General features: G+C 57.1%; 51 protein-coding genes and 2 pseudogenes (1 of these 53 running past the window's edge). 24 read left to right on the forward strand and 29 right to left on the reverse strand.

Annotated features, from left to right (window positions below; genetic code table 11):
* Window positions 1-23: 23 nt before the first annotated feature.
* From KGB29_RS01555 to KGB29_RS01580, 6 genes are all read left to right on the forward strand, one after another.
* Entirely contained in the window at window positions 24-1,187 is a 1,164-nt protein-coding gene (locus KGB29_RS01555) for a thiolase C-terminal domain-containing protein (RefSeq protein ID WP_223616193.1), read from the forward strand.
* 68 nt (window positions 1,188-1,255) lie between these two features.
* Window positions 1,256-3,085: a DUF1302 domain-containing protein gene (locus KGB29_RS01560; protein WP_223532205.1), complete on the forward strand. Its 1,830-nt coding sequence runs from the start codon at window positions 1,256-1,258 to the stop codon at window positions 3,083-3,085.
* 33 nt (window positions 3,086-3,118) lie between these two features.
* On the forward strand, window positions 3,119-4,480 hold the full coding sequence (locus KGB29_RS01565; protein ID WP_056723175.1) for a DUF1329 domain-containing protein: 1,362 nt from the start codon (window positions 3,119-3,121) through the stop codon (window positions 4,478-4,480).
* Window positions 4,481-4,556: 76 nt separating this feature from the next.
* Complete coding sequence (locus KGB29_RS01570; RefSeq protein ID WP_223616244.1) at window positions 4,557-5,621, forward strand: YCF48-related protein; 1,065 nt, start codon at window positions 4,557-4,559, stop codon at window positions 5,619-5,621.
* Window positions 5,622-5,659: 38 nt separating this feature from the next.
* Window positions 5,660-8,095 carry an efflux RND transporter permease subunit gene (locus KGB29_RS01575; RefSeq protein WP_223616194.1) on the forward strand — a complete coding sequence of 812 codons (2,436 nt, stop codon included), beginning with the start codon at window positions 5,660-5,662 and terminating at the stop codon, window positions 8,093-8,095.
* A 71-nt stretch (window positions 8,096-8,166) separates the two neighbouring features.
* A complete protein-coding gene (locus tag KGB29_RS01580) occupies window positions 8,167-9,801 on the forward strand; it encodes a 3-(methylthio)propionyl-CoA ligase (RefSeq protein WP_104449470.1) in 1,635 nt (544 codons plus the stop codon).
* A 4-nt stretch (window positions 9,802-9,805) separates the two neighbouring features.
* On the opposite strand, the gene KGB29_RS01585 is transcribed toward KGB29_RS01580, so the two are convergent.
* From KGB29_RS01585 to KGB29_RS01630, 10 genes are all read right to left on the reverse strand, one after another.
* Window positions 9,806-11,074, reverse strand: coding sequence for an anaerobic sulfatase maturase (locus KGB29_RS01585; RefSeq protein ID WP_104449469.1), 1,269 nt, complete (start codon window positions 11,072-11,074; stop codon window positions 9,806-9,808).
* 58 nt (window positions 11,075-11,132) lie between these two features.
* On the reverse strand, window positions 11,133-13,496 hold the full coding sequence (locus tag KGB29_RS01590; RefSeq protein ID WP_104449468.1) for an arylsulfatase: 2,364 nt from the start codon (window positions 13,494-13,496) through the stop codon (window positions 11,133-11,135).
* A gap of 79 nt (window positions 13,497-13,575) precedes the next feature.
* Window positions 13,576-14,052 (reverse strand): 2,4'-dihydroxyacetophenone dioxygenase family protein, encoded by a 477-nt coding sequence (locus KGB29_RS01595; protein WP_093414181.1) that lies wholly within the window; start codon window positions 14,050-14,052, stop codon window positions 13,576-13,578.
* A gap of 290 nt (window positions 14,053-14,342) precedes the next feature.
* Window positions 14,343-15,767 carry a DUF1254 domain-containing protein gene (locus KGB29_RS01600; RefSeq protein WP_223616195.1) on the reverse strand — a complete coding sequence of 475 codons (1,425 nt, stop codon included), beginning with the start codon at window positions 15,765-15,767 and terminating at the stop codon, window positions 14,343-14,345.
* Between the two features lie 74 nt (window positions 15,768-15,841).
* Complete coding sequence (locus tag KGB29_RS01605) at window positions 15,842-16,654, reverse strand: hypothetical protein (protein WP_077182758.1); 813 nt, start codon at window positions 16,652-16,654, stop codon at window positions 15,842-15,844.
* Window positions 16,655-16,678: 24 nt separating this feature from the next.
* Window positions 16,679-17,137, reverse strand: coding sequence for a glycine zipper 2TM domain-containing protein (locus tag KGB29_RS01610; RefSeq protein WP_104449465.1), 459 nt, complete (start codon window positions 17,135-17,137; stop codon window positions 16,679-16,681).
* Between the two features lie 62 nt (window positions 17,138-17,199).
* Entirely contained in the window at window positions 17,200-17,877 is a 678-nt protein-coding gene (locus tag KGB29_RS01615) for a DUF3313 domain-containing protein (RefSeq protein ID WP_104449464.1), read from the reverse strand.
* A gap of 152 nt (window positions 17,878-18,029) precedes the next feature.
* Window positions 18,030-19,508: a DUF1254 domain-containing protein gene (locus KGB29_RS01620; RefSeq protein ID WP_223616196.1), complete on the reverse strand. Its 1,479-nt coding sequence runs from the start codon at window positions 19,506-19,508 to the stop codon at window positions 18,030-18,032.
* 95 nt (window positions 19,509-19,603) lie between these two features.
* A complete protein-coding gene (locus tag KGB29_RS01625; RefSeq protein WP_154860813.1) occupies window positions 19,604-20,863 on the reverse strand; it encodes an OmpP1/FadL family transporter in 1,260 nt (419 codons plus the stop codon).
* 309 nt (window positions 20,864-21,172) lie between these two features.
* Window positions 21,173-22,201 (reverse strand): AraC family transcriptional regulator, encoded by a 1,029-nt coding sequence (locus KGB29_RS01630; RefSeq protein ID WP_154860575.1) that lies wholly within the window; start codon window positions 22,199-22,201, stop codon window positions 21,173-21,175.
* A gap of 495 nt (window positions 22,202-22,696) precedes the next feature.
* Here KGB29_RS01630 and KGB29_RS01635 point away from each other — a divergent pair, with 495 nt between their 5' ends.
* Window positions 22,697-23,368 (forward strand): DUF3313 domain-containing protein, encoded by a 672-nt coding sequence (locus tag KGB29_RS01635; RefSeq protein ID WP_223616197.1) that lies wholly within the window; start codon window positions 22,697-22,699, stop codon window positions 23,366-23,368.
* 202 nt (window positions 23,369-23,570) lie between these two features.
* Window positions 23,571-23,855: pseudogene (locus KGB29_RS28810) on the forward strand (aminotransferase class I/II-fold pyridoxal phosphate-dependent enzyme); the annotation flags it as partial.
* A gap of 115 nt (window positions 23,856-23,970) precedes the next feature.
* Here KGB29_RS28810 and KGB29_RS01645 read toward each other — a convergent pair.
* A complete protein-coding gene (locus KGB29_RS01645) occupies window positions 23,971-24,297 on the reverse strand; it encodes a hypothetical protein (protein ID WP_223616198.1) in 327 nt (108 codons plus the stop codon).
* A 152-nt stretch (window positions 24,298-24,449) separates the two neighbouring features.
* Between KGB29_RS01645 and KGB29_RS01650 the strand changes: the two genes are divergently transcribed.
* Complete coding sequence (locus KGB29_RS01650; protein WP_223616199.1) at window positions 24,450-24,653, forward strand: hypothetical protein; 204 nt, start codon at window positions 24,450-24,452, stop codon at window positions 24,651-24,653.
* A 131-nt stretch (window positions 24,654-24,784) separates the two neighbouring features.
* Entirely contained in the window at window positions 24,785-25,036 is a 252-nt protein-coding gene (locus tag KGB29_RS01655) for a hypothetical protein (RefSeq protein ID WP_223616200.1), read from the forward strand.
* A gap of 12 nt (window positions 25,037-25,048) precedes the next feature.
* Here KGB29_RS01655 and KGB29_RS01660 read toward each other — a convergent pair whose 3' ends face one another.
* The gene (locus tag KGB29_RS01660; RefSeq protein WP_223616201.1) at window positions 25,049-25,597 is read right to left on the reverse strand and encodes a hypothetical protein; all 549 of its coding nucleotides are present in this window, start codon (window positions 25,595-25,597) and stop codon (window positions 25,049-25,051) included.
* Window positions 25,598-25,757: 160 nt separating this feature from the next.
* Between KGB29_RS01660 and KGB29_RS01665 the strand changes: the two genes are divergently transcribed.
* Complete coding sequence (locus KGB29_RS01665) at window positions 25,758-26,450, forward strand: hypothetical protein (protein WP_223616203.1); 693 nt, start codon at window positions 25,758-25,760, stop codon at window positions 26,448-26,450.
* Window positions 26,451-26,465: 15 nt separating this feature from the next.
* On the opposite strand, the gene KGB29_RS01670 is transcribed toward KGB29_RS01665, so the two are convergent.
* The gene (locus KGB29_RS01670) at window positions 26,466-27,389 is read right to left on the reverse strand and encodes a DNA cytosine methyltransferase (RefSeq protein WP_223616204.1); all 924 of its coding nucleotides are present in this window, start codon (window positions 27,387-27,389) and stop codon (window positions 26,466-26,468) included.
* A 112-nt stretch (window positions 27,390-27,501) separates the two neighbouring features.
* Between KGB29_RS01670 and KGB29_RS01675 the strand changes: the two genes are divergently transcribed.
* A complete protein-coding gene (locus tag KGB29_RS01675; protein ID WP_223616205.1) occupies window positions 27,502-27,753 on the forward strand; it encodes a hypothetical protein in 252 nt (83 codons plus the stop codon).
* Between the two features lie 75 nt (window positions 27,754-27,828).
* On the opposite strand, the gene KGB29_RS01680 is transcribed toward KGB29_RS01675, so the two are convergent.
* The gene (locus KGB29_RS01680; protein ID WP_223616206.1) at window positions 27,829-28,260 is read right to left on the reverse strand and encodes a hypothetical protein; all 432 of its coding nucleotides are present in this window, start codon (window positions 28,258-28,260) and stop codon (window positions 27,829-27,831) included.
* A 448-nt stretch (window positions 28,261-28,708) separates the two neighbouring features.
* Here KGB29_RS01680 and KGB29_RS01685 point away from each other — a divergent pair, with 448 nt between their 5' ends.
* From KGB29_RS01685 to KGB29_RS01695, 3 genes are all read left to right on the forward strand, one after another.
* Window positions 28,709-28,984 (forward strand): hypothetical protein, encoded by a 276-nt coding sequence (locus KGB29_RS01685; RefSeq protein ID WP_223616207.1) that lies wholly within the window; start codon window positions 28,709-28,711, stop codon window positions 28,982-28,984.
* 73 nt (window positions 28,985-29,057) lie between these two features.
* Window positions 29,058-29,699, forward strand: coding sequence for a hypothetical protein (locus KGB29_RS01690; RefSeq protein WP_223616208.1), 642 nt, complete (start codon window positions 29,058-29,060; stop codon window positions 29,697-29,699).
* A 112-nt stretch (window positions 29,700-29,811) separates the two neighbouring features.
* A complete protein-coding gene (locus KGB29_RS01695; RefSeq protein WP_223616209.1) occupies window positions 29,812-30,267 on the forward strand; it encodes a hypothetical protein in 456 nt (151 codons plus the stop codon).
* Here the strand turns inward: KGB29_RS01695 and KGB29_RS01700 are convergent.
* Complete coding sequence (locus KGB29_RS01700) at window positions 30,264-30,572, reverse strand: hypothetical protein (RefSeq protein WP_223616245.1); 309 nt, start codon at window positions 30,570-30,572, stop codon at window positions 30,264-30,266. The two genes, KGB29_RS01695 and KGB29_RS01700, sit on opposite strands and share 4 nt — an antisense overlap.
* 281 nt (window positions 30,573-30,853) lie before the next feature.
* Here KGB29_RS01700 and KGB29_RS01705 point away from each other — a divergent pair, with 281 nt between their 5' ends.
* Window positions 30,854-31,648: a DNA adenine methylase gene (locus tag KGB29_RS01705; protein WP_223616210.1), complete on the forward strand. Its 795-nt coding sequence runs from the start codon at window positions 30,854-30,856 to the stop codon at window positions 31,646-31,648.
* A gap of 55 nt (window positions 31,649-31,703) precedes the next feature.
* On the opposite strand, the gene KGB29_RS01710 is transcribed toward KGB29_RS01705, so the two are convergent.
* On the reverse strand, window positions 31,704-32,564 hold the full coding sequence (locus tag KGB29_RS01710; protein WP_090455545.1) for a TauD/TfdA dioxygenase family protein: 861 nt from the start codon (window positions 32,562-32,564) through the stop codon (window positions 31,704-31,706).
* Window positions 32,565-32,915: 351 nt separating this feature from the next.
* Window positions 32,916-33,953 carry an AraC family transcriptional regulator gene (locus KGB29_RS01715; protein ID WP_090455543.1) on the reverse strand — a complete coding sequence of 346 codons (1,038 nt, stop codon included), beginning with the start codon at window positions 33,951-33,953 and terminating at the stop codon, window positions 32,916-32,918.
* A gap of 255 nt (window positions 33,954-34,208) precedes the next feature.
* On the opposite strand from KGB29_RS01715, the gene KGB29_RS01720 reads away from it, so the two are divergent.
* From KGB29_RS01720 to KGB29_RS01730, 3 genes and pseudogenes are all read left to right on the forward strand, one after another.
* Window positions 34,209-35,540, forward strand: coding sequence for an MFS transporter (locus KGB29_RS01720; protein ID WP_218543085.1), 1,332 nt, complete (start codon window positions 34,209-34,211; stop codon window positions 35,538-35,540).
* Window positions 35,537-35,635: pseudogene (locus tag KGB29_RS01725) on the forward strand (DsbA family protein); the annotation flags it as partial. The gene KGB29_RS01720 and the pseudogene KGB29_RS01725, both read left to right, overlap by 4 nt.
* 280 nt (window positions 35,636-35,915) lie before the next feature.
* Window positions 35,916-36,926, forward strand: a complete 1,011-nt coding sequence (locus tag KGB29_RS01730) for a YeiH family protein (protein WP_090455539.1) — start codon at window positions 35,916-35,918, stop codon at window positions 36,924-36,926.
* 308 nt (window positions 36,927-37,234) lie between these two features.
* On the opposite strand, the gene KGB29_RS01735 is transcribed toward KGB29_RS01730, so the two are convergent.
* The gene (locus tag KGB29_RS01735; protein WP_060539964.1) at window positions 37,235-38,278 is read right to left on the reverse strand and encodes an AraC family transcriptional regulator; all 1,044 of its coding nucleotides are present in this window, start codon (window positions 38,276-38,278) and stop codon (window positions 37,235-37,237) included.
* 360 nt (window positions 38,279-38,638) lie between these two features.
* Between KGB29_RS01735 and KGB29_RS01740 the strand changes: the two genes are divergently transcribed.
* Entirely contained in the window at window positions 38,639-39,712 is a 1,074-nt protein-coding gene (locus KGB29_RS01740; protein ID WP_218543088.1) for an alpha/beta hydrolase, read from the forward strand.
* Window positions 39,713-39,818: 106 nt separating this feature from the next.
* Here KGB29_RS01740 and KGB29_RS01745 read toward each other — a convergent pair whose 3' ends face one another.
* The 10 genes from KGB29_RS01745 to KGB29_RS01790 form a co-directional block, all read right to left on the reverse strand.
* Window positions 39,819-41,462, reverse strand: coding sequence for a 3-(methylthio)propionyl-CoA ligase (locus tag KGB29_RS01745; protein WP_223616212.1), 1,644 nt, complete (start codon window positions 41,460-41,462; stop codon window positions 39,819-39,821).
* 174 nt (window positions 41,463-41,636) lie between these two features.
* A complete protein-coding gene (locus tag KGB29_RS01750) occupies window positions 41,637-42,116 on the reverse strand; it encodes a 2,4'-dihydroxyacetophenone dioxygenase family protein (protein ID WP_218543093.1) in 480 nt (159 codons plus the stop codon).
* A 106-nt stretch (window positions 42,117-42,222) separates the two neighbouring features.
* Window positions 42,223-43,095 (reverse strand): TauD/TfdA dioxygenase family protein, encoded by an 873-nt coding sequence (locus KGB29_RS01755; protein ID WP_208601474.1) that lies wholly within the window; start codon window positions 43,093-43,095, stop codon window positions 42,223-42,225.
* Window positions 43,096-43,875: 780 nt separating this feature from the next.
* The gene (locus KGB29_RS01760; protein WP_060539960.1) at window positions 43,876-44,085 is read right to left on the reverse strand and encodes a hypothetical protein; all 210 of its coding nucleotides are present in this window, start codon (window positions 44,083-44,085) and stop codon (window positions 43,876-43,878) included.
* Window positions 44,086-44,562: 477 nt separating this feature from the next.
* Window positions 44,563-45,864: an MFS transporter gene (locus KGB29_RS01765; RefSeq protein ID WP_041474914.1), complete on the reverse strand. Its 1,302-nt coding sequence runs from the start codon at window positions 45,862-45,864 to the stop codon at window positions 44,563-44,565.
* A 47-nt stretch (window positions 45,865-45,911) separates the two neighbouring features.
* Complete coding sequence (tcuB, locus tag KGB29_RS01770) at window positions 45,912-47,069, reverse strand: tricarballylate utilization 4Fe-4S protein TcuB (protein ID WP_095029485.1); 1,158 nt, start codon at window positions 47,067-47,069, stop codon at window positions 45,912-45,914.
* Window positions 47,056-48,510: an FAD-dependent tricarballylate dehydrogenase TcuA gene (gene tcuA / locus KGB29_RS01775; RefSeq protein ID WP_223508896.1), complete on the reverse strand. Its 1,455-nt coding sequence runs from the start codon at window positions 48,508-48,510 to the stop codon at window positions 47,056-47,058. The genes tcuB and tcuA overlap by 14 nt, the downstream gene beginning before the upstream one ends.
* A 168-nt stretch (window positions 48,511-48,678) precedes the next feature.
* A complete protein-coding gene (locus tag KGB29_RS01780) occupies window positions 48,679-49,614 on the reverse strand; it encodes a LysR substrate-binding domain-containing protein (RefSeq protein ID WP_223508894.1) in 936 nt (311 codons plus the stop codon).
* Between the two features lie 147 nt (window positions 49,615-49,761).
* Window positions 49,762-50,580 carry a helix-turn-helix transcriptional regulator gene (locus KGB29_RS01785; RefSeq protein WP_223508879.1) on the reverse strand — a complete coding sequence of 273 codons (819 nt, stop codon included), beginning with the start codon at window positions 50,578-50,580 and terminating at the stop codon, window positions 49,762-49,764.
* A gap of 73 nt (window positions 50,581-50,653) precedes the next feature.
* A complete protein-coding gene (locus KGB29_RS01790; protein WP_015095835.1) occupies window positions 50,654-51,544 on the reverse strand; it encodes a LysR family transcriptional regulator in 891 nt (296 codons plus the stop codon).
* Window positions 51,545-51,710: 166 nt separating this feature from the next.
* Between KGB29_RS01790 and KGB29_RS01795 the strand changes: the two genes are divergently transcribed.
* The 4 genes from KGB29_RS01795 to KGB29_RS01810 all read left to right on the forward strand — a co-directional run bounded on the left by KGB29_RS01795 (window position 51,711) and on the right by KGB29_RS01810 (window position 56,949).
* Window positions 51,711-52,793, forward strand: a complete 1,083-nt coding sequence (locus tag KGB29_RS01795) for a 4-oxalomesaconate tautomerase (protein WP_223616213.1) — start codon at window positions 51,711-51,713, stop codon at window positions 52,791-52,793.
* Window positions 52,794-52,837: 44 nt separating this feature from the next.
* Window positions 52,838-54,163 carry a C4-dicarboxylate transporter DctA gene (dctA, locus tag KGB29_RS01800; protein ID WP_223616214.1) on the forward strand — a complete coding sequence of 442 codons (1,326 nt, stop codon included), beginning with the start codon at window positions 52,838-52,840 and terminating at the stop codon, window positions 54,161-54,163.
* 136 nt (window positions 54,164-54,299) lie between these two features.
* Complete coding sequence (locus KGB29_RS01805; protein WP_090454507.1) at window positions 54,300-55,604, forward strand: CitMHS family transporter; 1,305 nt, start codon at window positions 54,300-54,302, stop codon at window positions 55,602-55,604.
* A gap of 91 nt (window positions 55,605-55,695) precedes the next feature.
* Complete coding sequence (locus KGB29_RS01810) at window positions 55,696-56,949, forward strand: OprD family porin (protein WP_159389633.1); 1,254 nt, start codon at window positions 55,696-55,698, stop codon at window positions 56,947-56,949.
* Between the two features lie 169 nt (window positions 56,950-57,118).
* On the opposite strand, the gene KGB29_RS01815 is transcribed toward KGB29_RS01810, so the two are convergent.
* Window positions 57,119-57,671 carry the 3' portion of an MFS transporter gene (locus tag KGB29_RS01815; RefSeq protein WP_167362855.1) on the reverse strand. It continues 650 nt past the right edge of the window, so only the last 553 of its 1,203 coding nucleotides appear in the window; its start codon lies off the right edge, out of view — the gene reads right to left on this strand; its stop codon occupies window positions 57,119-57,121.

Genomic DNA, 57,671 nt, shown 5'->3' on the forward strand with positions numbered 1-57,671 from the left:
AGATGTGTATAAGAGACAGGTCTATGTCTGTAAAAGTGCTGATCGCCGGTGCAGCAATGGTGCCGTTTCTACCGCTGGGTGGCTCTGACAGTCATGCGGCATTGGCGGGGCAAGCCATTCGTGCAGCGCTGGCCGATGCGCGGATCGACTATGACCTGGTCGACCAGGTGTTTACTTCCTGCGTACACGCAGAAGCTGGTATCGCCGAGCAAATGTTGTCGCAGATTGGCTACTCAGGGGTGCCGACTTTCAGCCTCGGCGATGGCTGTGCGTCGGCCAGTAGTGCTTTCCATCTGGCCCGCAATAGCCTGCTGTGCGGCCAGGCTGAATGTGTCCTGTTGGTGGGTGTCGAGTGCATGCCGGCACACATCTCCAATCGTGAGTTTTTCGGTTTGAAAGATCTCGCTCGCGATGAGTCGGCAACGCTCAGGCAGGATGAGAACCCCATCGGCTTTATCGAGCGTCGACAACAACCGGCGCTGCTGTTCGCGGCCCAAACCAGTTGGTTATTGACACGCATGGGCATTGCTCAAAGCAGCTTCGATCAAGTGCTTGAGCAGGCACGGGCCCAGGCCGGACGCAATCCCTACGCCGTGTTGAACCGAGTGCCGGATCGCGACGGCTGGCTCCCGCCTTATCTGTGCCCGCCCGCCTGCGGTGCGGCGGCCATCCTGCTCTGTACCCCGGCCTTCGCCCTGCGTTTCGGCGCTCGGGCGGACGTCACCGTGTTGGCCAGTGTCAGGGGCAGTGACAGCGCTTCAGAGCAGGAAGCGGGTTGCGTGCTGGATGTGCTCGGACAGGCGACCACCCGGCGAGTCGCGCAGTTGGCCTATCAGCAGGCGGGCCTCGGTGCGGAAGACATCGACGTGGTTGAACTGCACGACCAAAGCGTCGGCGACTTCATGGTCAATAGCGCCGCGCTGGGCTTTTGCCGGGAGGACGAGATCGATCGATTCGTGCAGCAAGGACACCGCCTGAAAGGACAGATGAATGCGGTGTGCCCATCGGGTGGCTTGCTGGGACGTGGTCACGCCCCGGGTGCCACCGGGTTGGCGCAACTGGTCGAGTTGGTCTGGCAACTGCGCGGCGTGGCCGACGGCAGGCAAATTGCTGGTGCCCGCACGGCTTTACAACATAGCACCGCCCTGGGCCGGTCGGTGTCGGTCACCCTTTTGCAGCGCACCTGAGAGGAGGCTCACTACGCCGTGATTCAACCCATGACTTTTCGTAAACCATAGAGCAGGTGGCAAGCTAGATGAACAAAAATAATAAGATCTGCCATGCAAACCTTCGCAAAGGGTTGTTGGCCTCCGCCATTCTCACCGGCCTGGGCATCGCGCCCGTAGGGGCTGTGGAGATCAACACGGGGAATGAAGACTTTGCGGTTCGCTTCGACAACACGCTGAAGTTCAACTACGCCCAGCGCGTGGAAGCCCCCAACAGCAAGTTGGCCAATTCGTGGAACAACAATGACGGGGATCGCAACTTCTCCTCCGGCAGTCCCGTTTCTCAACGACTGGATGTGCTGACCGAACTGGACGTGGTTTACAAAGAAAAAGTCGGTTTCCGTGTCAGCGCCAACACCTGGTACGACCACGCCTACGACGATATTGGCAGCGATAACGCCTCGACCAATCAGCTCAACAACGGTAAGCCGGACTCTCGTCATCAAAGCGGTTACGCCGATCGGTATTACAACGGTCCTTCTTCGGAAATCCTTGATGCCTTCGTGTTTGGCAGCACTGAAGTCGGCGATGAATCACTGCTCAGCGGCAAGCTCGGCAAGCACACCGTTTACTGGGGCGAAAGCATCCTCGCCTTTGCCCATGGCAACAGTTATGGCCAGTCCGGCCTGGATATTTCCAAGTCGCTGGCGGTCCCGGGAACAGAAGCCAAAGAATTGTTCATTCCGCGTAATCAGTTGTCCACCAGCCTCACGGTCAATCCGGAACTGACCCTCGCCGCGCAGTACTTCCTGGACTGGGACGCCGCGCGGTTGCCGGAGTCGGGTACTTATCTGGGGTTCAACGACGGCATTCAAAATGGCGGGCACAACCTGTCGTTGATCGGCGGCCGAAACCCGTTGTTCGGCACACCTGGCCCACTGGGTGCCAACCAGTTTTTACGGCTGTCCAACGGGCATACGTTTACCCCGGACAACCAGGGTGACTTTGGCCTGATGGCCAAGTGGAGCCCGGAATGGCTGCAGGGTACGCTGGGTTTCTACTACCGCAAAACCTCCGACATTCTGCCCAACCTGGTGTTGCAGCCAACGGCGGTCGGCCCTGCGCAACTGATCTCCGGCAATGCTGGCAGCTACAACCAGTTCTATGTCGACGACATCGATATCTACGGCATCAGCCTGTCGAAAAGCATCGAAGGTGTCAGCGTCGGTCTCGACCTGAACTATCGCCACAACATGCCGCTGGCCAGCGTGCCGGCTACGGTCAATCCGGTAGCCGGTGCTGCCGGTTTGCCTGGCTTCATCAGCAGCTTTGATGGTGATAACGGCGTGGCCCGAGGCAACACCGTGCACGCGGTGCTCAACGGCTTGACCACTTTCGGTGCGACACCGGTCTGGGACAGTTCGACCTTGCTGGTTGAACTCGCCTACAGCCGCTGGCTGGATGTCACCGAGAACAAGCAGCTGTTCAAAGGCGAAGACTGGTATCGCGGTGTCGACAAGGTCACCAGGGACAACTATGTCCTGGGCGTCAACTTCAACCCGACCTGGTATCAGGTGTTTCCCGGCATCGATATGTACCTGCCGGCCAACTACAGCGTCGGCCTTGCGGGCAACTCGTCGGTTCAGCTCGGGGGTAACAAGGACTCCGGCAGTTACTCGGTGGGCGTTGGCATGGACGTGCACAACCAGTACCGGTTTGACCTGAAGTACGTGGACAACTTTGGTCCGTTCGACACCTGCGGCTCAGCCGGTGGTGCAGGTGCACAGGGCGAGGGTGCCGCACCAGGGGCCAACGGCCAATACAACTGCGTACCGGGGCAGACCACTGCTTTCGGCGGTACTCAGCCTCAGCTCAAGGATCGGGGCATGGTCACTTTTACCTTCAAAACGACCATTTGATCGAAGTCTTTGCTTGATAGCAGGAGTCACTCCATGAAGTTCGTCAATACGCTTTTGTTCACTGCCTTGACCGTTGCCATCGCGGGTGCGGCACACGCAGCCGTGTCCCCCGATGAAGCAGCCAGACTCGGCAACAGCCTGACAGGCGTCGGCGCTGAAAAGACCGGTAATGCCGACAACACCATTCCGCCCTACACCGGCGGTCTCACCACGGCGCCGGCCAGTTTTCAACCGGGTAGTTCGTTCCGTCCGGACCCTTATGAGGCCGACAAGCCACGCGTTGTCGTCGATGGCAAAAACGTCAGTCAATACACCGACAAACTGACCGCAACCACGCAAGAACTGCTCAAGCGTTACCCGACGTTCCGGGTCGATGTGTTTCCGACTCATCGCAGCGTTGCGCTGCCTCAACGGTTGCTGGATAACACCGCAAAAAACGCCGTCGGCACTAAAACACTCGAAGGCGGGGTAGCACTGGAGAACGCGTTGCCGGGCGTTCCGTTCCCGATCCCGAAAGATGGTTATGAGGCCATGTGGAACCACTTGCTGCGTTATCAGGGGTATGCCACCAATTTGAAATATGACTCCTGGAACGTCGACAGTTCCGGGAGGGCAATTCTGGCCACGTCCGGCAATGCCTATCTGGAATACCCGCTGTACGATCCCAAGCGTATGGACCCGGCGAAAGAAACGGATCTGTTCTTCAAGACCAAACTCTACTACCAGGCCCCGGCCCGTCGCGCGGGCGAAGCCATCCTGGTGCAGGATGCCGTCAACCCTCTGAAAATGGAGCGTCGTGGCTGGCAATACCTGCCAGGTCAGCGCCGCGTGAAACTCGCACCGGATATCGCCTACGACACGCCAAACCCTGGCTCGGCCGGTGCTTCGACCTATGACGATGCCTGGGTATTCAACGGCGCAATGGACCGTTACGACTTCAAACTCGTCGGCAAGAAGGAAATGATCATTCCTTACAACACGTACAAGTTGAACTACCACAAGGTCGCTGCGGATATCACCACGCCGCATCACGTCAATCCAGACCTGATGCGCTGGGAGTTGCACCGCGTGTGGGTGGTCGAAGCCACGCTGAAACCGGGCAAACGCCACATCTACAGCAAGCGCACCTTCTACCTCGACGAAGACAGCTGGATCGCCCTGGCTTCGGATGAATATGACGCCAGCGGCAAGCTGTACCGCGGGTCCTTTGCACACATGGCATACAGCTATGACGTGCAGGCGCCGAATTCCGATAACCACATGATTTATGACCTGGTCTCTGGCAGCTACAACATCACCGGCATCTACGGGCCGTACGGCGGCGTCAAGTACATCGACCCGCTTTCGAAAGCGCAATGGGCACCTGAGTCATTGGCCGGCACGGGTATTCGCTGAGCCGTAACGCAGGTGTTTTCTTGTCGCCGACAGTGTGTATCGCACTGTTCGGCGGCTTTTTTGCCGAGTAGACCTCATGAATACATTTAGATGGATTGCGCTCACTGCGCTAATTTTGGCGTTGGCTGCCCCATTCACCAGATCCGTCGTCGCCGCTGACTTTGTCGACGTGCTGTCGGGCCCCGCGATTCAGAGTGACAAGGCGATTGGCGGGGTGTTCACCGGGTTGACCCGTGCAGGTCAGCGCCTGGTCGCCGTGGGCCAACGCGGCCATATTTTTTATTCCGATGACAACGGCGTCCGCTGGCACCAGGCAGAAGTGCCGGTGAGTTCCGATCTGGTGGCCGTGCATTTTCCGAGCCCGACGCAGGGGTGGGCGGTCGGGCACGACGGCATTGTGTTGCACAGCGACAACAGGGGTGAAACCTGGACGCGTCAGCTCGATGGCCGTCAGGTGGGGCAGATCATGCTCGAAAATTTTCAGAGGCAAGAAGGGCAACAGCCCGATGATGCGTTATTGGCTGAGGCTCAACGAATGGTCGATGAAGGGGCTGACAAACCTTTTCTGGACGTTTGGTTCGCCAATGATAAAACCGGCTATATCGTCGGCGCGTTCAATCTGATTTTCCGCACTGAAGACGGCGGCCGGAACTGGGTTCCGTTGATGGATCGCACCGACAATCCGGGCGCACTGAATTTCTACGGGATACGAGCAATCGGCGATGACCTGTTCATTGTCGGCGAGCAAGGCCTGGTATTGAAACTGGACCCGGCAACGCAACGCTTCATCAACATCCCGACGCCCTACAGCGGCAGCTATTTCGGCATCACCGGCAAGCCGGGCTCGGTGCTCGTTTATGGCCTGCGGGGCAATGTTTATCGCAGCGTCGATCATGGCGTGAACTGGGACAAGGTTGAACTGGGGCAGTCCTCAAGCATCACCGCGAGCACGATCACCGCCGACGGCCGAATCATCCTGGTCAGCCAGGCCGGGCATGTGCTTGTCAGCACCGACGACGGCGCCAGTTTCACGCTAAAGCCACAAGACCGCCTGGGGCCCGCCGCTGCGGCGCAGGCCATCGCATCAGACGTCGTGGTGGTCGCGGGCGCACGGGGCTTGCGCCAGTTGCCCTTCGAATGAGCCCACATCCCACATAATAAAAAGAGACGAGCCACTTCATGGGTAACTACAACCTCGATACGATGCCGGTGATCCGAGAGCTGAAGGGCTTCGATGCACGCTCCGGCAATGTCCTTGAACGCCTGATTTTCAACAACCGCCTGCTGGTGGTGCTGACCTGCCTGATTGTCACGGTATTGCTGAGCTATTTCGCGGCCACTGGGCTGACGCTCAATGCCAGCTTCGAAAAGATGATTCCGCAGAGTCAGCCGTACATCAAAAATTACCTTGAGAATCGTCAGGCGTTGCGCGGGCTGGGCAATACGGTTCGGGTGGTGGTGGAAAACACCGACGGTGATATCTACGACCCGAAATACCTGGAGGTGCTCAAGCAGGTTAATGACACCTTGTTCCTGACCCCGGGCGTGGACCGGGCCTGGATAAAGTCATTGTGGACGCCTGCCGTACGCTGGACCGAGGTGACGGAGGAGGGCTTCCGTGGTGGCCCGGTCATGCCGGACTCCTACGACGGCTCGGCCAGTGGGGTCGAGCAACTGCGCTTGAACATCGCCCGTTCCGGCATCGTCGGCAGTCTTGTCGGCAATAATTTCAAATCGAGCATGATTGTGGTGCCGCTGCTGGAGAAGGATCCGGTCACGGGCGCCGCCATCGACTATCACCATTTTTCGCGGATGCTTGAAGAGCAGCTACGCAACAAGTTTGAGTTTGCCGGCAGCAACGCGGTACACGTTGCCGGTGAAGAGGGCAAAGGCCCGATCAAGATTCGCGTGATCGGTTTCGCCAAACTGGTGGGCGATCTGATCGATGGCCTGATGCTGATCATGATGTACTTCGGCGCCGCAGCGCTGATCGCTACTGCCATCATCTTTGGCTTTACCCGGTGCGTGCGCAGCACCGCGCTGGTGATTCTGTGCTCGGTGGTTGCGGTGGTGTGGCAACTGGGCCTGATCACCTTGTTCGGTTATGCACTCGACCCGTTTTCGATTCTGGTGCCGTTTCTGGTATTCGCCATCGGGGTATCCCACGGTGCGCAGAAAATGAACGGGATCATGCAGGACGTCGGACGCGGTACCCATCAGTTGGTCGCCGCGCGTTACACCTTCCGCCGTCTGTTCCTGGCCGGACTGACCGCATTGCTGGCCGATGCCGTGGGTTTTGCGGTACTGATGCTGATCGACATTCCGGTAATCCAGGACCTGGCCGTCACCGCCAGCATTGGCGTGGCGGTGCTGATCTTCACCAACCTGGTGCTGCTGCCAGTGCTGCTGTCTTATTGGGGTGTCAGTCCCAAGGCGGCGGCGCGCAGCCTGCGTCAGGAAAGGCAGGAGGTGAATGGAAAAGGGCTGGGTAATTTGTGGAGCCTGCTTGACCGCTTTACCGAGCGTCGCTGGGCGACGGTGGCGGTGGTGGTGGCCGGGTTGCTGGCGGCAGGTGGCTTCATGGTCAGTACGCAGTTGAAGATTGGTGATCTCGATCCGGGTGCACCCGAGCTGCGCGCCGACTCACGTTACAACCGCGACAACGCCTACATCACTGCCAACTATTCGCTGTCCAGCGACCAGTTTGCGGTCATGGTCAAAACCGCCAGCGAAGGTTGCCTGAAGTACGAAACCCTGGTGGAAGCCGATCGTCTCGGCTGGCTGCTGCAACAGCAACCGGGCGTGCAGACTACCGTGTCGCTGGTCAACGCTGTGCGCCAGATCACGGCCGGTTCCTATGAAGGCAACCCGAAAATGCTGACCGTCGCGCGCAACCAGAACGTGCTCAACTACGGCGCGCAGCAGGCCTCGGTGAACAACCCGGAACTGTTCGACAGTGACTGTTCGATGATGCCGGTGATCGCTTATCTCTCCGACCACAAGGCCGAAACCCTCGATCACGTGGTGAAAGTGGCCGATCAGTTCGCCCGTGAACACAGCAATGACGATCGGCAGTTCATGCTCGCCGCCGGTAGCGCCGGGATCGAAGCGGCGACCAATATTGTCGTGCGCGACGCCAATCGCACCATGTTGTTCTACGTGTATGGCGCGGTGATTGTGCTGTGCTTCATCACCTTCCGCAGCTGGCGAGCGGTGGTGGTGGCGGTCGTGCCGTTGATGCTGACGTCGATTCTCTGCGAGGCGTTGATGGTCTGGCTGGGCATGGGCGTGAAGGTCGCGACCTTGCCGGTGATTGCCTTGGGTGTCGGCATCGGTGTCGATTACGCGCTGTACCTGCTCAGTGTTCAGTTGGCTCAGCAGCGTGCCGGTCTGTCGTTGACCGAAGCCTACAAAAACTCCGTTGCGTTCACCGGCAAAGTGGTGGCGCTGGTCGGCATCACCCTGGCGGCGGGCGTCATCACCTGGGCCTGGTCGCCGATCAAGTTCCAGGCCGACATGGGCATCCTGCTCACCTTCATGTTCATCTGGAACATGGTCGGCGCCTTGGTGCTGATCCCGGCGCTGTCGCATTTCTTGCTCCGTCGTGCCCCTTGAAACGGCTACCTGTGAGTCTCTGCCATTTCTGAAACATCGACATCAAACAAGAATAAAAGGAACACAAAACCATGCTGGGCTTGATGCAAGATCAACCGCTGTTGATTTCTTCCGTTCTGGAACATGCGCTGAAGGCGCATCCGCACACCGAAATTGCCTCACGCATGGCAGATGGATCGGTGCATCACTGTACTTACGCCGACATCGGCGAACGCGCTAAACAAGTGGCCAATGCGCTGGTTGCGTTGGGTGTACAACCTGGCGAGCGAATCGGCACCCTGGCCTGGAACGGTTACCGGCACATGGAATTGTATTTCGGTGTGTCGGGCATGGGCGCGGTACTGCATACGATCAACCCGCGGCTGTTCCCCGAGCAGATCGAATTCATCGCCAACCACGCCGAGGATCAGTACCTGCTTTTCGACCTGTCGTTCGCTGAGCTGGTCGAGCAGATCGCGCCGCGCCTGAAGTCAGTCAAAGCGTTTATCGCTCTGTGTGAGCGGGAGCAAATGCCGGCAATCGATGTGCCTGGCTTGATGTGCTACGAAGACCTGATCGCCGGGCACAGCAATGACTTCATCTGGCCTGAGTTCGATGAGCGAACGGCGTCGTCCATGTGCTACACCTCGGGCACCACTGGCAATCCCAAGGGTGTGCTGTATTCGCACCGTTCTTCGATCCTGCATTCGCTGGCACTGTGTACCTCCGATGGCTTCGGTCTATCGGCAGCGGATTCAGCGTTGTTGGTCGTGCCGATGTTCCACGTCAATGCCTGGGGTATGCCGTATGCCGCCGCAATGTGTGGTGCCAAATTGGTGTTGCCGGGCGCCGCACTTGATGGTGAGAGCCTCTACACGCTGATGCGGGATGAACAGGTGACCCTGGCGCTGGGTGTGCCGACGGTGTGGATGATGTTGCAACAGCATGTCGAGACACAGGCTTTGCAACCGGCGACAGAGCTGTGCCTGAACCGGGTGGTGATCGGCGGAGCCGCCGCGCCGCGCATCCAGGTCGATACGTTTGAAACCCGTTTCAATGCGCGTGTTTTGCATGCCTGGGGGATGACCGAGATGTCCCCGCTGGGCACCATCTGCAATCCGCTGCCCAAACACCGTGATGCTCCGCTGGAAGCAGTGCTCGACTTGCAGGCCAAACAAGGGCGGGCGTTGTTTGGGGTGTCGATGAAGATTGTCGATGAGCAAGGCGCTGAATTACCGCGAGACGGCAAGGCAAGCGGTCTTCTACTGGTCAAGGGACCGTGGATCGCCAGCCAGTATTACGGCGGCGAGGGAGGGCAGATTCTTGATAGCGAGGGCTGGCTCGATACCGGTGACATCGCAACGATCGACACTGACGGCTACATGCAGATCACCGACCGCGCCAAGGACGTTATCAAGTCGGGTGGCGAGTGGATTTCTTCGATTGATCTGGAAAATGCTGCCGTCAGTCATCCGGCCGTCGCCGAAGCGGCGGTGATTGGCATCGCTCATCCCAAATGGCAGGAACGGCCGTTGTTGGTGGTGGTGCTCAAACCTGGTAGAACCGCGAGCAAAGACGATCTGCTGACGGTGCTGCAAAGCCGCGTGGCGAAATGGTGGCTGCCGGACGATGTGGCCTTCGTCGAAGCGCTGCCGCATACCGCCACCGGCAAATTGCAAAAGATGAAGCTTCGCGAACAGTTTCGCGACTTCAGATTTCAGACCTGAAAGGCTATTTATCCAGGGGCACGATCAGCGGGCCGGCGAAGGCCTGCATGATCAACGCCACGGGTTGGCTGTGGCTGATCAGTTGGGCCATGGCGTTCATGTAGGGCGTCAGGTGACGAAAGTATTTCTTGTAGCTCGGACACAGGTAATTCAGACCCGGCTCGCCGTTGGGCGCGTTCATGAAGCGGTTTTTCGGGCATTCGCCATGGCAGGCGAAGCGGTAATCGCACTGCTGGCAATACGTCGGCAGTGTCTCTTCCTTGGCGGCGCCAAAGGCTTGTTGCGCAGCAGAGGCGAGTAGAACGGCAGGATCATCGGTCTTCAAGTTGCCCAGCAAATACTCGGGATACATGTAGTGATCGCAGGAGTAGACGTTGCCGTCGTGCTCCACGATCGCCGCTTTGCCGCAGCGCGGGCTGAACAGGCACACCGAGGCCGGCAGCTGGCACCATGAGGCCAGTGCCCATTCGAAGTTCATGACATGAATCTCCCCGACATCCTGGCGCACCCACTCGTCGAAAATCGTGATGAGAAAATCGCCATAGGCCTCAGGGGCAACCGTTTGTTCCGTCACCATCGCGGGCTCCGGCACCACGTGCAGGCGCAATTCCGGCGGGATAGCGAAATGCAGACCCAGACTGACCTGTGAGGCGCTTGGCACACGTTCCACCACGGGGTTGAACTGAATATGACGAACGCCCTCAGACTTGAGGAATCGATAGATTTCCAAGGGGAATCTGGCGACATCGCGCGCCACGGTAACCAACACATTGAAGTCGACGCCATGCTGCTTGAGCAGTTCGAGACCATGCATCACGTCATCGAAACTGGAGCGTCCGCGCTTGTCGGGGCGATAGAGGTCGTGAACGTATCGCGGGCCATCGAGACTGATCCCCACTATGAAGCGTTCACGGGCGAGGAACGCGCACCAGTCGTCATTGAGTAACGTGCCATTGGTCTGTAGCGTGTTGCGAATGACTTTGTTCCCTGCGAACTGGCGTTGATACAGGACCGCGCGTTGAAAAAAATCCAACCCCAGTAACGTCGGTTCGCCGCCTTGCCAGGTAAATTCGACCTCAGGCGTGGGCTGGGCCTCGATGTAGCGCTGCACATACAGACGCAGCACCTCGTCGGTCATGCTGAAGCGTTGCCGAGGAGGGTAAAGCTGTTCTTTTTCGAGATAGAAACAGTAACTGCAATCGAGGTTGCAGATCGGCCCGACGGGTTTGGCCATCAGATGCAAGCCCTGGGGCGGGGTTTCGTGGGTAGGCATGGGGGCAGGGTCCGGGAGTCGTCAGACTGCCGCCCGGTTATCCGGGCGGCATTGAGGGTCAAGGCAAATACGTCACGTGTACATCCTTGACCTTGCCATTGAATGCGAAGGGCGCACGCTCGAAATAGTCCAGGGTGACGGGGGAACCGAGGTCTTGAGCGACGTCGAAGGTTTCGCTGGCGGTGAACGTCAGTGCCGGAGTGAACGGTGTCACCCCTTTGGCGGCTTCCTGTCCGTCAAGTCGCAGGCTCAGATTGGCCGGCGCTCCGGGCTTGGCTGATGACAGGGTCGTCAGCACTTCGATACTGACTTTGCCTGCGGGTACTCGTTCGGCCGAACGCAGTTTGACTCGAGAGATAGCCAGCGCGTTGTACTCGTAGTTCAGGAAACCGTCATCCATGTACAGGCTGACCCCGCCACCGATACCGCCCAAGGCATACAACACGCCGGTGGCGTTAGCCGGAACGTCGGCGTCGACGACAACTTTGCTGTTCTGATTGCGCAGGTTCGGGGCCGCAAACTCCGGAAAGCGCTGGACACGATCACTGAAATGCCATTCGCGTTGGCTGCTGGAGATTCGTGCAGTCGGATCGAGGAAGGGGTAGAGACCGGCGCCAATCGGATAGACATGGTTAGCCTTGGCCTGCACGTCAAACTCGGCCTTCAGCTCTGCAAGCTTTTGCGGGTTGCTCGCGGCGACATCCTTGGCCTGGGAGTAGTCGTCTTGCAGGTTGTAGAGCGACCATTGATCGTTCACCGGATTCCAGCCCATGAACTGCGCGAAGCCTTGCACCCAGGGTTTGCGCGGGCCAAAAACCGAGGCCATCCAGCCATCCTTGTAGACGCCGCGACTGCCGAAGACTTCGAAGTATTGCGCCGGTTTTTTCGACTTCACTTGAGCGTCGTTGAAGGTGTAGCGCAGGCTGACGCCATCCATTGGGTCCTGAGCGATACCGTTGACCTCTATGGGTGGCGTGATCGACAGCACGTCGTAGACCGTCGGGGCAATGTCGTTGACATGGTGGAATTGTGCGCGAACTCTGGCGTCGGCCTTGATCTGTTTCGGCCAGGAAACGGCCAGCGGCGTGCGCGTCCCGCCGAAGTAGCCGGCGACCAGTTTAGTGCCTACGAATGGCCCTGAACCTGCCCAGGCCCACGCGGCGTTGTACATGCTTTCAAGTTTAGGACCGCCGAGCGCGGACAAGCCGCCATACATCTCGTCGAGGACTTTCAACTGCTGCTCTTTGGGAACTGGAATCCCGTTTTGGGCCAGCAACTCATTAATCGTGCCTTCCATCCCCTCGGAAGAAGCGCCGTTGTCGCTGAAGACATAAAAGATCAGCGTGTTGTCGCGCTTACCTTCACGCTCCAGTTCGTCGAGGATCTTGCCGGCCTGCGTGTCGGCATGTTCCAGGAAGCCGGCATACACCTCCATCAACCGTGCCTGATACTGTTTCTGTTCGGAAGACAAGCTGTCCCAGGCTGGGAGTTCCGCCGGGCGCGGCGTGAGGACGGCGTCATGCGGGATAAAGCCCAGCGCTTTCTGGCGAGCAAACGTCTGCTCACGATAGGCGTCCCAACCACCGTCGAACTTGCCTTTGTATTTATCGGCCCATTGCGCATTCACTTGGTGCGGGCCATGCACGGCACCCGGTGTCCAATACATGAAAAATGGTTTTGCCGGCGCGTAGGTCTGATGGTCTTGCAGCCAGTTTACGGCCTGATTGGCGAGATCTTCGCTGAGGTGATATTTCGGATCTCGCGCCGGTTCGATTGGCGTTGTGTTGCGGTACAGACGCGGTTCGTACTGGGAGGTTTCGCCGGCCAGGAAACCGTAGAAATATTCAAAACCGTAGGCCGTCGGCCATGTATCGAAAGGACCGGCCGCCGTGGTGTCCAGAGGGGGGGTGTTATGCCATTTGCCGAACGCGGCGGTGCTGTAGCCATATTGCTTGAGCACCTCGGCCATGGTCGCCGAGCTTTTGGGGATCTTGCCGGTGTAGCCTTCCCAATCGGTGGCCAGCTCTGCGATGACGCCGTTGCCAACCCTGTGATGGTTGCGTCCGGTTAGCAATGCGGCGCGAGTTGCGGAGCTGATGGCCGCGGTATGAAAAGCGTTGTAGCGCACACCGCTGTCGGCGACTCGACTCAGGGTCGGCGTATGGACTGCGCCGCCGACGGTATCTGACTGCGCGAAGCCGGCGTCATCGAGCATGATCACCAGAATATTGGGGGCCTCGGCAGGAAGATGAGATTGCTGCTGACGTTTCTGGTGTTTCGATTCTTGCAGCGTCGGTTTGGCGTCACTGGCCGAAGGCGTCGGCGGGAAGGGCAGCGAGTCTTGTGCGGATGCGACCGAGCTGGCCAACAGTGCGCAGAGTTTCAGGGTGAAACGTCCGGCGGGTTGCAGCTTCTGGGACATGGGTGTCTCCGTTTTTTATTCATTGCAACGGCGCAGCCGCCCGGTCGAACACCGGACGGCCGAGAGATTGGAGCGCGGGTCAGACCGCAAAGCTGGTGATGTCTTTGGGCTCGATATCATTGGCTTGGCAGAACGCCAGGTAACGATCCACGCTGGATTTCCAATTCTCGATGGCCACGACGTTGTTGTTATCGTCGTAATACAGCAGGTCGCCCTGGGTGATATTCAAGGTGATCAGTTCATCGCCATATTCACTCAGCACGATCGGCGTATGGCTGGAACCTGCGGTTTCGAACACCACGCCGCCCGGTTTTGAGATCCAGTCGTGCTCCAGGTATTTCCAGCCACCCTTGATGGTGTAAACGATGACCGTGCCGGAGTGATGGTGCTTGGGCAGAGAAGACCCGGCCGGGGCCTTGAGCAGGGTGATGGTTTCCCCGCGAACCGGGTCGCATTTGATGTATTTGATGAAAATTTCATCGCTGTAAGGTGCGAACGGAACCCACGGCAGGTCCTCGTCGTTGATGGAGGAGGTGTCGATGTTTTCATAAAACATGCTTGTTGTTCTCTGTTGGACGGTGAAAGGATATACACGGTGCGTCAAGAGCATCGTGAACAGACCGTGCTCACACCGCCCCCCTCTTGAGGAGGGGGATCCATCCAATGGCGTTGAATCGCGGCATGCGCAGTGCCGTGCAAATAACGCCAAAACAACAACATCTACGGTTTGCGGCCACCGCCGGCCTTTGGCTAATCAAAGCGTACGTCAGGGTCTCTGCGAAACCCTGACGCCCCGGTTCAGCGGCGCCACGCCTGGGCCGTCCGCTGCAACCGGTCGTCAGATGCTCAATTGATTTTAACGATCGCGGGTGGACTCCACGTGCCTTTGCCAGGCGGCAGGACGGAAGGGTTTTCCGTCTTCGGCCAATACAGGCGCATCACCATGTAGATCAGATCATTCGGTGCGGGCAGCCAGTTGCTTTCCTTGTCCGCGCCGGGCGAGTCCTTCTGGACGTAGAGCGTCAGCGAGCCGTCTGCGTTCTTCTTCATGTCGGGTAGCATAGGCGAGTTGATGAGGTAGCGACTGATCGGGTTTTTAATCAGCAGTTGCGACTTGCCGTCGTACATGGTCACCGACCAGAAGGCATTGACCGGCGGAAGCTGTCCGGCAGGAAAGGTGATGGTGTAGTTGTGCTTGCTGCCGTCAAGCGGCGTACCATCGGACAGGACCTTGGCCATCGGATACGTGGCTTCTTCGGCGTCGTTGGCGTAGATACCCGCTTGCGCGATGGCGGCACGCTTTAGCCAATCATCCTTGTAGAACGCCGCATCACCGCCGGAACTCACGATGTTCCAGCCATTGACCTGCGTGCCGAGATGATTGACCGCGTCCTGAACCTTCGCATGCCCAGCCTGCATGCCCTCAACCACTGCGGCCTTTTGCTCGGCGGACAGATCCTGGAAGTTGAAGTCCTTGCCGGCGCCAATGCCCAGGCGGGCCAGCTTCGCGCGGATCGCCGTTTCTTCCGGTGTAGCAGGGGCAAGCTGCATCACAACGCCCACATATTTGAAGAAATCGGTCTTCACCAGGTCCTTGTCGATCTTCGGCAAGTCGATCGCCGGCGCGGCAGGCGGCGCAGGCTGCTTGAGATAAGCCGATAACGGCCGCGCCGCATAACCGGACTGGATCTTCTCGACGTTTGGGATGTCCGCCGGGTTGTAGAGCTGGGTGCGAAAGATCACGAAGGGCAGTTGTGTGCTAGAACGAAACACCTTCTTGATGCCTTGCGGGGTCACGCCCTTCCAGTCTGGGCCGACCAGCATGTAATCGCCGGCTTCGTTGCCAGTGGTACGGCTGCCGATGTAACCGAAGTTGTTGGTGCTGTTATCGATGAGCTGCACCGAGTAGTACCGCGATTTCTCCACCGTCGGTACCGAGAGCACGATCGGCTCGCTACGCAGGTCCATGAACATCAAGGAATACGGTGTGTCGCTGTTCGGCGAGACGATGGCCGTGTCCTTGTAGCTAAAGACTTTGTGCATGTTGTAAATGTGGTTGAACGGCGCCTTGTACTGGCTGGAACTTTTGTCCACGGCATACTCGTACATGGTCGCATAGTTCATCACGATGGGCAGACCGTAGATGTAGCCTTCCTCGGCGATGGCTTTCGTTTCGGCGGCAGTGATGTCCGCTGCTTGGGCGTGCGTAAGTCCAAAGGACGCGAGCAATGCCAGCGCACAGCCAAATGTTCTCGGGAGTGTGGTTATCATGAACTTGAAACTCCATTTTTCGTATTGGATGAGTGAGTCGGCCAGTTAACTGCAGGTCCGGTGATATTCTAGTTTCACTTAGGAAAAAGGAGGGTGTACGCCACTCGAAAGCCCCAGCCGTGTGCACCCTCTTCAGGACTGTCCGCCCAGTATCGCGGTCCCACCTGAAGGCTCATGGGCTGCTTGCCGACTTTGAACAATTGCGTCACGAACAAGTTGATCGGCACATTCCACTCCCTGGCTTCCCAGTCGTAAGTGGATTCGGTATTAATTCCAAAACTGGTGTACGACGTTGTCGTATAAACCAGGAAGGGTTGTAGATACGTCTGGTTGACCTTCTCCTTGTCATCGGCCGGGTCGTTGTCCAGTGACCAGATATGGTTCGCCAGAATACCGGTCGTCCAACCGTTGGCTTGCTTCAATGCCACCGCTGTCGGTCCAATTCCCCATTGTTCGCTACTCAGAAGCTCATCACTGCCGGTCGGTAACAACAACGCGGGGCCTGCGCCCCAGATCCAGCCGTCCTCGGTGGGCTTTTTGGGCGAGAAAAAGAAGCTTTGCGAGGTGTCGCCCACTCCGCTTTTATCGGCGATACCCCTCGGTGCCAACCCGTGCTGATCAATGATCGGGAGGATCGTGCGAGAAATCAGATTCCAATCTTCATTAAGTGTGAAGGGTAATACCGGCTGGATATTGGTTACGCTCTGGATTCCATTACCGGAGGGACCCATTTTCTGATTCCAGTTGTATTGAATGGGCAAGCTGTACAGTGCCGCGACTGGATTTAATGACTGCTTAGCCAGTTCCGCCTGATCGTCAGCCTGGCTGGAAACGGAAATACCTAAAAACAAAGGTGATAGCAAGAGTCGTTCAATGTACTTGGTCATGTCGAATTCCGTTTACAGTCAGCCTTAACTGCCTTGCGGCACAACGCGGGCATCATTGCCTGAGCCTTGGATATACACCTTCGAGCCCTTAGCCAGGGACGGATTGATCGGTTGGGTCACCGATACGAGCACGCCACTGCTGACCCGCACGATGATCTGTTGCGCCTCGACCGGTTGGTCATACTTTTTCTTCTCGGCGTAGTTACCGCCAGCAGCACCGGCGAGCGCGCCGGCAACCATGGCGACGTCACGCCCGGTGCCACCCCCGATCAAGCTGCCAAGCGCCAGACCGCCAAGGCCACCGAGTACGGCGCCGACACCACTGTCGTGGTTGGTCTGCATCTGCGTCAGCGATATCTGCTCGATCTTCCCTGAGCGAATCTCGATTTCACCAGCGCCGCCATCGGTTGACCCGACGGCGGAACAGGCACTTATCAGCACCGTCATCAACGTGACTGACAGCCAGGACAGGATTACTTTCATTGCGGTGCGCCTCGTTATTGGTAGTGTATTGAGCCAACGTCTGTTGGCAGTTCAATCAAGGTTTAACTGCGAATGAACGCCCAGAGATCGACATTCAACTTGTCGATCGCCGCTTTGAAGTCCTGGGCGGTTATCTTCTGACTTTCGTTTTCCAGCGTTGTACCAAATACCTTGCGTACTACCCTGGCGACCGTCTGGTTGGTTCCCGCATCGATAATCTCGGCCTCGATGAACAAAGTGCTGTCCTGATCACGGTGGCCGGTGGCGGCCTGTGTTGCTCCGACCACGGCGGCGATCGGCACCACTTCGTACCATTTCATCCCTTCGTTTTCGGCATTCACCCCGGTGATCGCCGCACGCATCAGCAGGGTTTTGGAACCTGCCGGCGCGGCGCTGGTATTGGAAACCACACGGTATTTCTGACCCAGGGTGCCTTTGACCTTACTGGTCATGTAGTTCTGGATGTCGGTCAGCGTTTGCTGGTTGACCCGCTCATCGGGCTTGGGCGCGGGATAGAGCTCCAGCTTGTTGAACACCACGGTGTCATAGGCATTCGGGTTCCACGACGGACTGACCCAACGCATTGTTGTGCCGCCGCTTGCCGTTTTGACTTCCTGCAAGTTGTTGTAGTTGGACAGGTAGCCCGAGTATTGCTCGACTTCAGTGACTTTCGATACGCAGCCGGTCAATAACAAGCTGCTCAGTGCGGCACCCGTTATCCATTTGTGCGAGAAGTTCATATAGCGGTACTCCTTGAGGGATGTGTTCCTGAATGTCTTTTATTCAAGGCCAGACCCTGTGGTCTCAGCCCTTTCGGCTATAAGGCCCGCTGGATCTCTGCCTGAGCAATCAAACGACTGCTTGCCAACTGCAAGCAGTCGCAAGCGTCGCGTTACTTCGATGCCACCACTGCCGGCGGCTGCCAGCTGCCTGCGCCAGCGGGAAGAATTGAAGGCGGCGTGGCCTTCGGCCAATAGAGGCGCATCACTAGATAGGCCGTGTCGTTAGGCGCGGGCAACCAGTTGGACTCCTTGGTTTTGCCCGGCGAATCCTTCTGGATATACAGCGTCAGTGAACCGTCCACGTTCTTTTTCATGGCCGACAGCATCGGCGAATTGATCAGGTAGCGGTTGATCGGATTCTTGATCAGCAACTGGCTCTTGCCGTCGTACATGGTCACCGACCAGAAGGCATTGACGGGAGGCAGTTTTCCGGCAGGGAAGGTCAGCGTGTAGTTGTGCTTGCCGGTATTCAACGTCTGGCCATTGCCATCGGTACGCGTAATGGGGTACATCGCCTCGGCGGCGTCATTGCCGTACAGACCCGCCTTCGCGGCGCCAGCCCGCATCAGCCAGTCGCCTTTGTAGAACGCCTGGTCGCCGAAGAACGCGCCGACGCTCCAGCCGTTGATATTCTTCATGCCGGTCGAGAGGAACTTGTCGACCTGTTCGTCTCCGGCCTTCATCCCGAGCAGGACCACGGCCTGGTGCTCGAGCGAGAGGTCCTTGAATTCGAAGCTGCGACCGGGGCCTACGCCGATGCTGGCCAGCTTCGCACGGATCGCCTTGTCCTCAGCCGATGGCGGCACATACTGCAGCGCCGCCGACAGGTACTCGAAAAAGTTGGCCTTGATGCCCTCCGTGGTGGCTGGCACGAAAGCGATCTTCGGCGCAGCGGGCGGCGCGGGTTGATGGAGGAAAGCGGACAGCGGCTGAACCTTGTAACCCGCCTGCACCTTCTCGACATTCGGCATGTCGGCCGGATTGAACAGCTGGGTGCGGATCAGCGTCAGAGCGAAAGGGGTTGTGGAGCTGAACACCTTGTCGATGCCTGGAGGTGTCGCACCCTTCCAGTCGGGGCCTGCAATCAGATAGCTCCCGGGTGCGCTGGCCGTGGCCCGACTGCCGATGTAGCCGTAGTTATAAGTGTTGCCGTCGATCAGTTGCACCGAGTAGTAGCGTTTTTTGGAGACGGCCGGCACGGTGATCACCAACGGCTCGGCGCGCAGGTCGGTCCAGAGAAAGGAGTACGGCGTGTCGCTGTTGGGGGTAATGATGGCCGTGTCAGCGGGGGTCGCGACCTTATGATCGTGGTGCAGTTGGTTGAAGGGGGCCTTGAACTGGCTGGACTTGGAGTCCACCGCGAATTCGTTCATTACGGCGTAGTTCATGACCAGCGGCAAGCCGTAGATAAAGCCTTCCTCGGCGATCGCCTTGGTTTGCTCCAGGCTCGGCGCGGGAACGCCCTTGGCCACATCCGCCTTGTCGGCCTGTGTGATCGGATCGAGCTTGCTCGTGCACCCGGTGAAAAGCGTTGAACCTACGACGACCGCCGCAGCCAATGTCCAGCCACTGTGAGACTTCCTGTTCATTTTCACCTCGTTAATTTGGTACAAACCGGCGTCGTGAGCGTTCATGCCCACGGTTAGATACCAGGCATGACACCTGAAACGCTCTTGGATTTTTCTCAGTAGCGCCAAGTCATGTTGGCAGTCAGGGCTTGAATCCAGGCGTTGTCGAACTCGCCTGAGACACGATTGCCTGACAGCGTTTTTTGCTGATCGACGGACATGTCCCCCATCCACACCGTGACCCAACTGAAATTCACGTCTGTCTCTTTATTCAGTGAATAAGTAAAGCCTGTGGCGAAGCGCCAGGCGGCGCCCATGGGCACGGTGAGCGTACGATTACCGTCGGACACCGCGGACGTGTCATAGGCGAGACCGAAATCCCAGACCCAGTCCTGGTTCATCTGGTATTGAGCGCCAAGCGCCAATTGATACGTGTCTTTGTAATGCGCATCGATTGAAGCGGCACGGGAACCGGTTCTGGACGTGTCTACGTCAATGCCGATGTCACCGAATTTCGACCAGTCCTGCCAATTGACCGAGGCCAGAACGGCCCATTGCGTATCCAGTTGCTGGTACAGGCTGAGGGTCGCCGTTTGCGGTACTTTCAGGTCGATTTTGGTGTTGAGGCTATTGAGGCGACTCACCAACGGAGCACTGCTCTCCACATCCAGGCGATCCTCGAAGTCGAGGTCAACCTGACTGGTGTAAGCCAGGCCAATCCGGGTACCGGGCTTTGGGGCAAAAATCACGCCTGCGTTGGCGCCGTAACCCCAGGTGCTGTCCCGGTATTTGTATTGGCCGTCACCCCGTTGTGTCAGTCCGAGCGGCGCCTGATCGATGGCGGCTTCGCTCTTCAACGTCCCGTACATGGCTTTCAGTCCGACGCCGACGGACCACTGATCGTTGAAGCGATAGGCGATACTGGGTACCAGTGACAGTCCCGCAATGCTCGCGTTTTGCACGAAATAACGGCCTGACCAGTCGTTGTCGTAGTTTTCAGCGAGGCCGAAATCGCCATAGGAGCCGAAGCCGACAGACCACCGATCATCCAGTTGATGGCTGATGAAGAAACTGCCGCCCGGTATGGGATTGAGCACGTTACCGCTGCCAGTGCCCGGCGAATTGGTTGCACTGTCCCGATCGAACGATAAGTCACCAAAAAGAACCTGAGCGCCAGCTGAGATCTGTGTTCCGCTGAGATAGCTCAAGCCGGCGGGGTTGCTGGCTATGGTCGAAGGACCCTGTGCCCGGGCCGCTGCACCAGCATTGGCCAGTCCGACGTTGTCGGTGGCGATTTCGTACAACATAAGGCCACCGGCAACACTGCGGCCACTGGTAAAGAGTGTCAGAACACCAAGAACAGTAATCGACAACATACTTTTATTTAATGGCATGAAATCCCTCTCAATCAGTTCACTCCTGCGATATCGCTTGGATCGCCCCAAGGCCAGGGCATCGTTTTTTACTCGTGCGGCTTTCTTGAGTGTCTGCGCGGAACTCCAACCGCAGGCGCAACTAATCGCCAGAGCCTCATGAACAGCCCAAAAAACCGCAGATCAGCTTTGCAACCCGCCTGTTGCGGCCTTCACTTTACGGCAATCATCAGAAAGGCACCTTGCATTTTCGGACAGTGCGCGCGGTATAGCGGGGGGTATGGAAGTTGTTGAATCAACCCCCAACGGAGGCTACCCCAGCCCATTTCTCCAATGCTGTGGTGACGTATTTGTCCATGTTTTGAATGCGCGGGAGAAGGCGTTTGGATCCTGGTACTGAAGGGTCTGAGAGATTGTAGATATCGGCAAATCCGTATTTTTCAAGAGCTGTTGCGCGAAGTTGCTTCTGGAGTCGGTGATCAGTTCTTTAAGGTGAGAACCTTCCGCATCCAGCCGGCGTCGCAGCGTTCTTTCATTTAATGAGAATTGACCGGCGATGTGCTTGGAGTTTGCCTGGCCTTTCAATAATAGAGCGTATGTCTGGCTCTTTATTTGTTCTGAAATCGTCAAAGGTGAAGTGGCGGTCGAAATAGCCAGTTTAAGCAGATGGTGTAAGCGTGGATTCGCCGTACATTGAATTTGCCGGAGTTGCTGATTGTTTATTACAAGCCCGGAGATACTTGCATTGAACTGAATGTTACAGCGAAATTTTCTGACGTACGGGTTGATATCGGATGGCTTGCGATATGAAAACTGCACACGAACGGGGGTCCAGTTAGCGCCTAACAATGTCCGCAACATTTGCAGGCCAACCATGACGGCAGTGTCAACTAGTAATGATTGATTGGGCAGGTCGTGGCGATAAATGACATATCCCAACAAACTGTGTTGACCCGCCAAGGGAAGAAGGAGTGGGGTCGCACCACGATCATAGAGATTGGCATGCCCGACCAGATCGATCAATGCGTCGCCTGGCGTAGTCGCGAGACGCATAAGCTGACCGACCGGCCCCAAATTATCCAGCGAAAAGCGCTCACCGATCAGCAGGCCAATATGGGGGCACTGAGTGTGTTTGAATGCCGTGTTGAACAGACGTGCAACGTCAATGTAGGCGAGGTGGTTGTCTTCATTTGCAAATTGCTCAAGGCTGATACCAGCGTCTTTGAAAACGCTTCGCGAGGAACCCCCTATCGCGTCAACTACTTCCGGGAACCTACGCAATGGGCTTGTACTAATTTCTCCAGGCCCGCTCATTCTTAAAGATGATTTTTTGGAGGGCATATAAGCTCGCTATCATTCCTGAAATGGGCGCATTGGCCACGTTGGTGACGTCTAACACATGGCGAGCAAAAGAGCAGAGCGCCCATGAGCCAGCGCCTGACACCTCTCGGCTGTGCTGCGACGCCCCCTCAGTCCTTGGGCCGAATCATCGAATAGGCGAGTCGTGTGCATTGATTGCATCCAAAAATACATAGTATTGAATACATTGGTTTTAGCACGGATGCGCTTTTTTTCAAATGGTCCATACAGACTCTGCTCCACCCTGATAGCCGCTTCCATAGATGATTTTGTGCGTGACGGCGGACAGTTACAGGCGGCCACCGGCTCTCGTTATTCGGCAGGGTCAAAAATCGTCGTTTTGTCGTTCCACCCAAGCGGGTTCGGCAGCGAGCACGCCGACTGATAACGAATCAAAAGATGACGCTCCCTTGTCGATTCGCGCACAGCACTCACGTACAGTTCGATGGCTACGCTACCCAATAAGGAAGACCGTATATGGCGTGTTCAACTAATTTGTCGATGGTTATTGCTCTCAGTTGTCTCCTGCTATCCGGTTGTGTCTCAAGGACGACTGATAAAGGACAGTATTCAGGTTATCTGGATCGATACGATGTACTTAAATCGACCCTTTCGCCGAGTGGCGCTCCCACCCTGCGCTGGGTGTCGCCAGCGTTCAGATCTAAAAATTACGACACGGTAATTTTTGACCCCCTCATCCTGTACCCCGCGCCGAAGGCTACCGACCGCGTCGACATCCAAACCTTTGAACGGTTGCGAAGAACAGCTGATACCCGTGTATATGAAGTGCTGTCCAAACGATATCGAGTACTTGGATCGCAGGACCCCATTCCATTCGCCTCAAGACTTTTGGTGCTGCACACCGCGATCACAGGCGTCAGTGCATCTAACGAGGAGATGAGGTGGTACGAGGTGATTCCGGTAGCCGCGGCTATTGGTGGTGTCAATGTCGCTACCGGGCAGCGGAATCAGAATTCAGAGCTTTATGTCGAGGCTTTACTGGTCAACGCCGCGAATGAGCCAATGTTCAGAGTCGCGCGCAAGGTGTTCGGCAAGACTTTGGACAATAACAAGACTCCGATCACCGCAGACGACTTCACTGAGGCAATCGAGGAGCTTGTTGCTGATATGAATGAATATCTAAAGTAAAAGAATGCCTACGCTACTTCTTCTTGTTCGAGGACGAGGCGAATCTCAACCCTTTGATTTGGTGCTCGGGTATTGCTGGCCATTGAGGCGACGGCTTCTACTGCTCGAATGGGCAGTCTCCAACGACGCCTGGATCATCGAAGATGACTACCTCAGCGAGCTGCAGCTGCAGCTGCAGCTGTAGGGCAGGGCGGCCCCGGCGCTGGCGTCTTTAGACAGGAGCAACCGGGTTATCCACATCGGTTCTTTCAGCAAGACGATAAGCCCGGGACTGCGACTTGGATTTGTAGTAGCTCCAACCGACCTGGTGACTGCGTTCTCTGAGGTGGCTGCGACGCTTGCCCCCGCGCCTTCCCCCGTCATACAACTGGCCACGGCGCAATTTATGCGTGATGGCCACTACATTCGCCGTGTTCGTCGGCTCAAGCGACTGTATTGCGCCCAGCGTGACGGGCTATGCGAGCAGTTACGAATGCGCGATGCGCAGTGGGTCAAGGCAGGCTTGGCCGTACTTCTCAAACTCCCCGAAGGTGCACCCGACGTGCAAATCGTTCGGGACGCGATGGCTTTTGGCCTGGCGCCTTCGCCTTTGTCAGAGTGGTTCATGGAGTCACCTCGCGGCGCGCCCACCAGCAGACAGGGCCGTCGTCAGTATCGTGAATCGCCAGACAGAACCAATCCTCGCCTCCGGGGCGGTCAGGCTCCCAGTAGCTGTAATCGGGATCGCCGGATTCGAAGTAGCGCTCAGCGACGGCTTCGTCGGCGTACTCAAGGCTCACCTGCGCAACGGTCAGGCCCTGTTCCGCTACCCAGGCTTTGCACTTTTCACCGTCGCCCTCGTCGAAGTCAGGCATGTCTGGGTGCTGGAACGAACCCATCTCGTCGCGCACGACTGGCGCCGGCTGTATCAATTTGATTTCTTCAGGCATGACTTCGTCCTTGCCGCTATAGCGGCTGACTTTGAAGGGGAGAGGGGAGCTGCCGGTGGTCAGGTCAGATGAATCACGTACCGCGGCCCTACTCCACCGATTGAGAGGCAACCGTTTCTCAATGGCGGTGCTGTCCGCTCAGGGCGCAGATCATGGCATCTATCGACGATTTTAGAATTGATTCACATGAGCTATTAATGGAGCTAGATGCCGCAACAATGGGGATGATGATGCTTGTGTCATCAAAATGCGTCTCAGGCCCTGAGTGGGTTGCAGCAACAAAGCGACAGCACGATGCGTATGAACGGTGGGATGCGTTTATAAATTCTGTAGGCGGGATGGATCCTGATAGTTGAAAGTCTTAGGTGACTCGATGCCGCTATAGCGGCTGACTTTAAGATTGGGGCTGGCAATTTGCCTTAATAGAGCATCTTGCCGAAATGGTTGAAACTATCTGCTGTCGTAGGGCAGCCCACTGGAGAGGGTCATGTCGCACAATCTGGATGCGCCGATCGTTCACGAATACCGTGGGCATCTGTTGTTTATAAAGTTCGATTGGGCAAAGCCCAATGACGATTCACCATTCGCTGCGCATATCCTACAGAGCAGTGAAGTCGCTGGCCTGGCCAACACTGTCGCTGACCTGCCCGGTCCTTGGACTGACTATCAAACCGCGCTTGCAGAGGGATGGCTGCAGCTGAACGCTGGGTCGACAGCCAGTTACCTTGAACAAAGCTGAGATAGATGCGCTTCATGCGGCGACCTGTTGCTGTTGCTGTTGCTGGGGCAGCGCTGCCTGTACGGCCTCGACAACGCGACGCAAGTACGTGAAATCATGGTTTTCTTCGACGGCCTTCCCATCGAGCGGGTAATGCCATTCATCTCCGAATAGCTCGGTCAGCAGCTTGCTGTGATGCCAGCATTCGTTCGAGCTCTCGATACTGCGCAGAACATCGATGTCATGCCAAAGCTCATAGGCTTCACCTTTGCTCAGTTCGCCCAGTTCCCAGTCGTGTCGCCCGGTCTGTTGACGGCGGCGCTGAACGATGCACTTCTTGGCTAGGGTATGGAGCGCGTCACCGCTGAATCGCGTGCTGCTGGTCCCGCGATCCAGGCAGTTCAAAATGTAGTCCCAGCCTAAATCGGCGACGAACTCCGCGACGGTGCGCGACCCCATGCCGCCCCAGTAAGCGCTCCAGCTCTTGTTCCAGCAGTTGATGGTGATCTTGCCCTGGGCGGTCTGGTAGTTCGGGTTGAATTCGGTAGGACAGTCACGACAACCGAAGTCCTCGAGGAACACGGTGATCGGGTCGAGCGCGTGGCGCGCCGGTGATTACCAGCTTCGTGACTGTCGAGCGCTCAACCTTCAGCGGCTCGGCCGGTTTGTTTTCTGTTGGCATGTGGGGACACCTTGATACCTTCACGCGGTATGCTTCAGGCATTTGTTAAAGGAGGGCGTTATGGGCAGGGTGCTGGCAATAATTGGAATCGTTCTTACCGTGGGATACGTTTTTTTTTCCTGGTGGCTGGTAGGCGGTCGAATTCAAACGCTTCAAACCATGGGTTTGAACGAGGTCGGGGATTTCCTTGCAGGTGCGTTTGGCCCTTTGGCAATTCTCTGGCTGGTGTTGGGTTTTTTCCAGCAGGGGATTGAACTTCGTCAAGGGACGGCCGCGCTAAATTTGCAGGCGTCGGAATTGAAGGCTTCGGTTGATCAGCAAAAAGAATTAGTCGGCATATCCACCGATCAGTTAAATATGGCTAAGGCAAACGCAGAGCTTGAGAACAGGCGTCTTGCGTCCTCTATCGAACCAAAATTTTCAATGAATGGTGGCTTCGGTGGACAAAGTTTTGAAGGGCTAACATTTCGTTTTAGGATTTTTAACGGCGGCCACACCATTACTTGCTTTAAAGTAAGTATAGATTCTAAAGATGTATTGAGTTTGGATTTGCTGGGCAATTTGCAGGATACAAGCTTTGTGAGTGTGTTTCCGGGTGGCGCTGATTACTATTCTGGTTCGGTAGTAGTGAGTTATTTGAATGGTCTTGAAGAACCAAAATCGAGAAGATTCAATATCGAGTTGAGTCTTGATGCCGGTCGTCAAAACTGGATCGTTCAAGTCCTACCAAAGAACGGACTTTCCGAGTCCTGAGACAGCTCTTGTCAGTTATGCCGCTACCATTAATGCCTCAATGATTCGTTGCCCTGCTAGTGGCGGAGCCGCGTTGCCGGCCATGTGCATGGTCAGCCGATGATTGTCTGGACGCTTGGTATTGGCCGGAAACGACATCGCTGCTAGCGCCTCATTCGCTGAGAGCATCCGCATCTCGCCACCTCGGACCAATGCCCAGCGGTCGAGCGTGGTGATGGTGCCTATCGGACGGTTGATATCGCGTCCAGTCAGGCCGGAGCCTTTTCCGTAGTAGGGCATGATGAAGCGTTCGCCGAAGCGCTCACGCCCATTGCGCACGCGGTCTAGGGTGGCCTGGGCCCTTCCTAGCTTCTCGATTGGTGACCAGCGGCCGGCGTCAAAGTCGAGGAAGCTGGCGGCTGGCACGTGTTGGTGTCGGTGAAGCTGAAGCATCAGCGGAGCCTTGCTCCGAGTGCAGACCAGAAACAGGCGCACTCGGTGCTGGGGTACGCCGAGATCGGCGCAATCGACAACATGCGGCGCGATCATGTAGCCCAGCGCAGTCATCGCCTGCGACCAGGCGGGATACAAAGTCCAGTCCGTGAACTCTTCGACATTCTCGACCAGCACCACTTCCGGCCGGTGGAACTCGGCGGCCGATACGACAGCCCAGGCTGTCGACCTGGACGCATCGTGCTGCGCGTTGCCCGACTTTTTGCCGCGTGCCTTCGAGTGACCTTGGCAGCATGGCGAAGCCAGCATGATGTCGTGGGCCGGGACCTTCGACCAGTCCGCTTGGTGTAAGTCCTGGCAGATGTGGATGGCTTCCGGGTGATTGGCGCTGTGCCACTCAACCGCAACCGGCCAGTGATTGGCGGCCCAGATAACTTCGATACCGGCATTGCGGGCACCGGTTGACCATCCGCCGAGACCGGCGAACAAATCGATTGCTGTAGGCATTGTGGATCCTCGCCGGCTGGCGTGATTCGTTGAAGTGGGGTAGAACATGGCGTTTTGATGTTGGGCGGGCGCCCGGTGTACTTAATATCAACCAATAAAGTGAGACGTTAGAGTGTTGACAATCAGTGGCGAAGAGGCACAAAAAGTCCGCGATTCCATTGAAAAAATGGAAGAGGAGATGGAAAAATCTGAACCGATCCAGAAACTCCAACGAGTAGCTGCGGCTGTTCGGGTTTGGAGGGCTGGGATGGCCGAAGAGTTGAAAAAAAGAGGATTTGAAAACGTCGCCGATGTCACGGACGCCAAGGTCCTCGCAGAGATCCTCGATGCTGCAGGGCCGATGCCAGATATCGAAAACATTTAAAATGTATCATTGCCTAACCTTTCGGTGGTGCACGGTGTCCGTCAAACAATACGTATAACGGGCAGCGTGGGAGGGTCAGGCAGCGTCGGCTTGAGGCTGCCGGAACACGGGAAGGGTGCCGGTCTGCTCGCGCACAGCCTTCATGCCCGCTTCGTCATAACCCCAGATGTTGCTGTCGTTGAAGCGTTCAGGGCCGAGATAGCCAGGGTGCAGCGGTTCGCCGGTGCAGATGTAGTCCCGAAAAGCCTTGACCATATCCTTCAGCGTGCCGCCATGGGTGAATCCGCGCCACCGGCCGCCCCACACCGTTTCATGGGTGAAGACACGCCTGCCGCTGTAGTCGTCGATAAACCAGACCTTGCCGCGGGCATCGACTTCCATGCTGGCGTAGCGGTTCATAGTCTGACTGAAAAAGAACCGACGTCCGTGGTCGGCGATGATCCGGATTGCCTGGTTGACGTGCTCGACGCGCTGGCGCTTCAAGGCGAGTTTGTTTTCTGTGGGCATGGGGCATCCTATGCCGGGGCATGCCCGGGAGGTGGAGGGATGGATTGGGTCAGCTACAGTTGAGTAATCCGCCAAAAGGAGTTCGTCATGAAGTGCTTAATTTGTGGTGATTCTGCGGCGAGCGCTGATACTGGTGCTGATTACGTGGAGAGAGACTGCCCCGAGTGCGGGCGCTATCGAATCACGGGAACGGCGCTCGCTCTGATGAAAGCCCACGGTTGGCGCTTCGATGTGGATCTGACTCGGAAGTGGATCGCAGAGCACCAAGGCACCGGGTCTATTCCAACAGTCGATTCGCACCCGACAGGCTGCCTGATTGACGTTTAAGGATGGCGGTTTAGGCAGCAAGCTTCTGGTAAAGCTCAATGATGTCCGCTGCGTTGGCTGCGACCAGTGCTTCCGCTGCATCCGGACAAACGCTGTTGCCAAAAGGAAATGAGGTGAAGCTGTGAAAGATCCGTACAAAACGGTTGAGCAACTGACAAAAGCGCTTGAGGCAATGGCTACCGGTGGTAGTGCTCCCCATCGGGTCCATGCTTTGCTCAGTGAGCTACACCCACTTTTGCCTTCTGAGTTTCCGAAAGAAGAGTCTCGATCTCTTTTCGAGAAAATCATTTCGTTCGACGCAAGCCGCTCAGCTATTTCGCTAGATGAGTACGAGCAGTTGTTTCAGTGCGTTTGGGATCTTTACTGGCAGATGTCTGCCAACAGCCAATACAAATAGCCACCGGCTGGCGTGATTCGTTGAAGTGGGGTATTTGTGTTTGCGTAAAAATCAGGGACGGGAAGCGCATCAAATGAAGCGAAGCGATGTAGTTACATTGACGGCCATTGCGGCCGGACTTTTTATGGCCGGAGTAGTGTGGCAACCAGTTTTTGGCGACTACACAAAAACTAAGGATGCCTTGGAGGGTACAAGCTTTCTGGCTACCGCTATTGCTGCTGTGGTGGCGATCCTTACGTTGAATGCGTGGAAATCCCAGTTCAGGCACGCCGAGAGATTTAAATCCCTAAAGGATTTAAAAGACGCTGCGACCGATCTTCATACTCTGCGAGGCTTCCTGTTTTGCGTTGAACGTCGGTGTGCTCACTTGATGCACACAAACGGCGTCCCAAACGAGGAACTGGAGATTGCGGAAGAAACTGCTAAGCAAAAATGGTTGAGTGCCCTGCAGGCATACAATCGCGCATGGAGCACAGCAGTTGTGTTTTTCACTCCACAAGAAGAAAAAAACTTCAGCGGACCGGCAAACATTTTCACCGACAAATACATGGACAACACCATGCGTATCGTCATGTTGTATGCCAATGCGCCGGGCGTCGAAAATTACGGAAACTTCTCCAGCAGTTGCCGAGTGATAACGGATTCTGCAAAAGATCTATATGCAAAAACAGTTTCCGAACTGGAATGGATGCTCAGGCAAAAATATAGAGGATAGGCGCCGCCCTCCGTGACCGGTGGTGGCGATTTGTGGTGGCAATTGAATGTCAAAACCACTAAAAAGGACGTGCTCAGGTCGAGCCTAAGGAAATTCTTTCGGGAGCATTTACATGGATTTCACACAAGACCCAGAAGTGATCACGTCGTATTTAGCGATGGTGAAACGGGATTGGAACAAAGCGAAAGAAAGCTTCGTTGAGCTATCCAAACATTGGGAAAGTCTGGGTAGCGACTTTTTCCCTGGAGTGTCTGTTAATCGATCAGCTGATGGCACCACGGTGACAGGTGAGGTGCTTGGCAAGCACTTCTCTATCAATATCGGGCCTTTGGCTTTCGATAAAGCATGTTTCGCCCAGGTTTTGGTCGAAGTGAAATTCAGTGGAAATGCCCAGTTTGAGGCTGCGAGGTTTCTTTTAAATCGCCGTGGCCAGGTGGTGGACGACGAAGGAGCGGTTCAGATTGACACTGAATCAGGAGAGGGTAGCGTGCGTGTTTTTGCCAGTATCCTCCGTACTGTAATTCAGCAGCCCGCTCCATTGTTGCAAGTGCAAGTTCAGCCTCTCTAATCTTTTCCGAGGCGGAGTGCTTCCCTTTCAAAGGCGAGCTTCAATTTCCGCGACACGTTTTCGGGTATCACGTATTCGTGTCGCGGAGGTTCGAGTAGGGGAAGGGCGCCGCCGGGGCCAAGCCCGTGCAGATGGTGAATCATCAGCGTCATTGCCTCGCCCTGTTCCTCGATGCCGCTCCAGGCCATCAGCTCGGCCAGTGCCTGGCGGGTGCCGGCCATGCAATGGAGCCTGATTTCTTCCTCGCCGCGAGTCTTTCGCCTCGCCGCAGTCTTTGCCGATCGTTCTTTCTGCGCGGCTGCCAGTGGAGTGTAATGGCGGCAAGGAAGGCAAGGCCAAGGCCTCCGGCAAGTCGCAGAAAGTCGTGCTTGAAGTAGCCGATTGATTGCCCGGGCGCGTGAGTCGGCCCGAGTCAGAAGTTTCAAAAATTAAAGTAAAAGGAGCGGCCAGTCTGGATGCGTCAACATCCAGCCTGGCCACCGTCCCCGCAGATTGTCCCTGCAAGTCCCGCCAAGGCTCCTGCTCTGTGCACAAAGCAGAGCGAGCCTAGCACCTGTTTATTTATACAGTAAAGGTCTTGCTATCTATGTCTTCACCCATCATCCCTTGGATGGGCGGCAAACGCCGTCTGGCCGATCGCCTCATTCCGCTGTTTCCACCCCACGAATGCTACGTCGAAGTCTTTGCCGGCGGCGCCGCGTTGTATTTCATGCGACCTCAGGCGGCACCGGTGGAAGTCCTCAACGACATCAATGGCGAACTGGTGACGCTGTATCGCGTGGTACAGAACCACCTCGAAGAATTCGTGCGCCAGTTTAAATGGGCGCTCAGCTCACGGCAGGTGTTCGAGTGGCAGAAGATGACCCGCCCGGAAACCCTTACCGACATCCAGCGCGCCGCGCGATTTTTTTACCTGCAGCATCATGCCTTCGCCGGTAAGGTCTCCGGGCAGACGTTCGGTACCGCGACCACCGGCCCGGCCATCAATCTCTTGCGTATCGAAGAAAACCTTTCCGCTGCGTGGCAACGTCTGTCCGGCACCTACGTGGAGAACCTGCCTTGGCTGGAATGCGCCGAGCGCTATGATCGGGCTCACACCTTCCACTACATGGACCCGCCGTACTGGCAGACCGCCGGCTATGGCGTGGATTTTCCGTTTGAGAACTATGAACGCATGGCCGACTTCATGCGCCGCTGCAAGGGCAGGGTGATGGTCAGCATCAACGACCACCCGGACATCCGTCGAGTGTTCGAAGGCTTTCATTTTGAGACGCTGGACATCCGCTACACCACGACTAACCAGCGGCAGGGCAAGGCCGAGGTCAGTGGCGAACTGGTGATCATGAACTGGGAACCCGCTGCATTGGGAGGACTGTTTTGACGTGACAGCTATCCAAAAGGAGACTCTCAGAGGCGTCTCCTTTGGACCGTTTTACTTATCTGTAGGGTTTGTCGCCGATAATGGCCGCGCGCTCCATCTTGCGATGGCAAGGCGGATAGTCCATCACTGCATAGTGCTGGGTGCAGCGGTTGTCCCAAATCGCCACGCTGTTTTTCTTCCAGCGCCAACGGACTTGATACTCGGGGTTGTAGGCCTGGCTAATCAAGTACTTCAGCAGGTCAACGCCTTTTTGGTTGTAGTCCTGACCGACACGCACACGTCCCTGGCTGTGGTAGTTCACGAAGTGCGTAGCGTAGGCATTGACGAACAACACCTTCTCGCCCGTTTCGGGATGGGTACGCACCACCGGATGCTCGGCATCCGGGTATTGCGCCTTCATCGCAAGGCGCTTCTCCTTTGGCATGGCGGCGGCAAAGGAGGAATTGAAGCTGTGGTTGGCGATCAGGCTGTCGATTTCCTGCTTCACATCTATGGGCAGATTGTCATACGCCAGCACCATGTTGGCCCACATGGTGTCGCCACCGGTCGGTGGACATTCGATGCAACGCAGTACAGCGCCCATCGGAGGCGATTCACGCCAGGTGGCATCGCAGTGCCAGGCATTCTCGTAGCGATCCGCCGGATTCTCCGGGGTCTTGTAGATTTGTACGAGACCAGAGGCCTCCGGATGGCTGGGGAGCATCGGGTGGGTTTCAAGCTGGCCGAGACGCATGGCAAATGCTTCGTGGTCCTTGCGTGAGAGTTTGTCCAGATCCTGGTCGCGCAGGAATAGCACCTTGTATTTCAATAGCGCTGCATAAACTTCGTTGAACAACCCGTCATCGCGCACTGCGTCGCCAAGATTCACATTGTGCAGTTCCGCGCCGATGGCACAGGTCAGTTGTTCGACTCGCATGGCGTCTCCATTTCGATGGTTTATGGCCGGACCGTAGGCGGGGCAGGTGACATCGTGCCTTGATGTACGGCGGCGCTTATTATTGTTGATCCAAACTGTTCGGGTGCGCAGGGGGGATTTGTGTATCCGAAGATCTTTCTAGCCCAATCAGCAGAGCGGGGGCCGCAATCGATATTAACTGGACCGAGAGCGATAACCTTTGCATTGCAGGACAATTTGTTGGCGTATTGGGACGCTGTAAGTGCGTTGCGGCGCAATGGGTAACGTCAGATACGTCGAAGATGTGACAGGTTCAGGCAAGATGCCCGGCCAGCAGGCTAGTGAGTCGGCCAACCTTACCTCTCGTTCTATTTATTCAGGCGATAAGGGCTCGGACGTCGCCTTGCTCTCTCTGTAGGAGGCGGCCCAAGCCGAAGGTGTCTTGCCGAACTGGCTGCGGAACCACCGTGAAAAATCACCGGCCGTGGAAAAGCCGAGCAGTTCGGCCACCTCATAAAATCGGCGTTTGCTGTTGGCCAAATACTCTTCGGCGAGTTCAGCCCGTACAGTGTTGATGATCGTTGTGACACTCTCACCCTCAGTTGCCAGGTGGCGGTTAAGGGTGCGTCGATGCATGCCAAGATGCTGGGCAACCGCATCGACAGAACACAGTCCGCTTGGCAGCAGCATCTTGACGATCTGACGTACCCGCTGCGTCGGCTCGTCGCGCAGGTTAGCCAACTGCATGTCCAGTGATCGCTTCACTTCGCGATGCAGCGCCGGGTCCGCCTCAGGTATGGCCATATCCAAATCGCCCCCGCGGCAAACGATGGCATTGAATTCCTGAGAGAACTCGATCGAGGTTCCCAACACACGGTGGTGTACTTCAAGGCTGGGGGGAGGTTCGTGAGTAAAACTGACCCTTACCGGCCGGAAGGTATAACCGCTCAGAATGCACAACGTGCGCAGGATAATTCCGGTTGCTTGTTCAATCGCTTGGCGCCAGACGCCATGATGGCCCTGCATGTTCACCCCCACATGCAGCAGGGTCAGATCGCCCACATCCTCAAGCCACAATTGCACACCGGCGTTATGCAGTCGCGTATAGCGAAAGCAAGATTGCAAGGCGGCGCGCAGTGTTGGCTCTTCGCGGATAAGCAGCGCCAGCATGCCAAAGTTGGAAAGGTGTCTCTTTTCGGCGAGCAGCAGACCGAAAGCTTCCTGACCGGACAATCGGGCTGACTCCTCCAGCAGCCACCCGACCGAATCGCTACTGATCATGATATTCGGATCGTCGAGGGCACTGGCCGGCAGCTTGGCCATCCGCAGCATACGAAAAGGATCGAGCCCCTCTGAACGGGCAACCTGTTCATAGTTGGTAAGGCTGGCACTCCGCGTCAGGGTATACATGATTTCCCTCGTGTCCCAATTTCGCAAGATTGAGTCCTGCGAAGCTTAGTGCAGGATGCCCCGTCAAAGCTACCTTCAGGCTTCCGAAAATAGAGAGCGGAAGGTAATGGATACGCGCTAGAACCTACTGCGGTTCAACAGCACGGCCCTTGGTCATGGGGATGCTCACGCGTGTGGGCATTGAAGTCACTTTCGTAAGCCGTAGCGGCTACACGCTTGATAACAACAATAAAACAACCACATTGAGGAGGCTGCATGGCCTTTCACCCAATCGCCGCCGACGATGACGACTCCGGTGGAGTCGGCGTTGCGCGTAAATATGCCTGGATTGTCTTCGCGCTGACGTTCGGCCTGTTGATTTCCGATTACATGTCACGCCAAGTGCTCAACGCGGTGTTCCCGCTGCTCAAGAGCGAGTGGGCGTTGAGCGACGGCCAGCTCGGTCTGCTCAGCGGCGTCGTTGCCCTGATGGTTGGCCTGCTGACGTTCCCTCTGTCGTTGATGGCCGACCGCTTCGGCCGGGTCAAGAGCCTGGCGTTGATGGCGCTACTCTGGAGCCTGGCGACCCTGGGCTGCGCGGTGGCGCAGGACTACCAGCAGATGTTCATCGCGCGCTTTATGGTCGGTGTCGGTGAGGCGGCTTACGGCAGCGTCGGCATCGCCGTGGTGATCTCGGTGTTCCCCAAACATATGCGCGCCACCCTGGCCAGTGCTTTCATGGCCGGTGGCTTGTTTGGTGCCGTGCTGGGCATGGCGTTGGGCGGTGCTATCGCGGCCAAGCTGGGCTGGCGCTGGTCGTTCGCCGGCATGGCTCTGTTTGGCCTGGTGCTGGCGGTGCTCTATCCGCTGATCGTCAAGGAAGCACGCATTGCGCCACAACGTGCCACGCAGATTGCGAACAAGACGGTTGCCGCGGTCAAGCGTCCGCTGCGCACTTTGTGGTCCAGCCATTCGGTGATCGCCACGTACGTGGGTAGCGGTTTGCAGCTATTCGTCGGCGGTACGGTGATGGTTTGGATTCCCAGCTACCTCAACCGCTACTACGACATGCACACCGACAAGGCCGGCGGCATGGCGGCGCTCATCGTGTTGTGCAGCGGTGTGGGGATGATTCTGTGCGGCATGCTCAGCGATCGCCTGTGTCGCCACTCACCGGAGCGCAAGGTCAGCCTGGCCATCGCCTTTTGTCTGGGCAGTTGTCTGTTGCTGTCGGCAGCCTTTGCCTTGCAGGCGGGGCCGGTGCAACTGCTGCTGATCTGCCTGGGCATGCTGATTGCCACCGGCACCACCGGCCCTAGCGGCGCGATGGTTGCCAACCTGACCCATTACTCGGTGCACGGCACGGCCTTCGCCACGCTGACCCTGGCCAACAACCTGCTGGGGTTGGCACCGGGGCCGTTCATCACCGGTCGGCTGTCCGACCTCATCGGTTTGCATGCCGCGTTTCAACTGGTGCCGCTGGTCAGCCTCGCGGCAGCGGCGGTGTTCTTTTATGCCAAGTGTCATTACCACAGAGATATCGCCCGGCTTCAGGGGCAGAGCGTGCCTGACCCTGTCAGTGAAGCCGGGTTAGAGGTGAGGTTGTGAGTCGTCGTTTACGTATTGATGTGTTTTTCGATTTCTTTTGCCCCTGGTGCCTGATCGGCGAGCGCCAACTGGAACACTCGCAGGTACAGTTTCGACGTGCCTAGTGTGCAGTTCGGCCGGCAGAGGACGGTGGTGGGTTCACGACCCCCCGATGCGCTGCTGGCCTCCATGAGCGAAGCGCTGCGCGAAAGTGATCGCGAGCGGTAACTGGCATGCCCGGCTCATTCCTGTACCTGCTGACAAAAGCCCGCCGGCCGGGGGCCATACAAAGAGCGGCTATCTGTTCATTTCCACCCAACTCAAAGTCAATAACCACCCGGCCACGATCATCGATGGCCAGGCGTTCATTGCCACCTTTTTCGAGGAGTCCGCGCCATGAGCGCTATTGCTCTAACCCGCATCCAAACCCGCACACGCGAATTGGTACCGGGCTTTATAGTCAGCCTGATCGTGGCCGCCGCCGCCTCGTTTTTGTCCGAGCACTACGGCGCACCGGTCATGTTGTTCGCCTTGTTGCTGGGCATGGCCTTGAATTTTCTTGCCGACGACGGTCCCTGCAAAGTCGGCGTCGAGTTCACCGCCCGCACGGTACTGCGCATCGGCGTCGCTCTGCTGGGCATGCGCATCACCCTGGAACAAATGGCGGCACTGGGCTGGAAGCCGATGGTACTGGTGGTGATCTTGGTGGTGTTGACCATCGCTGCCTCGGTGATCGCCGCGAAGTTTCTGGGTTTCTCGCGGCTGTTTGGCATGCTCACCGGTGGCGCCACGGCCATCTGCGGCGCATCGGCAGCCTTGGCACTGGCGGCGGCGTTGCCGAACCATCCGCAGAAAGAGCGCGCGACCCTGTTCACGGTGATCGGCGTGTCGGCGTTGTCCACCCTGGCGATGATCGTCTATCCAATGATTGCCAACTGGTTCTCGTTGTCGCCACAGATCGCCGGGGTGTTCCTCGGCGCCACCATCCACGACGTCGCCCAAGTGGTCGGTGCTGGGTACGGCATGTCAACCGAGACCGGTGACACGGCCACGGTGGTCAAGCTGATGCGCGTTGCCATGCTCCTGCCGGTGATCGTCACCGCGGCCATGATCACCCGCATGCAAGGCGCTGACCCGACCGGCCAGCGCCCACCGCTGCTGCCATGGTTCGCCGTGGGCTTTCTGATTCTGGCCTGCATCAACAGCACCGGCTGGATCGCTCCGGCGGTGCAAGGCGGGGTCAATGAGTTGTCGCGCTGGTGCCTGGTGATTTCCATCAGTGCCCTGGGCATGAAGACTCGGCTCAAGGAGCTGGCGGCGGTCGGCATCAAACCGATCCTGCTGATGGTCGGTGAGACGGTGTTCTTGGTCGTGCTGGTACTGCTGTTGCTGCACTGGGGCCTCTGAAAACAGGCTTCACTCAGGTTTATGGCAGGGCTTCACTGGGCTGGCTCCTCGTTACAGTGAAGCTCACCACCGGTGCCACAAACATCGGTTTTTTGCGGCGACTGTACCAGCAGTCGCCGTTTTTTTTGGTTCATCACGAATGGTCGGGAAAGACGCGATCTACTTGAAAAAGAATTCGCAATACTCATATCACGCACAAGAACGCCGATTTGTCAGATGTGTTTGCTCGCACGAACATCATCAGTCAAATCGGCGCTGTTGTTTCTGAGTTTCCCGCAATTGCGTGAAAAACCTTTTTTGCCTTGTACTCAGAAGGATTTAGGGACTGCGGCACTCTCTGCGCAGAGACCGGACTGTTTCTGCGCGCTGCGCCACGCCGCCGGTGGCATGCCGAACTGGTTGATGAACCAGCGGGTAAAGGAGCTGGCCATGGAGAAGCCGAACATGTCGGCGATGCGGCTCATCGAGTTGTTCGGGTTCTCCAGATAACGCAGAGCCAGGTCGCGGCGCACGTCATTGATCAGGTCGTTGAAGGCACAGCCGTCGTCCTGCAGACGGCGTTGAAAGGTACGCACGTTCATGCCCTGTGACAGGGCGATCTGCTCTAGGGTGGCGCGCCCCATGGGCAACAACAGGTAGATGGCCTTGCGCACCTCGAACAGCATCGAGGTGCTTTCATCGCCCTGCAACGAATCGATGTAGTCTTGGGCATAACGGGCCATGGACGGGTCGGCATTGGGATTGATCATATCGAGACTGGCTTCGGAGCAAACGATGCCGTTGAATTCGCTGCCGAATTCCAGATTGCAGCCGAACAGGCGCTGATGCAGGTGCAGGCTGTCTGGCGGCTGGTGCATGAAGTTGACGCTGTAGGGGCGCCACTTCGAGCCGAGCAGTGTCGAGCACAAGCGGAACAGCACGCCAATGACCAGCTCCGTGGCTTGGCGATTGGGCAGCAGTGTCTCGGTGACCATCACTGCACGAATGATCACCATCCTGCCGGCCTCTTCAACGAAGATTCCCAGGGAATCGTTCATCAGATGACGGTAGCGCTCCATCACCTGCAAGGCGTCGCGCAGGGTGCGCTGTTGGCTGAGCAGCAGGCTGACTACACCGAGGTCCGAAAGCTGGCGTGACTCGGCCATGCGCAGGCCGAAGGTCTGGCAATCGCTGGCGGCGGCCGAATCTTCCAGCAGACGTACGGCGGCATCGATGGGAATGCGGTATTCAGGGGCTTGCAGCTGAGCCTTGTTCAGGCCGGCAACTGCCAGCACGTCACGCGGGTTGAATCCCAGGTCCTGGGTGACTTCCAGGTATTTGGTCAAGACGGCGGCGCGAACAAGCTTGGGCATGTATAGGATCTCCCTCGGCCGATGGCGGCGTTTCTTTTTTCATCGAAGATGTATTGAACGAGAAGAAGGCGCTTGTGGAAGTACTGATAGCGCTAGCGATCTTCAACCTTGGTCTGGCGTAGTGCAGAGCAGGAAGCGCGGTCCCATTGTAGGGAACACGAGCGCGGCGTTATGGGCATGGCGGGATAATTTCTTTGCATACTGGGACACTACCGGCGAGCCAAGAATGGCGGCGGCAGAAGCAGCTCTATAGTCTTTCGCTCTGTCCCAACTTCACAATATTGTGTCCTGTTAAGCTCAGTGCGGGGCACCCTCTCAGAGCTACCTTCAAGCCCACAACTAATAAGATGGAGGTAGATAATGGATACGCGCACTTCAATGCGTATCGGTCAGCCGCTCGCTGCAATGGCGCAGGTGGATGCCGACGATCCTGATGCATTCAACCACTGCTTTGCCGACGTCAACGGCATCCGCATGCACTACATCGACGAGGGCCAGGGCTCGCTCGTCATCCTGCTGCACGGCTTCCCCTACCTCTGGTACATGTGGCGGCGCCAGATCGTGGCATTGACCAAGGCCGGCTATCGGGTTGTGGTGCCCGATCAACGCGGGTTCGGGCAATCGGAGCGCCCCGATGCCATCGAAGCCTATGACATGAGCCAGTCCGTCGGCGACATGGTGGGTTTGATGGCGGCCCTGGGCGAAACCTCTGCGGTGATCATCGGCCACGACCTGGGTGCCTGGGTAGCCCAGGCGGCCGCCATGTTACGCCCGGATCTGTTCAGTGGCCTGGTAATGCTCAATACCCCGGTACCGCCGCGGGGCAAGGTCAAGCCAACCGTGGGCTTGCAGGCCATGGCGAAAGGCCGGGTCTACCACCACCTGTATTTCCAGCAGCTCACCAAGCCGGATCGCGAGCTGGCCGCTGATCCGCGCAGGACCTTGAGCAGCGTCTTCTACTCGATCTCCGGCAGCGCCGTGGGAGACGAACGCTGGCGTCTGTTTGTCGAGGCCGGTGAGCCGATTCTCAACGCCTTTACCGAGCCGAAGGGAGCGTTCCCGTCCTGGCTGAGCCCGCGGTCGCTCGACTACTACGTCGCCGAGTACACGCGCACGGGGTTTACCGGTGCCCTGAACTACTACCGCTGTCGCGACCGCAACTGGGAAATCACCGCGTTTCTCGACGGCGCGAAGGTCAACCAGCCAAGCCTGTTCATCGGTGGTGCTGCCGACCCTTCCCTGGAGCCGGTGGAAATCCGCAGCCTCTACGACCAGATGGACGCCTACCTGCCCGCTTTGCGCAAAAAGGTGCTGCTACCCGGTGTAGGCCATAGCGCCGCAGAGGAAAGCCCGGCTCTGGTCAACGAATTGCTGTTGGAGTTTCTCGAGCAGTTGATGTCCGGCGACCCGGCCTCTGAGCCAGCGGCTGGCTAAACCCCTTGATAGCGGAAATGCAAAGGCAGGGCGAACGCTACCGGCATCTGCCGTAACGTCCGCCCTGCCTTTGCACATGGACAGGGCTGGATTTGTTCCTTGTTACTCAGCTGGCAGCCTTGACCAGCAGATGATCGCCGAACTGCTCGCGCAGGCGGTTCTTCAACACCTTGCCCGTAGCGCCCAGTGGAATCGTGTCGACGAAGACCACATCATCCGGCGTCCACCACTTGGCAATCTTGCCGTCATAAAAGGCCAGCAGATCTTCCCGGGTCAGGGCTGCCTGCGCTTTCCTGACGATGATCAGCAAGGGCCGTTCATCCCACTTCGCGTGTTTCGCGGCGATGCAGGCCGCCTGGGCGACTGAGGGATGGCTCAGGGCAATGTTCTCCAGATCGATCGAGCCGATCCACTCGCCACCCGACTTGATCACATCCTTGCTGCGATCGGTGATCTGCATGAAGCCATCGCCATCGATGGTCGCTACATCGTCGGTGGGAAACCAGGTCTGGCCGGCGTGTTCGAGCAGCGGCGAACAGTCGCTTTCATTTCTGAAATAGTCGCGTACCACCCAGGGGCCACGCACCATCAGGTCACCCGAGGTCGCGCCGTCCCAAGGCAGTTCCAGGCCGTCCGCGCCGACGATCTTCATGTCGACGCCAAACACTGCGCGGCCTTGTTTGGACTGCACTGCATTACGCTCTTCCGGGGGCATGCCAAGGTGCCTGGCCTTGAGGGTGCCAATGGTGCCGATCGGGCTCAATTCCGTCATCCCCCAGACGTGCAACACCGCCACGCCGTAGGTCTCCTGAAACTTGTGCAGCATTGCCGTGGGACAGGCTGCACCGCCAATGATGGTGCGTTTCATGCTGGAGAAAGGCTCGCCGGTTTGCTCCAGATGCCCGAGCAGCCCTTGCCAGACCGTGGGTACGCCAGCAGAGAGGGTCACCTGCTCCGCTTCGAGCAGTTCGAACAGCGATTTGCCGTCCAGCGCAGGGCCGGGAAATACCAGCTTGGCCCCGACCATGCACGCGATGTACGGGAGCCCCCAGGCGTTGACATGGAACATGGGCACAACCGGCAGGATGACGTCGCGCGCCGAACAGTTCAGGGCATCCGGCAGCGCGGCGGCATAGGTGTGCAGCAGCGAAGAGCGATGACTGTACAGCACACCTTTCGGGTTGCCCGTGGTGCCGGAGGTGTAGCAGAGCGTGCAGGCGGCATCCTCGTCGAGATCAGGCCAGGCGTAATCGCAGGCGCCCTGTTGCAGCAGATCTTCATAGCACAGTAGGTTGTCGATACCGGTGTCTGTCGGCAGGTGATCGGTCATGGCGATGAACGCCTTGACCGTTGGGCAGCGGCCAGCGATGAGTTTGATCAGCGGCAGGAAGCTCATGTCGAAGAAGATGTACTGGTCTTCGGCATGATTAGCGATGTAGGCCACCTGATCTTCATGCAGGCGCGGGTTGATGGTGTGCACGATGGCACCCATCCCGCCAATGCCGTAGTACAACTCCAGGTGACGATAGCCGTTCCAGGCCAGCGTACCGATCCGGTCGGCGGGCTGGACACCCAGGCTGGTCAGCGCGCTGGCCATCTGGCGCGCGCGACGGTGGCAGTCCCGGAAGGTGTAGCGATGGATATCGCCCTCCACCCTGCGGGACACGATCTGCGTATCGCCGTGATGGCGGTCGGCGTGCTCTATGAGCGAGGAAATCAACAGCTGCTTGTGCATCATCAAGCCATGCATGGCATCGCTCCGTTCGAAAGTCTGTGATCGGGGAGCGGACAGGGCCCTCTGTCAGATTCCACGTCAAGACCGCGAACCGGGACAGCCTGTTTTCCTCCCCTGGATTTTTGCGATCAGGCTACTTTCCCGGCCCCCCTTGAATCGAGGGATACCGGGAGTTCTCCTGGAACCGGATCAGTTGAATGCCGTGAGGTCTTTCGGCGCGATGTCATGCTGTTCGCAATAGTCAAGATAACGCTTGAGCCCGGACTTCCAGTTTTCGAGCGCGACTATGTTGTCGTTCTCATCCAGAAACGCAAGATCGCCATTGACCTGAACCAGCGTGAGCACATAGCCGTCGCCATTTCCGGTGCTGACGACTTCTGGGGTGTGAGTCGATCCGGCGGTCTCGTACACGATGCTGCCCGGGCCGGCGACCCATTCATGCTCCTTGTATTTCCACTGGCCTTCGAAGGTGTAGACCATCACCGTACCCGTGTGGTGGTGCTTGGGCAGTTGCATGTCGATCGGCGCCTTCATCATGACGATCCATTCGCCACGGATCGGGTCGAGCTTGAAGTACTTGAGCAGGACGTTATCGGCATAAGGGGTAAACGGAATCCAGGGCAGGGATTCGCCATCGATGACGGCGGTGTCGACGAGTTCGTAGAGCATAGGTGTCTCCGTTGATTGTTGTTTTGATCGGGAATTTTTCGGCGGCCGGGATCGTCCGACCATCACGGATGGTCGGGTGCCCGGGCTGTCTGTCTGGCAGTCAGGGTCAGGTCAGCGGGGTTCCCGCCAAGGTTGCGCGCAGCATCTTCCGTGGCGCGTTGCCGTAGTCAGCCACGGCGTAGTGTTGGATTTGCAGGTTGTCCCACATGGCAACGGTGTTGGTGCGCCACTTCAGGCGAACCTGGTATTCCGGGATGGCGGCCTGGGAGATCAGGTAGTTCATCAGGTGATGAGCCTCGGGCATGAAGTCCTGGCCGTAGCGGATGTCCTCGAAGTTGAAGAAGTTCGAGAAATGGGTGGTGAATGCGGAATTGACGAACAGCACCTTCTCGCCGGTCTCGGGATGCACAAGCACTACCGGATGCTCGGCGCCGGGCGTCTTCAGGGCCATCGCGTGACGTTCTTCGCGTGGCAACTGGGCGCCAAAGGTCTGCTCGGCACCGTGCTTGGCATACAAGCCATCGATCCGTTGCTTGATGCTTTCGGGCAGCTTTTCGTAGGCCATCACCATGTTGGAAAACAGCGTATCGCCGCCGGTCTCCGGACCCAGTTCGCAGCGCAATACCGCACCGCGGGGCGGCGCCTGCTTGTAGGTGACATCGGCATGCCAGAGGTTTTCGCGACTAGCTTTTTCCACATAGCTCTTGGGCTTGCTCGGATCGAGATTGCGGTACAGCATCAGCAGCTTGTCCGCCTCCGGATGGCTCGGCGCCAAGGGATGGGCTTCCAGTTCGCTGAATTGCGCGGCGAAGTGCTGTTGCTCCATTGGGGTGATGTTCTGGTCGCGAAAGAACAACACTTTGTGCTTGAGCCACAGCTCCCGGATTTGCGCGATCAGTTCTGGATCTTGGGCAGCGTCGACAAGGCTGACGTTGCTGAGCTCGGCGCCGATGGCGGGTGTGCAAAGCTCTACCTTGATCGAATGCTGTCGCACCGACGACCGGATGATGGCCGGTGCCGAGGGCGATGCTGGTGAAGGGGTGTTTTGGATGTCGGCGATTTTTGTCATTGTTGTCTCCAATCCGTGCTTGTACGGCGATGCGCAAGATGTGCATCCGGTATAGGTAACAGGCCCCCGCTGATGGCAGAGGTACTGGTCCTATAGTAGATATCTCGGGCACGAGACTATGGGCGCGGCGGGACAGTTTATTAGCATGTTGGGACGGTGCGTCGGGACCACGGACATTAGCTGATTAATGTCCACGCACCGGCGCAGTTTTGCCTGCTGGGACGGAATTTCTAGAGATGGACGGAGGAGTGCATATCGTGAGGAGCATCGAGGGCGTCGAAAATCCACGCAATATGGCTGATCAGGAGCACTAAAAAGCATGTGAGCGGTCGCCGGGCTTCGCTTTTATGCGAGAGGCCTTGGGGGCTGCCTAGTTCTCCAGTTGTAAAAGGCTCAATCCGAAAGTGATTGGTCAAACTGGCCGCGGAACCACTGCGACATCTAGTGTTTTCATCAAAGGACTTTGAGGTTCCCAAAAAAATCGAACGTCAGCTTCTGGCCGATTCTGTTGAAAAAGTACGGCTTGGTTCTCACGACAGAAAAGTACGCGTCTGAGATTGAATTTCTTGCTTTCAGCAGAGGTGTCCAGACTCGGATTTTACGTAGCAGCGGGCAAAAAATGTGTTTTTACCCGTCAATATTCGAGCGGTTGAGAAAACCGACTTTTTCAACAGAATCGGCCGGTAGCGGTCACTCCGGCGCCATCATCACCGCGAGCGTCATCTTGATAAATTCCTCATTCTTGTCGATAGCTTCAAGGGCGCCGCGCACATTGTCGGCGACATCGGCCGATCCGCGCTGCTCGACCCAGCTCGAAAGCTCCAGGATAGCGGCTTCAAGGGCAAGCTGGTTTTCGTTGATCTTGAACAGCAGGGAAGGGAGCAGGTCAGAGTTTGGCATCGCGAATCCTCCGTGGAGTTTTCAGCGTAGCAGTGGGGATGAGGAGTGATGCTTGGTTGGCAGGACGCCGGAGCAGGGCTATGCGCAAAACCACCGCTACAGGCCACGGTTTACCGTTTGCATAAGCACAAAAAAACGGATGTTTTGCCACCCTGAATAGGATAAATATTCGTTTAAAAACAATATGTTATGGCTGTTTAGTCCCCAGCATGGGGTGCTAGGGGTCGAGTGTTCGAATCACTCCGTCCCGACCATATAAATCAAGGGGTTGCGAGATTTTATCTCGCGGCCACTTTTTATTTATAGGGTTTTTTACCCCTACAAAATGACTGGCTCTCGGTGGAACCCTCACCTCTTTCGGAGGAGATGGGTCTTTAGGCCGAGTATTATCTTGACGAAAGACAGTAATCGACCTCATGCCACTCTAATTCGGTCCCGCCGTGGATCGACGCGTGGTAAGGGTCGGCGATCGAGGAACTAAACGGTTCTGACTGCCAAAGCTTTTTGCCGACGATACAGAATCGTCGTCGCCGTGAACCCGCACACCGCCGCGAACATCAGCCAGTAGGCAGGTGATGCCTTGTCGCCCGTGGCCTGGACAAGCAGCGTCGAGATTGCTGGGGTAAAACCGCCAAACACCGCAGTGGCCAAACTGAAGGCCAGAGAAAATCCGACTACCCGCACGTTCTGTGGCATGACTTCGGTCAGTGCCGCGACCATGGCGCCGTTGTAAATGCCAAAGAAGAATGAGAAGTACAGCAGAACAGCGAGCAGTCGTTCGAAACTCGCCGCCTCTGCCAGCCAGTGCATGGCGGGATAGGCGGTGAAGATGCACAGCAACGATATCGCCAGCAACAGTGGTCGACGGCCAATGCGGTCGGAGAGGGCGCCGCCGATAGGCAGCCAGATAAAGTTGCTGATACCGACCAGCAGTGTGACCGCCAGGCTGTCGGTGGTACTTAAGTTCAGCACTGTCCTGCCAAACGTCGGTGTGTAGACCGTAATCAGGTAGAACGTGGTGGTGGTCATGGACGCCAGCAAGCCGCCCGCCAGCACGGTGCGCCAGTTGTCACGCATCGAGCGAAAAACTTCGCGAGTGGTTGGGCGATGGCTGCGAGCAGTGAAGGCAGCGGTTTCTTCCAGTGAGCGGCGAATAATGAAAATGAACGGGATGATCACGCAGCCAATGAAGAACGGAATTCGCCACCCCCAATCGGCGATCTCAGCGGCTTGCATCGTGGCATTGATCGTGTAGCCCAACGCGGCCGCGACGACGATCGCTACCTGTTGGCTGGCCGATTGCCAACTGGTGTAGAAACCGGTGTGACCGGGGGTGGAAATTTCCGCCAGATACACGGAAACACCGCCCATTTCCGCGCCGGCGGAGAAGCCCTGTAACAGCCTGCCCAATAACACCAGAATCGGTGCCGCCACGCCGATGGCGGCATAGCCCGGCACCAGGGCGATCAATACGGTACCGGCGGCCATGATCGACAGCGTCACGATCAGCCCCTTGCGACGGCCCACCTTGTCGATGTACGCCCCCAGCACAATGGCGCCTAACGGACGCATCAGGAATCCGGAGCCGAATACCGCGAAGGTCATCATCAACGAGGCAAACTCGCTGGTGGCTGGAAAGAAGGTCTGGGAGATGTAGGTCGCGTAGAACCCGAACAGAAAGAAGTCGAACTGCTCGAGGAAGTTACCGCTGGTGACCCGCAAAATGGCGCCCAATTTGGACCCCTTGGCTCGGGTTGTTGCCGTTGTCGTTTTCATCATGGCTACCGTTATGCTCACTATTGTTTTTGGAATGAGTGCTTTAACCGTCAGTCGCTGCCGGCGTTGATCGGGTTGGGTTGACGCTTCTCGATGGCATGTTTGAGCAGCGCTGCGCTGCGGAATATTCCATGGGCGAATTTGCTGTAGGGCATGGTCAAGAAAAACGCCATAACCAGGCCGAGGTGGATAGCCAACATCAAGCCCAAGGCGCTGGTTTCACGCAAAGCCAGTAGCGCCAGGCCGCTTGCGCTGACCAGGAACAGCAGCGCGATGAAGCCGCGATCCATGGGCTTTTGGTTCTCATCGCCGTGCGCCGGGTTGCGACGCAGGTTCAGCCAAAGAAGACCCGCCGGGCCGATCAGCAGGCCGATGCCACCGGCAATACCCAACATTACCGGCAAGCTGAAGATCGGATAAGGCGCCGACCACTTCAGCAGATAGTGAAAGAGCGTGGCGATACCGGTGGCGGCGAAGCACAGCATGAAGCCGTAGAAGGTGAGGTGATGGAATCGGCGTCGCCACAAGGTGAATTGATCGTCAGCGTTGTTGCAGCCCTCGCCATGGCCGCCGTCCAGATATTTGAGTTTCGCGACGTTGGCCGTAGCCTCCAATGCAGCGGACGTTTTCAACGGCAGTGGCGCTGCGACCGGTGAAACGTTGCGCCAGAAGCGCCGTACACCCATGGTCAGGGCAAGTACCGCAAAGCCGAACACTGTGCCGAACATCAGCGCCAGGGTGTTATGCGGGAAAATCTTGTAGAAGTTGCCCCCGGGAATGGCCGTGAACAGGTTGCCCATGAGCATCAGGGTCAGGCATAAAAACAAGGCCAGTCCCCCACCGGAAGCCAGCGCCAGGGTCAGGCCGTTGCGCTGATACAACCTGCCCATCACTTGCGGCCAGGCGTATTCGGCGTAAGTATCCAGGCGCACTTTGGCCATGGCTTTGGGTATGTTGACGTCGAATTCGTGTGGGGCGGCGTACTGACAGGCGTGCAGGCACGCGCCGCAGTTATGGCACAAGTTCGCCAGGTAATGGATGTCGGCCTGAGTGAATTCCAAGCGCCGGGTCATCGCCGGAAATACCGCGCAAAAGCCTTCGCAATAACGGCAGGCATTGCAGATGGTCATCTGCCGCTGGACTTCACTTTCGTCAAGATTCAAAACCGGGATCAACCCGCCCGACGCTTGGGGATCAAACAGTTGCATGTCGAGACTCCGTGTTTGCAGATGAAATGCCAAAGCCCACCGAAGCGGCCGCCTGCACACCGGCGATGCGGCCAAACGCAGTACCGATGGCCATGCCGATGCCGGCGGTGTAGCCCTTGCCCAGGATGTTGCCGGCCATCATTTCTCCCGCAACAAACAGGTTGGGGCTCGCTTTGCCGTTGAAATGCACGGCAGCGGTTTCGTCGGTGGCAAGGCCGAGGTAGGTGAACGTGACACCCGGTTTAAGCGGGTAGGCGTAGAAAGGTGGTTTCACCAATGGCCGCGCCCAATGGGTTTTGGCGGGCGTCAGTCCTTGGGTGTGGCAGTCGTCCAACGCCGTGTGATCGAACGTGCCAACGCGGCAGGCGCTGTTGTAGTCATCGACAGTCTTGACGAATTTTTCTTGAGGCAGCTTCAACAGGCGGGCAAGGTCTTGCAGCGTATTGGCGGTGGTGCCGGGAAAGACCGGCGGCATGAAGCGGCCGAGGGCTTGTTGATCGATGATCGAATACGCCTGCTGACCGGGTTGTCCGGCCACCAGACGCCCCCAGATCGCATAACGTTTTGGCCAGAAATCCTCACCTTCGTCGTAGAAGCGTTCGCCATCACGATTGACCACTACACCCAGCGATACGCAGTCGATTCGGGTGCAGATGCCGCCGTCGTAGAGTGGCGCGCGGGCATCAATCGCGACCATGTGTGCTTGCGTCGGATCGCCGATCACATCGGCGCCAAGGTCGAGCATGCGCCGTAGCAAAATGCCGGTGTTGAATCGGGTGCCCCGGATCAGGAAATTATCCGATGGCCATTCACCGCGTTCGTTCTGACCCCAGGCTTCGCGCAGCCATTCACGGTTGGATTCGAAGCCGCCGGCCGCCAGCACGCAGGCCCGGGCTTCAATGCGTTCGGCGGCGAAACGCTGACCATCGACCTCATGTTCGCCCACATGAGCGGCAACGAATTTCCCCTCATCCAACTCGATGTCGGTCACTTGCGTGTTGTATCGAACTTTTACACCCAGGCGTTCGGCGCTGCGGAAATACGCATTGACCAGCGCTTTGCCGCCGCCCATAAAAAATGCATTGGTCCGCGCCACGTGCAGCGCGCCGGACAGCGGTGGCTGAAAATGCACGCCGTGTGAACGCATCCAATCGCGGCAAGAAGACGATGCCCGAATGGCAATGCGTGCAAGCTTTTCATCCGTGAGGCCACCGGTAACCTTCAACAGGTCTTGCCAGTATTCTTCTTCCGGATAAGCATCGATCAGCACGTCCTGCGGTTCGTCGTGCATGCACCGCAGGTTACGGGTGTGTTGGGAGTTGCCACCGCGCCAGATTTTCGGAGACGCTTCCAGCAGCATCACGCTGGCGCCCGCTTCTCGCGCCATCAGAGCGGCGCACAAGGCAGCATTGCCACCCCCTATGATTAAGACATCGATCATTATCGCTCCTCGATTTGCAAGGAAACGGGAACGAAGTGCTCCTTGCGAGTGGGGAGAACGATAGGGTGGGGAAGGAGTGGCCGAAAGGCTGCTTTTGACGCGGGGTGTTTAGTTTTTCTAAAGGCGTTGTCGTCAGGAGAGACTTATGTGTCCGGGGTTGAGCGAGGATTACGCGTCTACCCCTTCTATCCACGTAGCTCCAGGCCACTGTTTGTCGACGACCAACTGTCGCGCCACATCGACGATGACCAACCGCGTTGCCAGCGCCGCCGGAGAGAGTTCGTCGTCAGCCAGCGTCGCCAGAAGATTACGCCGACCCACATGGGGATCGGCAATCTTGATCAGTGAAAGCCCGGACCCGTCTTTCAATGCTGCGGCCGCCCCCGGTTGTATCGTTGCCGCATGACCGGCCCGAACGGCGTTCATCAAAACAGCGAGACCGTCGACTTCCATAATGACATTGGGTGTTAGTCCGACCCGCTCGAACGCACTCATCAATGCCGAGCGCAATCCATGTTGCGCGCTGGGCATCACCAGCGGCAGGCCGCCGAGGTCGGCTAACTGCACGCGGTCACCAGAAGGTGCTTGAGGCAGGCTGGGCGAGGCGATGACAAACAGCTTTTCATCCAGCAGCGGAGTCACGCTCCAGCGTTTACCCCCTTCGAGCTGGAACAGGATGGCCAGATCAATTTGCCGTGCGTTGAGCTGCGCCGCCAAGTGGCCGGAAAGCATTTCCACCAAATGCAGTTGTATGTCCGGATAACGCGCACGCATTGCGTTGATCAACGGCAACGCGAGTACCGTCGCGGTAGTCGGTGGTAAGCCGACGCTGACATAACCGCTCATTCGCCCGCGATGGGCGGCCATGATGGCATTTTCCGCCTGGCGTAGCGTCAGTTGGGCATGGTGTAAAAACGCAAATCCGGCGCTAGTGGGCGTCACACCGGTGGAGGTTCGATTCAGGAGACGGGTGCACAGTTCGCTTTCCAGCTTGGAGATTTGTTGACTGAGGGCTGACACACCAACGTCCAGTTCAAGTGCCGCACGCCCCAGGCTGCCAAGCTCAATGATTTTTACGAAATAGCGCAGTTGTCTCAATTCCAATGTGGTTGCTCCCAGCGAATTTTTTGTTCAAATACTTGAACGTTTGCCACGCAAGTTACGAAGTCGGAATGGCCACCCATGGCTAGCGGTGAATGAAAGATGCTCAGACTCGCGGTTTTTCGCCAATGTTCAGTATTCAACGCCTGTTCAGGACCAACGACCTCTCACTACCAGCCCCAGCAATTCTCGATGTCCACTGACTCCCACCTTTCGATAAAGTCGCTTGATGTAGGTAGCGGCGCTTGAGCGCTGGATGCCCATCAGGGGCGCAATGTCTTCCGCCCCCAGGCCACTGAGCAAATGCCTGAGCAGTTCACGGTCCCGACGAGTCAGTTCAGGATAGAGCAATTCGACGCGTTGACTTAACAAGGACGGCATCTGATTGGCTTCGATAAAAGCGCGATAGTGCAAACGCGTGACTTGAATCAGTAACGGCGCAACCGACTCGATAAATTCAATTTCGTGCTGATTGAAATTGCCGTGCTCACGACCTCGATAGAAGTTGATCGACAGCCAAGCCCCGCCCTCTTCCTGATGATTGAGCAAGGCCATGCGCTGAGAGATTTGCGGTTGCTCGTAGCAGACCCGCCGATAGTCACGATGGGTGATGTCTTCAACTGACTGAAGCTGAGCCAGGATTCGCGCGCCGCCGTATTTTGCCCGGTGACCGAGCATCGCTTGGCGGTTGCCGTCCAGGCTGTGAAAACGCTCGACGTAGTCCCGAGAGATACGCGATATCTGCACGAGTCTTGCCTGATCGGAACACGACAACACCTGCGGCTCCTGGCCTTCCGGATAAGCGAAAATTGTACATTGAGCCAGCAGCATTTCACCCCGCACCAAGGTCAGTAACTCTGCCGCCAACCAGGTTCGGCAATCCTCGCCGACCCGCGCCAATAGATGAGCAATTTCCCCTGTCGTCAGTGGGTTCTGAGGGTAAACGTTAGTAAGCAGCCAATGGTTCATTCAGGGATCAGTTCACGTGATGAAGGTTGGCGTTCGTGGGGTAGTGCGCGTACCAGCACTTAAGAGCGTGAGGTCATTTTTCCCATTGTTCGAGCAGTATTGAGACGAATTTTTCCGCTGCCGGAGAGAGTGAAGCTCCTCGACGGTAAACCAGTCCCAACGATCGGTTAACTATGGGCTCTATCAAAGGGACGCTTACCAATGTTGGATGATCCACAGCAGGCATTGCGAGGCTCGGCATTGCCGAGACTCCTAAGCCAGCCTCTACCAGGCCCAGTGATGTAGACAGGTGTTGCACCTCATAGAACCATTGTGGACGCCAGCTCAAGCCTGACAAAGCGTGGTCAAGCAACATGCGGTTGCCGCTTAGGCGACCGACCCCGATAAGGCGGTAATTGCTAAGTTCAGACCAGGTTACCGAGCTACGCTCGGCCAGCTCATGATCGCGTCGACAAGCTAAAACAAAAGGCTCGTTGACCAACGGCACGAACTCTATGTCTGGGTGCTGTCCGCTCATCATGTTGATGCCAAAGTCGGCTTCGCCACGCAGAACAGCCTCCAGCCCTTCGTTCGCACTGAGATCAAGCAAGCGAATGCGGATTTGTGGATAGCGCTCGTTGTAGAGGCGGATTACCGAAGGGAGGAAGTAGAAGGCTGCGGTTGGGATGCAGGCAAGGGTTACACGGCCGCTCTGCCGCTCCGCCAACTCTCGGATGTTAAGTATCGAGTCGTCGAAGTCATCCAATAAGCGTCGTGCCTTGGGCAGGAAGTCTCGCCCAACGCTGGTGAGGCTTACCCTTCTTGTCGTGCGATCAAGAAGCGCTGTTCCCAATCCCTCTTCAAGCTTTTTCATTCTCCGACTCAGCGCGGGTTGAGAGAGATGCAATGCATCGGCAGCTTCGTGGAAGCTTCCAAGTTCGGCGATCTTCACGAAAGATCGGATGTCATTGAGCTCATAATTCACTTTTTTATCTCACTAGCCGAGAGTTGTTAAGCCCAGTCAGCCTAAATTTATCATTCGTAAAACGCAATAATCAGGCTGATATTTGCATTGGAAACAATTTTTAAAGCCTGCGACTCTTGCTCACAAGACATCAATTACCCCGATTGATCAACAAGAGTTAGTGTTCATGCAACGAATTCCCTGTGTGCTAATGCGCGGTGGTACTTCCAAGGGCCCAGTGTTCCTCGCCTGGGATCTACCTGTTGCGATCGAAGACCGTGATGAACTGCTGCTCAACCTCATGGGCTCTGGGCATGAACTGGAAATTGACGGCATCGGTGGTGGCAGCCCACAAACCAGCAAGGCGGCGATCGTCAGCCCGTCGCTGCATCCTGAGGCGGATGTCGACTATCTGTTCGTTCAAGTCATGGTCTCCCAGCGTCGAGTCGACACCGCGCCTAATTGCGGCAACATGCTTTGCGCCGTTGGCCCGTTCGCCATCGAGCAGGGGCTGGTAAAAGCCTCCAAAGACCTGACACGTGTGCGTATTCGCAACCTCAACACGGGCACTTTTGTGAACGCCGAGGTACAGACGCCCGGTGGGAAGGTCAGCTATGAAGGTGACACCGCCATCGATGGTGTGCCGGGTACCGCTGCTCCTGTGCAACTCACCTTCCTGGATGCTGCGGGCAGCAAGACCGGCAAGCTTTTCCCAACTGGGCAAACGCAGGATTTGATCGACGGTATTCCAGTGACCTGCATCGACATGGCGATGCCGATGATGATCATCGAAGCTGGCCAACTGGGTAAGCGCGGCGATGAAAGTCCTGCTGAACTGGATGCCGACAAAGAGTTCCTGCGTCGCCTGGAGTCCTTGCGACTGCAAGCCGGCTTGGCAATGGGCCTGGGTGACGTCAGCGACAAAGTGATTCCCAAGCCTGTACTGGTGTCACCGGCCAAGGCTGGCGGCACAATTCAGGTGCGCTACTTCATGCCACACAACTGCCACCGGGCCTTGGCGATCACCGGTTCCATCGGCCTTGCCACCGCTTGTGTCACTGAAGGCAGTGTGGTCGCGCAATTGCTCGGCGGGGTTAGCGAGCCGCGCTTGAAGCAAGTACGCATTGAACATCCAAGTGGCGGGATAGATGTCGTATTGTCCTACACCGGCGATCAGGGTGAGACAATTCGTGCCTCAGTGGTGCGTACATCGCGCAGGCTGTTCTCCGGTTTTGTCTACGCCACGGCTTCCCAACGACTTGCCGGATAACTTCCCCTGGTCATTGCCGTTCTTGCATCAGCACAATTCTAAAAATGGGTGATGCCATGAAAGTTGTAAAATCGCTCTACTTCCAGATTCTCCTCGCCGTGCTGTTGGGTGTGCTGGTCGGACATTTTTGGTCGCAACAGGCCATAGCCTTGAAGCCGCTTGGTGATGCCTTCATCAAGTTGATCAAGATGATGATCGCTCCGGTGGTGTTCTGCACCATCGTCACCGGTATTGCTGGCATGAGCGACAAACGCTCCCTCGGGCGTCTGTTGAGCAAGACCATGCTGCTGTTCCTGGCACTGACCGTGATCAGTTTGATCATAGGCCTGGTGTCGGTCTACCTGTTCAAACCCGGTGTGGGCATGAACATTGACCCCGCCCAGTTGAGCACCAAGGGACTGTCGCAATACACCGATTCCGCCGCGAAGCTGGGAGTGGTCGATTTTTTCATGCACATCATCCCGGACACTTTCATCGGCGCTTTCAATAAGGGTGAAGTGCTGCCGGTGTTGTTCATCGCGGTGCTTTGCGGTTTCGCACTGTCGGCCATCGGCGAGCGTGGCAAGCCGGTACTGGATGTACTGGAATCCGCCTCGCACATGGTGTTCAAGATTTTCTCCTATCTGATGCGCTTCGCTCCGATCGGTGCTTTTGGCGCGTTGGCATTCACCGTAGGCCAGTACGGTATTACATCGTTGGGCTCGCTGGCCAAGCTGATCATGACCTTGTACGTAGCCTGTGCCTTCTTCGTCTTTGTGGTGCTGGGGAGCATTTGCCGGGCAAATGGCTTCAGTCTCTGGAAGTTGCTGCGCTACTTCCGCGAAGAGTTCCTGGTGGTGCTCGGGACTTCCTCAACCGAGCCGGTGATGCCGCGGATGTTGGAAAAGCTGCAAGCCCTGGGTTGCAAAAAAGGCGTGGTGGGGTTGGTGCTGCCAACGGGGTACTCGTTTAACCTCGACGGTACGGCAATCTACCTATCGCTGGCAGCGGTATTCATTGCTCAAGCTTGCAACATCGATCTAAGCCTGACACAGACCGTGACCATGCTGGCCATCATGCTGTTGTCCTCGAAGGGTGCAGCAGGTGTGACCGGAGCCGGGTTTGTCGCGCTGGCGTCGACACTGACTGTGATCCATGACATTCCCTTGGCCGGCCTTGCACTGCTGATCGGTATTGACCGCTTCATGTCGGAAGCCCGGGCCTTGACCAGTCTGGCAAGCAACGCCGTGGCTACCGTGGTGATGTCCATCTCGGAGAACGCTTGTGATCGCGAGACACTGATGCGGACTCTTGACGGCGAACCGTCGCCCTCCCTGGCACAAACCCAGAGTGAAAACTGGGATGGTCGCAAGGTCACGGAACACGTCTGACCGGACACGCCTGAAACACCCAACAAACATTTCATTCAACTCCCCGCCAGGCACGGCTGATCGTACCGTCTGGCGGGTTCGAGGTCGTGCGCCTGCGCATCGGCCACGCTACTGATAAGAACAAGAGAACTGACCTATGCTCGCATTTCTTGGTTTGGCCATGGTGGTGGTTTTTACCTATCTGATAATGTCGAAACGCCTATCGCCGATTGTCGCCCTGACGGTGGTGCCGATTGTGTTTGCGGTGATTGGCGGTTTTGGCGGTACTACGGGCAAGATGATGCTCGACGGCCTGAAGATGGTTGCGCCTTCGGCTGCGCTTCTGCTGTTCGCCATCCTGTTCTTCGGCCTGATGATTGATGCCGGGTTGTTCGACCCGTTGATTCGTAAAATCCTCAAGCGTGTAAACGGCGATCCGATGAAAATCGCTATTGGCACCGCGCTGCTGTCACTGCTGGTAGCCCTCGACGGCGACGGCACAACCACCTACATGATCACCTGCGCGGCAATGCTGCCGTTGTACAAGCGTATCGGCATGAACCCGATGATTCTGGCGACCATCGCCATGTTGTCCTTGAGCATCATGAGCGGCATGACCCCATGGGGCGGGCCCGCTACAAGGGCGATCGCGGCACTGGGCCTGGATGCCGGCGAGTACTTCGTGCCCTTGCTGCCGACCATGATCGGCGGCGCGATGTGGGTGGTGTTCACCGCTTTCCTCCTGGGCCGTGCCGAGCGTAAGCGCATCGGTAATGTGCAGCTACAGAGCGGTGGCGGTAATTGCTACATCGACGAGATCCTGGGCGATACCCCGCACAAGCGGCCTAAACTTGCATACGTGAACCTGTTGCTGGTGATCGCGGTCATGGTCGCGCTGGTAATGGGGATCATGCACTCGGCGATCCTGTTCCTGATCGGATTTGTCCTGGCACTGATGATCAACTACCCGCAACTGGATATTCAGAAAGAGCGCATTCTCGCCCATTCCGGCAATGCGATGACGGTGGTGCTGCTGGTGTTTGCCGCCGGTATCTTTGCCGGGATTTTCTCGGGCACCAAGATGGTCGACTCCCTGGCGCAAACGCTGGTGGACTGGATTCCGCCATCCTGGGGTCACCTGTTCCCACTGGTGGTGGCGATCACCAGCATGCCGTTGACCTTTGTTCTTTCCAACGATGCTTACTACTTTGGGGTGGTACCCATCTTGGCTAATGCCGCTGCAGCCTATGGCATTGACCCGGTGGAAATCGCCCGCGCGTCGATTCTCGGTCAGCCAGTACACCTGATGAGTCCGTTGGTAGCCTCAACCCTGTTGCTGGTGGGTATGGTCGATCGTGATATCGGCGATTTCCAGAAAGCCACCGTCAAATGGGCGGTACTCACTTCATTAGTAGTCACCGCGCTAGCCCTGTTGACCGGGGCGATCAGTCTCTTCTCCTGATTCACCCCAACCATCTGTTTCTCCTGACGCGCTTCGCTTGCGAGGCGTGCGCTGTTCTGCACTCCAAATAACAACAATGAGTAGTTTGCCAATGACCACTTTGCATACCCAGCGGGCGCTGTTTTCACTTCTTGGTTTGTTGCCGCTGGCCAGCGCCAGTGCAGAAGGATTGATCGACGACAGCAAGCTCAAGCTGCAATTGCGCAACGTCTATTTCAATGAAAATTTCCGCGATGAGCATGGCTTGAGTGCCAAATCAGCAAGGACGGCGAAGAGCGAGCGAACCGAGTGGGCCCAGGGATTTCTGTTGGATTACCAGTCGGGATTTACGCCTGGCACTATCGGGTTTGGTGTTGATGCCCTCGGCCTGCTCGGGGTCAAGCTCGACTCCGGCCGTGGCCGCAGCGGCACTGGCTTGTTGCCCGTACATGATGACGGTCGTGCGGCTGACGAATTCGCAAGTCTGGGTATGACAGCCAAAGCCCAACTGGCCAAGACCACGGTCAAATACGGCACCTTGCTACCCAAGACTCCGGTGCTGATCTATAACGACGCGCGTCTGTTGCCGCAAACGTACCAAGGCACTCAGATCAGTAGCGTCGACATCGAAAACCTCACCCTCACCGGGGGCTACCTGGATCGATTCAAACTGCGTGATTCCAGCGACAGCATGCCGATTGTGCCCGACGGTTACGGCGGAGATAAATCAGGCGACTTCAGCTATGCAGGCGCCGAATACAAGCTGGGAAAGAGCGTTCGTTCGAGTTACTTCTACGGCGAACTGGAAAACTTTTACCGTCAGAACTTTGCAGGTATCCAGCACGATCAGCCCTTGGGCGGCGGCGTGCTGACCAGTGATTTACGCTACTTCAACAGTGTCGATACCGGCTCAGCCTTCGGTGGCAAGATCGACAACAACATGCTGAGCGGGCAACTGTCTTACGCCATCTCTGGCCATACCTTCGGTGGCGGATACCAGACCCTCAGTGGTGATGCCGGATTGCCTTTTATCAGTGGCGCAACGGTTTATTCGTTCAGCAACGCCGGGATAGGCAAGTTTGTCGAGGAGGATGAAAAAACCTGGATGCTTAATTACGGCTATAACTTTGCTGCCGTCGGCGTGCCGGGTCTGACGTTTTCCACCCGGTATCTGAGCGGCAACGACGGTAAGTCCGACACCGCTGTCAAGGAGTGGGAGCGTGATGCCGAACTGGCTTACGTCGTGCAACAAGGCACCTTCAAGGGGCTGGGTGTGCGGTTGCGTAACTACGTTTACCGCTCTGATTATTCCCGTGGCCGAGATAGCAACCGAATCTACTTTACCTACGACATCGCCCTCTGGTGATCCCCTGATTGCGGCCTCGCGATTTTCGCAGGCCGCCTTTTCAGTGGCGGCTTCATAGGATTGGACGGTGGGCAAATCATCGACAGCGCACGCTGACGGTCACGTCCAATTTTCGAGCGTCTCCTCCACCGAAACCGCAAGACATGCCTTGGCGTGTCTTGCGGTTATTTCAAGCAATGCTTACCGATGCAACAGGCTCCCGCGATGCTGCGCGTGCAGCCAGGAAGGCAAGAACGGCCGCCACGCCTAGCAAAGTGGCGCTCAATTCGAAGGTCGCTTGATAGCCGCTCGAGTCGAAGACCAGCCCGCCAACGGTTGCGCCAGACGCAATAGCGAGTTGGATGATCGCCACCATTAAACCGCCTCCCGCTTCAGCAGCGTGTGGCAACGTTCTTGCCAGCCATGTCCACCATCCCACGGGCGCTGCAGTCGCAACCAGTCCCCATGCGCCAAGCAAGACGGTCGTGGTGGCCGTCGAGCTACCGAATGAAACAAGCGCCAGTGCAATCATCGCCATAAAGATCGGGATGACGATGAGGGTTCGATGCAGGCCATTTTTCAAGAACGCTTCAATCAGGAAGGTTCCGGCAAGTCCCGCCAGGCCCAGAACGAGCAACATAAAAGACAGCATGGAGACACTGACGTGCGTGACCGTTTCAAGGAATGGGCGCAAATAGGTAAACAGCATGAACTGGCCCATGAAAAACACACTGACCGCTACC

The sequence above is a fragment of the Pseudomonas sp. BF-B-30 genome (assembly GCF_019956305.1).
GTDB lineage: Bacteria > Pseudomonadota > Gammaproteobacteria > Pseudomonadales > Pseudomonadaceae > Aquipseudomonas > Aquipseudomonas jessenii.

Excerpts from the sequence above, each read along its gene's own strand:
- KGB29_RS01555 (WP_223616193.1), top strand. The coding sequence starts at position 24 with ATGTCTGTAAAAGTGCTGATCGCCGGTGCAGCAATGGTGCCGTTTCTA.
- KGB29_RS01560 (WP_223532205.1), top strand. The coding sequence starts at position 1,256 with ATGAACAAAAATAATAAGATCTGCCATGCAAACCTTCGCAAAGGGTTG.
- KGB29_RS01565 (WP_056723175.1), top strand. The coding sequence starts at position 3,119 with ATGAAGTTCGTCAATACGCTTTTGTTCACTGCCTTGACCGTTGCCATC.
- KGB29_RS01570 (WP_223616244.1), top strand. The coding sequence starts at position 4,557 with ATGAATACATTTAGATGGATTGCGCTCACTGCGCTAATTTTGGCGTTG.
- KGB29_RS01575 (WP_223616194.1), top strand. The coding sequence starts at position 5,660 with ATGGGTAACTACAACCTCGATACGATGCCGGTGATCCGAGAGCTGAAG.
- KGB29_RS01580 (WP_104449470.1), top strand. The coding sequence starts at position 8,167 with ATGCTGGGCTTGATGCAAGATCAACCGCTGTTGATTTCTTCCGTTCTG.
- KGB29_RS01585 (WP_104449469.1), bottom strand. The coding sequence starts at position 11,074 with ATGCCTACCCACGAAACCCCGCCCCAGGGCTTGCATCTGATGGCCAAA.
- KGB29_RS01590 (WP_104449468.1), bottom strand. The coding sequence starts at position 13,496 with ATGTCCCAGAAGCTGCAACCCGCCGGACGTTTCACCCTGAAACTCTGC.
- KGB29_RS01595 (WP_093414181.1), bottom strand. The coding sequence starts at position 14,052 with ATGTTTTATGAAAACATCGACACCTCCTCCATCAACGACGAGGACCTG.
- KGB29_RS01600 (WP_223616195.1), bottom strand. The coding sequence starts at position 15,767 with ATGATAACCACACTCCCGAGAACATTTGGCTGTGCGCTGGCATTGCTC.
- KGB29_RS01605 (WP_077182758.1), bottom strand. The coding sequence starts at position 16,654 with ATGACCAAGTACATTGAACGACTCTTGCTATCACCTTTGTTTTTAGGT.
- KGB29_RS01610 (WP_104449465.1), bottom strand. The coding sequence starts at position 17,137 with ATGAAAGTAATCCTGTCCTGGCTGTCAGTCACGTTGATGACGGTGCTG.
- KGB29_RS01615 (WP_104449464.1), bottom strand. The coding sequence starts at position 17,877 with ATGAACTTCTCGCACAAATGGATAACGGGTGCCGCACTGAGCAGCTTG.
- KGB29_RS01620 (WP_223616196.1), bottom strand. The coding sequence starts at position 19,508 with ATGAACAGGAAGTCTCACAGTGGCTGGACATTGGCTGCGGCGGTCGTC.
- KGB29_RS01625 (WP_154860813.1), bottom strand. The coding sequence starts at position 20,863 with ATGTTGTCGATTACTGTTCTTGGTGTTCTGACACTCTTTACCAGTGGC.
- KGB29_RS01630 (WP_154860575.1), bottom strand. The coding sequence starts at position 22,201 with ATGCCCTCCAAAAAATCATCTTTAAGAATGAGCGGGCCTGGAGAAATT.
- KGB29_RS01635 (WP_223616197.1), top strand. The coding sequence starts at position 22,697 with ATGGCGTGTTCAACTAATTTGTCGATGGTTATTGCTCTCAGTTGTCTC.
- KGB29_RS01645 (WP_223616198.1), bottom strand. The coding sequence starts at position 24,297 with ATGCCTGAAGAAATCAAATTGATACAGCCGGCGCCAGTCGTGCGCGAC.
- KGB29_RS01650 (WP_223616199.1), top strand. The coding sequence starts at position 24,450 with ATGGCATCTATCGACGATTTTAGAATTGATTCACATGAGCTATTAATG.
- KGB29_RS01655 (WP_223616200.1), top strand. The coding sequence starts at position 24,785 with ATGTCGCACAATCTGGATGCGCCGATCGTTCACGAATACCGTGGGCAT.
- KGB29_RS01665 (WP_223616203.1), top strand. The coding sequence starts at position 25,758 with ATGGGCAGGGTGCTGGCAATAATTGGAATCGTTCTTACCGTGGGATAC.
- KGB29_RS01670 (WP_223616204.1), bottom strand. The coding sequence starts at position 27,389 with ATGCCTACAGCAATCGATTTGTTCGCCGGTCTCGGCGGATGGTCAACC.
- KGB29_RS01680 (WP_223616206.1), bottom strand. The coding sequence starts at position 28,260 with ATGCCCACAGAAAACAAACTCGCCTTGAAGCGCCAGCGCGTCGAGCAC.
- KGB29_RS01690 (WP_223616208.1), top strand. The coding sequence starts at position 29,058 with ATGAAGCGAAGCGATGTAGTTACATTGACGGCCATTGCGGCCGGACTT.
- KGB29_RS01695 (WP_223616209.1), top strand. The coding sequence starts at position 29,812 with ATGGATTTCACACAAGACCCAGAAGTGATCACGTCGTATTTAGCGATG.
- KGB29_RS01705 (WP_223616210.1), top strand. The coding sequence starts at position 30,854 with ATGTCTTCACCCATCATCCCTTGGATGGGCGGCAAACGCCGTCTGGCC.
- KGB29_RS01710 (WP_090455545.1), bottom strand. The coding sequence starts at position 32,564 with ATGCGAGTCGAACAACTGACCTGTGCCATCGGCGCGGAACTGCACAAT.
- KGB29_RS01715 (WP_090455543.1), bottom strand. The coding sequence starts at position 33,953 with ATGTATACCCTGACGCGGAGTGCCAGCCTTACCAACTATGAACAGGTT.
- KGB29_RS01720 (WP_218543085.1), top strand. The coding sequence starts at position 34,209 with ATGGCCTTTCACCCAATCGCCGCCGACGATGACGACTCCGGTGGAGTC.
- KGB29_RS01730 (WP_090455539.1), top strand. The coding sequence starts at position 35,916 with ATGAGCGCTATTGCTCTAACCCGCATCCAAACCCGCACACGCGAATTG.
- KGB29_RS01735 (WP_060539964.1), bottom strand. The coding sequence starts at position 38,278 with ATGCCCAAGCTTGTTCGCGCCGCCGTCTTGACCAAATACCTGGAAGTC.
- KGB29_RS01740 (WP_218543088.1), top strand. The coding sequence starts at position 38,639 with ATGGATACGCGCACTTCAATGCGTATCGGTCAGCCGCTCGCTGCAATG.
- KGB29_RS01745 (WP_223616212.1), bottom strand. The coding sequence starts at position 41,462 with ATGCATGGCTTGATGATGCACAAGCAGCTGTTGATTTCCTCGCTCATA.
- KGB29_RS01750 (WP_218543093.1), bottom strand. The coding sequence starts at position 42,116 with ATGCTCTACGAACTCGTCGACACCGCCGTCATCGATGGCGAATCCCTG.
- KGB29_RS01760 (WP_060539960.1), bottom strand. The coding sequence starts at position 44,085 with ATGCCAAACTCTGACCTGCTCCCTTCCCTGCTGTTCAAGATCAACGAA.
- KGB29_RS01765 (WP_041474914.1), bottom strand. The coding sequence starts at position 45,864 with ATGATGAAAACGACAACGGCAACAACCCGAGCCAAGGGGTCCAAATTG.
- tcuB (WP_095029485.1), bottom strand. The coding sequence starts at position 47,069 with ATGCAACTGTTTGATCCCCAAGCGTCGGGCGGGTTGATCCCGGTTTTG.
- tcuA (WP_223508896.1), bottom strand. The coding sequence starts at position 48,510 with ATGATCGATGTCTTAATCATAGGGGGTGGCAATGCTGCCTTGTGCGCC.
- KGB29_RS01785 (WP_223508879.1), bottom strand. The coding sequence starts at position 50,580 with ATGAACCATTGGCTGCTTACTAACGTTTACCCTCAGAACCCACTGACG.
- KGB29_RS01795 (WP_223616213.1), top strand. The coding sequence starts at position 51,711 with ATGCAACGAATTCCCTGTGTGCTAATGCGCGGTGGTACTTCCAAGGGC.
- dctA (WP_223616214.1), top strand. The coding sequence starts at position 52,838 with ATGGGTGATGCCATGAAAGTTGTAAAATCGCTCTACTTCCAGATTCTC.
- KGB29_RS01805 (WP_090454507.1), top strand. The coding sequence starts at position 54,300 with ATGCTCGCATTTCTTGGTTTGGCCATGGTGGTGGTTTTTACCTATCTG.
- KGB29_RS01810 (WP_159389633.1), top strand. The coding sequence starts at position 55,696 with ATGACCACTTTGCATACCCAGCGGGCGCTGTTTTCACTTCTTGGTTTG.